The sequence below is a fragment of the Amycolatopsis sp. cmx-4-83 genome (genome assembly GCF_046548815.1).
GTDB lineage: Bacteria > Actinomycetota > Actinomycetes > Mycobacteriales > Pseudonocardiaceae > Amycolatopsis > Amycolatopsis pretoriensis_A.
Window position 1 is genome coordinate 445436 of sequence record NZ_JAEBEF010000008.1, and the last position, 57671, is coordinate 503106.

44 protein-coding genes and 1 pseudogene (2 of these 45 running past the window's edge) are annotated in these 57671 nt (G+C 72.3%); 24 read left to right on the top strand and 21 right to left on the bottom strand.

Annotated elements, in window-relative coordinates; all coding sequences use genetic code 11:
• The 3 genes from ACLJQM_RS26645 to ACLJQM_RS26655 form a co-directional block, all read right to left on the bottom strand.
• Nucleotides 1-1581 carry the 5' portion of a fatty acyl-AMP ligase gene (locus ACLJQM_RS26645; RefSeq protein ID WP_410633171.1) on the bottom strand. 144 nt of this gene lie to the left of the window's left edge, so only the first 1581 of its 1725 coding nucleotides appear in the window; the start codon lies at nt 1579-1581; the stop codon falls past the left edge of the window.
• A gap of 92 nt (nt 1582-1673) precedes the next feature.
• Nucleotides 1674-3050: an MFS transporter gene (locus ACLJQM_RS26650; RefSeq protein WP_410633172.1), complete on the bottom strand. Its 1377-nt coding sequence runs from the start codon at nt 3048-3050 to the stop codon at nt 1674-1676.
• On the bottom strand, nt 3047-5038 hold the full coding sequence (locus tag ACLJQM_RS26655; protein WP_410633173.1) for an MMPL family transporter: 1992 nt from the start codon (nt 5036-5038) through the stop codon (nt 3047-3049). Before ACLJQM_RS26655 ends, ACLJQM_RS26650 begins: the two co-directional genes overlap by 4 nt.
• A 250-nt stretch (nt 5039-5288) precedes the next feature.
• Here ACLJQM_RS26655 and ACLJQM_RS26660 point away from each other — a divergent pair, with 250 nt between their 5' ends.
• From ACLJQM_RS26660 to ACLJQM_RS26670, 3 genes are all read left to right on the top strand, one after another.
• Nucleotides 5289-6521 carry a helix-turn-helix domain-containing protein gene (locus ACLJQM_RS26660; protein ID WP_410633174.1) on the top strand — a complete coding sequence of 411 codons (1233 nt, stop codon included), beginning with the start codon at nt 5289-5291 and terminating at the stop codon, nt 6519-6521.
• Nucleotides 6522-6573: 52 nt separating this feature from the next.
• Nucleotides 6574-7626: an aldose epimerase family protein gene (locus ACLJQM_RS26665; RefSeq protein WP_410633175.1), complete on the top strand. Its 1053-nt coding sequence runs from the start codon at nt 6574-6576 to the stop codon at nt 7624-7626.
• A 742-nt stretch (nt 7627-8368) separates the two neighbouring features.
• Entirely contained in the window at nt 8369-9073 is a 705-nt protein-coding gene (locus ACLJQM_RS26670; protein WP_410633176.1) for a transporter substrate-binding domain-containing protein, read from the top strand.
• 3 nt (nt 9074-9076) lie between these two features.
• Here ACLJQM_RS26670 and ACLJQM_RS26675 read toward each other — a convergent pair whose 3' ends face one another.
• Nucleotides 9077-10030: a TIGR03557 family F420-dependent LLM class oxidoreductase gene (locus tag ACLJQM_RS26675; protein WP_410633177.1), complete on the bottom strand. Its 954-nt coding sequence runs from the start codon at nt 10028-10030 to the stop codon at nt 9077-9079.
• Nucleotides 10031-10311: 281 nt separating this feature from the next.
• Between ACLJQM_RS26675 and ACLJQM_RS26680 the strand changes: the two genes are divergently transcribed.
• From ACLJQM_RS26680 to ACLJQM_RS26695, 4 genes are all read left to right on the top strand, one after another.
• Nucleotides 10312-10443, top strand: a complete 132-nt coding sequence (locus ACLJQM_RS26680) for a hypothetical protein (protein ID WP_281506315.1) — start codon at nt 10312-10314, stop codon at nt 10441-10443.
• Between the two features lie 124 nt (nt 10444-10567).
• Entirely contained in the window at nt 10568-12160 is a 1593-nt protein-coding gene (locus ACLJQM_RS26685) for an AMP-binding protein (RefSeq protein WP_410633178.1), read from the top strand.
• Between the two features lie 425 nt (nt 12161-12585).
• Nucleotides 12586-13680, top strand: a complete 1095-nt coding sequence (locus ACLJQM_RS26690; RefSeq protein ID WP_247024289.1) for a J domain-containing protein — start codon at nt 12586-12588, stop codon at nt 13678-13680.
• A 186-nt stretch (nt 13681-13866) separates the two neighbouring features.
• Nucleotides 13867-14472: a LysE family translocator gene (locus tag ACLJQM_RS26695; protein WP_360776088.1), complete on the top strand. Its 606-nt coding sequence runs from the start codon at nt 13867-13869 to the stop codon at nt 14470-14472.
• 46 nt (nt 14473-14518) lie between these two features.
• Here ACLJQM_RS26695 and ACLJQM_RS26700 read toward each other — a convergent pair whose 3' ends face one another.
• On the bottom strand, nt 14519-16990 hold the full coding sequence (locus ACLJQM_RS26700; RefSeq protein WP_410633179.1) for a M14 family zinc carboxypeptidase: 2472 nt from the start codon (nt 16988-16990) through the stop codon (nt 14519-14521).
• 198 nt (nt 16991-17188) lie between these two features.
• Between ACLJQM_RS26700 and ACLJQM_RS26705 the strand changes: the two genes are divergently transcribed.
• Entirely contained in the window at nt 17189-17863 is a 675-nt protein-coding gene (locus ACLJQM_RS26705; protein WP_360776094.1) for a DUF998 domain-containing protein, read from the top strand.
• Nucleotides 17860-20055 (top strand): hypothetical protein, encoded by a 2196-nt coding sequence (locus ACLJQM_RS26710; RefSeq protein ID WP_410633180.1) that lies wholly within the window; start codon nt 17860-17862, stop codon nt 20053-20055. Before ACLJQM_RS26705 ends, ACLJQM_RS26710 begins: the two co-directional genes overlap by 4 nt.
• Here ACLJQM_RS26710 and ACLJQM_RS26715 read toward each other — a convergent pair whose 3' ends face one another.
• Nucleotides 20056-20607 (bottom strand): ester cyclase, encoded by a 552-nt coding sequence (locus ACLJQM_RS26715; RefSeq protein ID WP_410633181.1) that lies wholly within the window; start codon nt 20605-20607, stop codon nt 20056-20058.
• Nucleotides 20608-20682: 75 nt separating this feature from the next.
• Between ACLJQM_RS26715 and ACLJQM_RS26720 the strand changes: the two genes are divergently transcribed.
• Both ACLJQM_RS26720 and ACLJQM_RS26725 read left to right on the top strand, forming a co-directional pair.
• Complete coding sequence (locus ACLJQM_RS26720; protein WP_360776103.1) at nt 20683-21987, top strand: cytochrome P450; 1305 nt, start codon at nt 20683-20685, stop codon at nt 21985-21987.
• Nucleotides 21984-22634 (top strand): TetR/AcrR family transcriptional regulator C-terminal domain-containing protein, encoded by a 651-nt coding sequence (locus ACLJQM_RS26725; protein ID WP_360776106.1) that lies wholly within the window; start codon nt 21984-21986, stop codon nt 22632-22634. The genes ACLJQM_RS26720 and ACLJQM_RS26725 overlap by 4 nt, the downstream gene beginning before the upstream one ends.
• Here the strand turns inward: ACLJQM_RS26725 and ACLJQM_RS26730 are convergent.
• From ACLJQM_RS26730 to ACLJQM_RS26745, 4 genes are all read right to left on the bottom strand, one after another.
• A complete protein-coding gene (locus ACLJQM_RS26730) occupies nt 22631-23284 on the bottom strand; it encodes a GTP pyrophosphokinase family protein (protein ID WP_247024296.1) in 654 nt (217 codons plus the stop codon). The two genes, ACLJQM_RS26725 and ACLJQM_RS26730, sit on opposite strands and share 4 nt — an antisense overlap.
• 166 nt (nt 23285-23450) lie before the next feature.
• A complete protein-coding gene (locus ACLJQM_RS26735) occupies nt 23451-24668 on the bottom strand; it encodes a hypothetical protein (protein WP_410633182.1) in 1218 nt (405 codons plus the stop codon).
• A gap of 97 nt (nt 24669-24765) precedes the next feature.
• Nucleotides 24766-25641, bottom strand: coding sequence for an LLM class F420-dependent oxidoreductase (locus tag ACLJQM_RS26740; RefSeq protein ID WP_360776117.1), 876 nt, complete (start codon nt 25639-25641; stop codon nt 24766-24768).
• Between the two features lie 67 nt (nt 25642-25708).
• Entirely contained in the window at nt 25709-26842 is a 1134-nt protein-coding gene (locus tag ACLJQM_RS26745; RefSeq protein WP_281506316.1) for an adenosylhomocysteinase, read from the bottom strand.
• A 96-nt stretch (nt 26843-26938) separates the two neighbouring features.
• Here ACLJQM_RS26745 and ACLJQM_RS26750 point away from each other — a divergent pair.
• A pseudogene (locus ACLJQM_RS26750) lies at nt 26939-27595 on the top strand (GntR family transcriptional regulator); the annotation flags it as partial.
• Nucleotides 27596-27768: 173 nt separating this feature from the next.
• On the opposite strand, the gene ACLJQM_RS26755 reads toward ACLJQM_RS26750, so the two are convergent.
• The 6 genes from ACLJQM_RS26755 to ACLJQM_RS26780 form a co-directional block, all read right to left on the bottom strand.
• Nucleotides 27769-29010, bottom strand: coding sequence for an alpha/beta hydrolase fold domain-containing protein (locus ACLJQM_RS26755; protein ID WP_410633183.1), 1242 nt, complete (start codon nt 29008-29010; stop codon nt 27769-27771).
• On the bottom strand, nt 29007-29408 hold the full coding sequence (locus ACLJQM_RS26760) for a hypothetical protein (RefSeq protein ID WP_410633184.1): 402 nt from the start codon (nt 29406-29408) through the stop codon (nt 29007-29009). The genes ACLJQM_RS26755 and ACLJQM_RS26760 overlap by 4 nt, the downstream gene beginning before the upstream one ends.
• A 285-nt stretch (nt 29409-29693) precedes the next feature.
• Nucleotides 29694-32912 (bottom strand): protein kinase domain-containing protein, encoded by a 3219-nt coding sequence (locus ACLJQM_RS26765; RefSeq protein WP_410633185.1) that lies wholly within the window; start codon nt 32910-32912, stop codon nt 29694-29696.
• Entirely contained in the window at nt 32913-33575 is a 663-nt protein-coding gene (locus ACLJQM_RS26770) for a DUF7019 family protein (protein ID WP_410633186.1), read from the bottom strand. It lies immediately after the preceding gene.
• Nucleotides 33576-33608: 33 nt separating this feature from the next.
• Complete coding sequence (locus ACLJQM_RS26775; RefSeq protein ID WP_410633187.1) at nt 33609-34619, bottom strand: YdcF family protein; 1011 nt, start codon at nt 34617-34619, stop codon at nt 33609-33611.
• Nucleotides 34616-35467: a phosphatase PAP2 family protein gene (locus ACLJQM_RS26780; protein ID WP_410633188.1), complete on the bottom strand. Its 852-nt coding sequence runs from the start codon at nt 35465-35467 to the stop codon at nt 34616-34618. The genes ACLJQM_RS26775 and ACLJQM_RS26780 overlap by 4 nt, the downstream gene beginning before the upstream one ends.
• Nucleotides 35468-35766: 299 nt before the next feature.
• Here ACLJQM_RS26780 and ACLJQM_RS26785 point away from each other — a divergent pair, with 299 nt between their 5' ends.
• Complete coding sequence (locus tag ACLJQM_RS26785; protein ID WP_410633189.1) at nt 35767-38580, top strand: AbfB domain-containing protein; 2814 nt, start codon at nt 35767-35769, stop codon at nt 38578-38580.
• Nucleotides 38581-38623: 43 nt separating this feature from the next.
• Here ACLJQM_RS26785 and ACLJQM_RS26790 read toward each other — a convergent pair whose 3' ends face one another.
• Entirely contained in the window at nt 38624-39622 is a 999-nt protein-coding gene (locus ACLJQM_RS26790; protein WP_410633190.1) for a hypothetical protein, read from the bottom strand.
• A 68-nt stretch (nt 39623-39690) separates the two neighbouring features.
• On the opposite strand from ACLJQM_RS26790, the gene ACLJQM_RS26795 reads away from it, so the two are divergent.
• Nucleotides 39691-40275, top strand: a complete 585-nt coding sequence (locus ACLJQM_RS26795) for a TetR/AcrR family transcriptional regulator (RefSeq protein WP_410633191.1) — start codon at nt 39691-39693, stop codon at nt 40273-40275.
• The gene (locus ACLJQM_RS26800) at nt 40272-41279 is read left to right on the top strand and encodes a hypothetical protein (RefSeq protein ID WP_410633192.1); all 1008 of its coding nucleotides are present in this window, start codon (nt 40272-40274) and stop codon (nt 41277-41279) included. Before ACLJQM_RS26795 ends, ACLJQM_RS26800 begins: the two co-directional genes overlap by 4 nt.
• Here ACLJQM_RS26800 and ACLJQM_RS26805 read toward each other — a convergent pair.
• Together ACLJQM_RS26805 and ACLJQM_RS26810 are read right to left on the bottom strand one after the other, a co-directional pair.
• The gene (locus tag ACLJQM_RS26805; RefSeq protein ID WP_410633193.1) at nt 41231-42397 is read right to left on the bottom strand and encodes a lipase family protein; all 1167 of its coding nucleotides are present in this window, start codon (nt 42395-42397) and stop codon (nt 41231-41233) included. The genes ACLJQM_RS26800 and ACLJQM_RS26805 overlap by 49 nt on opposite strands.
• A gap of 37 nt (nt 42398-42434) precedes the next feature.
• On the bottom strand, nt 42435-43988 hold the full coding sequence (locus ACLJQM_RS26810; RefSeq protein WP_410633194.1) for a GMC oxidoreductase: 1554 nt from the start codon (nt 43986-43988) through the stop codon (nt 42435-42437).
• Nucleotides 43989-44092: 104 nt separating this feature from the next.
• Here ACLJQM_RS26810 and ACLJQM_RS26815 point away from each other — a divergent pair, with 104 nt between their 5' ends.
• The 8 genes from ACLJQM_RS26815 (at nt 44093) to ACLJQM_RS26850 (ending at nt 52169) form a co-directional block, all read left to right on the top strand.
• Complete coding sequence (locus ACLJQM_RS26815; protein WP_410633195.1) at nt 44093-44653, top strand: TetR family transcriptional regulator; 561 nt, start codon at nt 44093-44095, stop codon at nt 44651-44653.
• A 160-nt stretch (nt 44654-44813) separates the two neighbouring features.
• A complete protein-coding gene (locus ACLJQM_RS26820) occupies nt 44814-47939 on the top strand; it encodes a family 43 glycosylhydrolase (RefSeq protein WP_410633196.1) in 3126 nt (1041 codons plus the stop codon).
• A gap of 117 nt (nt 47940-48056) precedes the next feature.
• A complete protein-coding gene (locus ACLJQM_RS26825; RefSeq protein WP_360776168.1) occupies nt 48057-48401 on the top strand; it encodes a hypothetical protein in 345 nt (114 codons plus the stop codon).
• A gap of 151 nt (nt 48402-48552) precedes the next feature.
• Nucleotides 48553-49023, top strand: coding sequence for a MarR family winged helix-turn-helix transcriptional regulator (locus ACLJQM_RS26830; protein WP_410633197.1), 471 nt, complete (start codon nt 48553-48555; stop codon nt 49021-49023).
• A gap of 102 nt (nt 49024-49125) precedes the next feature.
• Complete coding sequence (locus tag ACLJQM_RS26835; protein ID WP_410633198.1) at nt 49126-49713, top strand: RNA polymerase sigma factor; 588 nt, start codon at nt 49126-49128, stop codon at nt 49711-49713.
• Nucleotides 49706-50590 (top strand): CU044_5270 family protein, encoded by an 885-nt coding sequence (locus tag ACLJQM_RS26840; RefSeq protein WP_410633199.1) that lies wholly within the window; start codon nt 49706-49708, stop codon nt 50588-50590. The genes ACLJQM_RS26835 and ACLJQM_RS26840 overlap by 8 nt, the downstream gene beginning before the upstream one ends.
• A gap of 15 nt (nt 50591-50605) precedes the next feature.
• Nucleotides 50606-51232 carry a TetR/AcrR family transcriptional regulator gene (locus ACLJQM_RS26845; RefSeq protein WP_410633200.1) on the top strand — a complete coding sequence of 209 codons (627 nt, stop codon included), beginning with the start codon at nt 50606-50608 and terminating at the stop codon, nt 51230-51232.
• A gap of 67 nt (nt 51233-51299) precedes the next feature.
• A complete protein-coding gene (locus ACLJQM_RS26850) occupies nt 51300-52169 on the top strand; it encodes a S1 family peptidase (protein WP_410633201.1) in 870 nt (289 codons plus the stop codon).
• A 397-nt stretch (nt 52170-52566) separates the two neighbouring features.
• On the opposite strand, the gene ACLJQM_RS26855 is transcribed toward ACLJQM_RS26850, so the two are convergent.
• Together ACLJQM_RS26855 and ACLJQM_RS26860 are read right to left on the bottom strand one after the other, a co-directional pair.
• On the bottom strand, nt 52567-56205 hold the full coding sequence (locus tag ACLJQM_RS26855) for a CARDB domain-containing protein (protein ID WP_410633260.1): 3639 nt from the start codon (nt 56203-56205) through the stop codon (nt 52567-52569).
• A gap of 174 nt (nt 56206-56379) precedes the next feature.
• On the bottom strand, nt 56380-57009 hold the full coding sequence (locus tag ACLJQM_RS26860; protein ID WP_410633202.1) for a TetR/AcrR family transcriptional regulator: 630 nt from the start codon (nt 57007-57009) through the stop codon (nt 56380-56382).
• Between the two features lie 93 nt (nt 57010-57102).
• Here ACLJQM_RS26860 and ACLJQM_RS26865 point away from each other — a divergent pair, with 93 nt between their 5' ends.
• Nucleotides 57103-57671, top strand: the 5' portion of a protein-coding gene (locus ACLJQM_RS26865) for an SRPBCC family protein (RefSeq protein WP_360784475.1). It continues 46 nt past the right edge of the window; 569 of the gene's 615 nt are visible here — the first part of the coding sequence; the start codon lies at nt 57103-57105; its stop codon lies beyond the right edge, outside the window.

Sequence of the window (57671 nt, forward strand, 5' to 3'; positions counted from 1 at the left end):
CACCGCGGCCCGCAGGTCCGCCGCGGCGTCGGCGACGCCGGCTTCGAAGTCCTTGGCGCGTTCCAGCACGACCACCGCGGCCTCCCCGTCGGGGACTTCGATCGCGAACGCCGCCGCCGAGTGCGGTCGCACGGCGGGATGCGCTTCCACGGTCTGCTCGATGTCCTGCGGGTAGTGGTTGCGGCCGTCGACGACGACCAGGTCCTTGAGCCGGCCGGTGACGAACAGCTCGCCGTCGAAGACCACGCCGAGGTCGCCGGTCGCCAGCCAGCCCTCGCCGGTGTCCGGGTCGAGCGGGGGCAGGCCGAAGGTCGCCGCCGACGCGTCGGGCCGTCCCCAGTAGCCGCGGCCGACGTTCGGGCCGCTGACCCGGATTTCGCCGACTTCCCCCGGCTCGACGTCGCTCCCGGTCACCGGGTCGGCGATCCGCACCCGCTGGCCCGCCGGGCGGCCGCACGAGACGAGCGTCGTGCCGGACGCGGCCGGCACGGCGAGCCCGGCGGCGAGGCGGTCCCGGTCGAACGTGACCTGCCGGGCCACTTTCCCGCTGTCCGTCACGGAAACGAGCACGGTGGCCTCCGCCAGGCCGTAGGAGGAGCGGTGGACCTCGGGTCGCAGCCCGCACCCGCCGAATGTGTCCTGGAACTTCGCGATGGTGGCCGGCAGCACCGGTTCGCTGCCGTTGATCAGCGACACGACCCGGCTCAGCTCCAGGAAGTCCTTTTCGGCCTCGGTCACGCGGGAAGCGCTGTAGGCGTAGGCGAAGTTGGGGGCCGCGCTGATCGCGCCCGGACTCGCGGAAAGCGCTTGCAGCCACCGCGCCGGACGTTCGAGGAACGCCAGCGGGTCCATCAGCACCGAAGCCATCCCGCCCATCATGGGCGCACCGATGCCGAGGATCAGGCCCATGTCGTGGAACAGCGGCAGCCAGCTGACCGTCGACGTCGTCCGGCTCTCGACCCCGTAGGCGGCGCAGGCTTGACGCGCGTTGGCGAGCACGTTCCGGTGGGTCAGCACGACCCCGGCGGGCGACCGCGTCGACCCCGACGTGTACTGCAGGTAGGCGGGCGCGTCGGGATCCGGCCGGGGCCACTCGCGCGCTTCGGCTTCCGGCAGCGCGTCGACGGCGACAACCTCCGGCCCGGCGGTGAATTCGCAAACAGCGTCGAAGTCGGCCGAGGTCGTCAGCACGACCCGCGGGGTGCAGTCGGCGAGCGCGCCGGCGAGGCGGCCCTCGTGGCCGGGCAGGCCGGGCGCGAACAGCGGCACCGCGACCAGCCCCGCCCGCAGCGCGCCGAGGAACGCCACGACGTAGCCGACCGACTGCCCGGCCAGCACCGCCGCCCGCTCCCCCGGTGCCGCGAGGTCCGCGAGCCGCGCGGCGACCGCGTCGACGCGCTCGTCGAGGGCACGCCAGGAGAGCGTGACCGCGCGACCGTCCGCGGTGGCGCGGTAGTCGAGGTGCGTCACGGCGGTTTCGTCGCCGAGCACCCGCGCCCACCGGCCCAGCAGGGTCGCGAACGATTCGCCGTCGCCGAGCGTTTCCGGTGTACCGGGAATCGGCTGGGAAATGGTTTCCATGGTCCCTCGCAGAGAGCGTTTACCGGCGCAGTGAATAGCCGCGCCCGTGCGGTTGTCAATCGGCGGATCCCGGATGCTCACCGGGAAACGGGTCAGGGCACCGCGCGTTTGTCACGCGGCGACGAAGTGTCGGCGGAACGGGCCTTCGACACGCGCACGGCCAGCAGCGCACCGGCGAACGTCAACCCGGCCGCGGCGAGCAGCCCGGTGGTGTAGCCTCCGGCCAGCGCGGCCGGGGGTGCGGTACCCGCTTCGAGCCGCGCCGCGCGCACCGCCGTCAGCACCGCGCCGATCAGCGCGACACCGAGCGCGCTCGACAGCTCGCGCGCCGCGGTGAGCAAGCCCGACGCCGTGCCGGAATGCCGCTCCGCCACGACGTCCAGCGCGTGCGACGTCATCGGGACGGTGAACGCCGAGCCCGCCCCGATCAGGACCAGGCCGGGCACGCGGGGCCAGATCTGCGGGATCGCGTTCACCGCGGCGAGCGCGAGCAGCCCGGCCCCGACCACGGCGAGCCCCGCCGCGACCGTCCGAAGTGGACCGTGGTGGGCGACGGCTCCCGGCACCAGCGGCGTCGCGGCGACGACCGCCACCGCGACCAGCACCAGGGGCAGCCCGGCGCCGACCGGGCCGAGGCCGAGGAACTCCTGGTGCAGCAACGGCGTGAAGAAGAAGATCCCGGAAATCCCGAGTCCCCACAGCAGCTGCAGGCCGAGCGAGCCGGCGAACACGCGGTTCCCGGTCAGCTCCGCGGGGACCAGCCGGTCCCGCGCCCGCCGCTCCCGGACGGCGAACCCCACGCCGAGCGCGGCACCCGCGGCGAACAGCGGGAGCGCGAACCGGGGTTCGGCCAGTGCGGCGGTGAGCAGCACCAGGCTCGCCGTCACCAGGACCATCGCCGCGAGCGGCGGCGCGCGGGTGTCCCCACCGGCCCGGCCGGGGACCGTCGGCAGCAGCACCAGCATCGCCACCACGAACGGGAGGTTCACGAAGAAGATCCAGGCCCAGCCGAGGTATTCGCTCAGCACCCCGCCGAGCGCGGGGCCGAGCGCCAATGCCGCGGCGAGACACGCGGTCCAGACCGCCGCACCGAGCGTGCGACCGCGCGCGTCGAGGTTCGTGCGCAGGAGGCTGAGCAGGCCCGGCACCAGGAACGCGGCCGCCATCCCCTGCAGCACCCGGGCGGCGACCAGCAGCCACAGCGACCCGGCCAGCCCACCTGCCGCCGCGCCGAGCCCGAACGCGAGCAGCGCGGCGGTCAGCGTCCGACGAGGACCCCAGCGGTCGGCCAGCGCGCCCCCGGCCGGTAGCAAGCCGGCGAAGGGGAGCATGTAGCCGAGCGCGATCCACTGCAGCGCATCGAGGTCGAGAGCGAGGTCGCGGCCGATCGACGGCGCACCGGCGGCAACGATGGTGTTGTCGAGCGTCGTGACGAACGCACCGAGCGCGAGGAGTACGAGGGTCTTCATCGCGTGCTCCCCACCGGCTCTGGGGTGAGGACGGGCCGCCGTCGCGGGAACCACCAGTTCGCGGCGCCGAAACGGGCCATCACGGCGGGCACGAGCACGCAGCGGACGACGACCGCGTCCAGCAGCACGGCGACGGTCAGCCCGACCCCCGCTTCCCGCACGACGCGGGCGTCGACGAAGGCGAACGACACGAACACCAGCGCCATGATCAGCGCGGCCGCGGTGATGGTCCGGCCGGTCGCCGCGACGCCGTCGACGACCGCGGCCCGGGTGTCGCCGTGGCGGCGCCAGGCTTCCTGGATGCGGGCGATGAGGAAGACCTCGTAGTCCATCGAGAGCCCGAACAGACCGGCGAACAGGAACACCGGCAGGTACGGCTCGATCGGGGCGCCGAAGGTGCAGACCACCGCGCCGGTCGTCGCGGCCGCGGTCAGCAGGTTCATCACCGCCGCCGTCAGCGGGATCAGCACGCTGCGGAACACCCAGGCGAGCAGCAGGACCGCGATGCCGACGACGCTGACCAGGAACACCGGCAGCCGCGCGGTGATCGCCGCCGAGAAGTCGGCTTGGGTCGCGGCGATCCCGCCGACGTGCGCGTCCGGGCCGCCGATGGTCGCCGCCATGGTCCGCGTCCAGGCCAGCAGCCCGGCGGTGGCCGGGTCGCCGGGCGCGGTCCGCGGGACGACGGTGAGCAGCCAGCCTCCGCCGGGCAGCGCGGTCGGCGGGCCGGCGTCGGCGCGGGCGAGCACCGCTTCCCGCAGCGTGCCCAGCGAGGCGTCGCCGGTGCCCACCACCAGCAGCGGGGCGCCGGCGCCGGGCCCGAACCCGTCGGTCAGCAGCTCGGCGCCGGTCCGGGTGATGCTGCCGGGCGGATCCTGCGCGGCGTCCGGCACGCCGAGCCGCAGCCCGGTCATCGGCAGCGCGAGCACGGCCACGACCAGCACCGCCGCCAGCGTGTACGGCCCGGGCCGCGCGGTCACCGAACGCGCCAGCCGGGCCCAGCGGCCGCCGTTCCCGCCGGGCTTGACGCGCATCCGGGCGACGGGCCGCAGCAACGCGGGCAGCAGGGTCAGCGCGGCGAGCGCGGTCAGCAGCACCGAAACCGCGGCGGCCACGGCGATCCCGTCCAGGAACGGCATGCCGACGGTCAGCAGGCCGCCCAGCGAAACGCACACGGTCACGCCGGCGAAGACCACGCTGCGCCCGGACGTCGCGGCGGCGGTGGCCAGCGCGACCGGCGGCGGGGCGCCTTCCCCGAGGCCCTGCCGGTAGCGGGTCAGCACGAACAGCGCGTAGTCGACGCCGACGCCGAGCCCCAGCAGCGCGGCGATCTCGGTGCTGATCTTCGGGACGGTCATGACGTGCGAAAGCAGCGTGACCGTGGCCAGTGCGCAACCCACCGAAACCGCCGCCGTGAGCACCGGGAGCAGCACGCACGTCATCGAACCGAAGGTCACCAGCAGCACCAGGGCCGCGGCGAGCAGGCCGATCCCGGCGTTGCCGAGGTCTGGCGCGGCCGCCGTCATCGCGGCGAGTTCGCCGGCGGCCCCGGCGGTCAGGCCCCGGGCGTCGCGCACGACCGCGGCCAGCGCGTCGGCCACCGGCTGCCCGAGGTCCGCGGCCGGCGCGTCGAACCGCACGCCGAGCACGGCGGTCCGCCGGTCGGCGGAGAGCCCGCCAGGGGTGACCGCGACGACGTGCGGCAGCGCGGCCAGCCGGGCGGCGAAGTCGTCGAGCCGGGCCCGGCCGGTGCCGGTGTCGAGCGGGCTGTCCGGCGTGCGGGCGACGACGCGTTCCTCGGCCCCGCCGGCACCGTTGCCGCGCAGCAGGTTCGCCGCCGCCGTGCTGTCCGCGGCGGGCAGGTCGATCGTGTCGCGGAAGGCCGCGCCGGTGTGCAGCGCGGCGGAACCGAGGCCGCCCAACGCCACCAGCCACAGCACGACGACCGCGGCGGCGCGCCGGGAGCACCACGATACGAGCGTCGTCATCCGGCCTCCTCGGTTGATCACGCTAACAACGAGGAAGGGCGCGAAGATACCGTCCCGCACCACAAATCGAGCCGCGGAAACCCTTGTGCGCGTGAGTGTTCCGCCGTTTGGCGGACAGGTGACAATAGTGGCCGCCGCCATTGGTCCCCACGTGACAGAACCCGGTCGCGCGGCAGGATCGGCGGTTGCCAACTCCGATCCCGTGTGAGTACATGACCTTCGCGCACCGGTGCCGGAAAGGGGTTGTGGCATGACGACGACCACCCAGGTGATCCCGAGACCCCGGGGCACCGGCCGCGCCCGCCAGCTGTGGTGCTCGCTGCCGGCGGAGGTCGCGCGGCGGTTCCGGCCGCACGCCGACCCGCTCGCCCGGCGGATCCTCGAGGAGGTCCAGCGGGCCGTACCGGAGTACGCCAAGCCCCTCGAAGGCGAGTTCGGCAAGGTGATCGTGCTCGCGATCGAGCAGGCGGTGCTCAGCTGCATCGACAGCATCGAAGACCTGCCGTCCACACCGGACGATTGGGCGAACTTGTTCGTGGAGGTCGGCAAACGCGTCCACCACGACGGCGGCAGCGTCAACTCGCTGCAGGCGGCCTACCGCGCGGGCGGCCGCGCGGCGTGGCGGTACATCGCGGAACTCGGGCAGGCGCACCGGTTCCCGGCCGCAGTGCTGTGCATCGGCGCGGAGGCGATTTTCGCTTACGTGGACGAGATTTCGGCGTATTCGGTCGAGGGGTACACGCTGGCGCAGGCGATGGCGACGGGCACGCTCGAACGCCGTCGCCGCCGGCTGCTCGAACTGCTGCTCGCCACCCCGCCGTCGTCCCCGGCGACGCTCGCGACGATGGCCGAAGCCGCGCGGTGGCCGATGCCGGAGCAGGTCGCGGTCATCGCGCTGGAGCCGTGGACCGGACCGCACCCGCCTTCACTGCACTTCGCCGACGACGTACTCGTGGACCTCGACGGTCCCGAACCCTGCGTGCTGACCCCGCACCCGGACCGTGACCTGCTCGGCCTCGAAGGCCGCCTGCCCGGCCGGCGCGCGGCGGTCGGCCCCCGCGTCCGCCCGGCCGACGCGGCGACGTCGGCGAGCTGGGCCCGCCGCACGCTCGCCCTGGCCCGCCGCGGCCTGGCCGGCGACCAGCCGGTGGCGCACACGGCCGACCACCTCGCGACGCACTGGCTGCTGGCCGACCGCTTCCTGCTGGACGAGCTGTCGGCGAAGGTCCTCGCGCCCTTCGCCGATCTGACGGCGAAGCAGCAGACCCGGCTGGCGGAGACGTTGCTGTGCTGGCTGGAGCACAACGGGAGCACGCCGGAGATCGCACAGACACTGGGGATCCACCCCCAGACGGTCCGCTACCGGGTGGGCCAGCTGACCGAGCTGTTCGGCGACCGGCTGGCGGATCCCGCGCGGCGCTTGGAGATCCAGATGGCGTTGCGCGCCCACCAGCTGCTGGGAACACCCGCGTCGGGCTCTTGACCGCGCCCCGCGCGCGATCCTAGAGTTCCGGCACGGTGTTAGCGTTAACAGCGTGCTGGAGGGCGTCCCGATGACCGCACCCGTTCCCGAGTTCTTCGGCCGCGCCGGCGACGAGGACGTCCACCGCCACACGCTGACCCACCCCGGCGGCCTCACGGTGCGGATCCTCGACTACGGCGCGGTGATCCAGTCGATCGAGGCCCCGGACCGCGACGGCCGGTGTGAAGACGTCGTCCTCGGCTACCCGGACCTGGCCGGGTACGTCGCGAACAACCACCCGGACGCGGCCCGGGTCTTTCTGGGCGCGGCGATCGGCCGTTTCGCCAACCGCATCGCGGGCGGCACCTTCACCCTCGACGGCGTCCGCCACCGCGTCCCGCAGAACGACGGCAAGAACAGCCTCCACGGCGGCCCGGCAGGATTCGACACGCGAGTGTGGTCCGCGACGGTGCTGCCCGACGGGGTACGTCTGACCCTGATCAGCCCGGACGGCGACCAGGGGTACCCCGGCTGCCTGACGACCGAGGTGACGTACCGCCTCGAGGCACCGGGACGGCTGCACATCGGTTATCGCGCGACGACGGACGCGCCGACGGTCGTCAACCTGACCAACCACACGTATTGGAACCTGGCCGGCGCGGGCGATGTGCACGACCACCACGTGGAGATCGCCGCGAACCACTTCTGCCCGACGGATGCGGGCCTGATCCCCCTAGGCGCGCCGGTCCCGGTGGCGGGCACGCCGTTCGACTTCCGCCACCCGTCCCGGATCGGCGCACGCATCGGTTCCGGCGACCCCCAGCTGAGGCTTGCGGACGGCTACGACCACAACTGGGTGTTGGCGGAGGGGGCTCCGTTCGCCGCGCGCGCGTGGGACCCGGCGTCGGGGCGCCTGCTCACGATGCGCACGACGGAGCCGGGCCTGCAGTTCTATTCGGGCAACCACCTGCCCGAGCGCGGCGCGGGGTTCGCGTTGGAGGCACAGCACTTCCCCGACTCACCGAACCACCCGGACTACCCGACGACGGTGCTCCGCCCGGGCGAGACGTACCACCAGGAGACGGTGTACGAGCTCAGCACAGCGGACGGCCTGCCTGCGGAGTGATGGCGGCCCGCCACCGCCGGCCACCCGACCGCGGCGGTGGCGTCGGCGGCTATGGAGCGGCACGGGCCGCGCCGGCGATGCGGCCCGCAGTAGTTGGCCCCTCGAGTGCGGCGGACCGCCTGCCGGCCGGCACCGCAGCCGCCTGGCCGCGGCGGGTGGCCAGCGGCGGGGTGAGCAAGCGGGCCGCAGCGGCGCGACCGGATGGCCGCCGGTGGGGGGTGCGAGCGCCCGGCACCCGCAAGGACCAGACCGCCGCCGTGCGACCGGATGCGCCGGCGGAGTGAGCAAGCGCCCGGCACCCGCAACAACCGAGCCGCAGCGGCGCGGCCGGATGGCCGTCGGCGGGATGAGCAAGTGCCCCGCACCTGCAGCCGCCTGGCCGCAGCGGGTGGCTGCCGGTGGCGTGAGCAAGTGCCCCAGCGCCCGCAACGACCGGGCCGCCGCGGTGTAACCGGGTGACCGCCGGTGGAGTGAGCAGGTACCCGGCACCCGCAACGACCGGGCCGCCGCGGTGCGGCCGGGTGACCGCCGACGGGACGAGCAAGCGCCCCGCACCCGCAGCCGCCTGGCCGCAGCGGGTGGCCGCCGGTGGAGTGAGCAGGTATCGGGCACCCGCAACAACCGAGCCACCGCGGCGTGGCCGGGTGGCGTGAGCAGCGGTCCGGCCGTGGCGGCGCCCTGGCGGTGGCGTGGGTGACACTTCGGTCACTCGCGCCGCGGTGCGCGGTTACCCTCGCCGGTCATGGGAGATCTTTCCGCCGACCTTGCGCCCACCGGTGTGCTGCGGGCCGCCATCAACCTCGGCAATCCCGTGCTCGCGCACGGGACCGCGACCGAACCCGGCGGGGTCACCGTTGATCTTGCGCGGGAGGTGGGCGCGCGCCTGGGGGTCGAGGTCGAACTCCGGTGCTTCCATGCCGCCCGGAAGTCGTTCGAGGCGCTGACCTCGGGTGCCGCCGACCTGTGCTTCCTGGCGATCGAGCCGGCGCGGGCGGCCGAGGTCGCCTTCACCGCTCCCTACGTCGTCATCGAGGGGGTGTACGTCGTGCCCGACGGGTCGCCGGTCCGGTCGCCGGGGGACGTTGACCGGCCCGGGGTGCGGATCGGTGTCAAGCAGGGGTCGGCGTACGACCTCTACCTCACCCGGACGCTCTCGCACGCCACGATCGTCCGCGGCGAGGACGGGGTCGCCGTCTTCGAGGAGCAGGGCCTCGACGTGGCCGCCGGGATCCGGCAGCCGATGACCGCCTACGTCGCCGCGCATCCCGGGAAGCGGGTCGTCGATGAGCGGTTCATGCAGATCCAGCAGGCCGTCGGGACCACCCCGGACCGCCGGCCCGAGACCATCACCTTCCTTCGTGACCTGGTCGAAGAGCTCAAGGCGAGCGGGTTCGTCGCCGACGCCCTGCGCCGCGCGAACCAGGCCGACGCGACCGTCGCGGACTGACTCTCAGGCCAGCCGGGGCAGCACCTGGGTGCGCCAGGCTTCGAAGAACTTCTCCTGGTCGGGCCCGATCTGCTGGACGTACACCTCGTCGAACCCAGCGTCGGCGAACTCGCGGACGGCCTCGACGTGCCGGTCGGCGTCCGGGCCGCACGGGAACTGCTCCCGGACCATGTCCTCGGTGACCAGGCTGGCCGCGGCTTCGTAGTCGGCCGGGGTGGGCAGCACCGACGGCAGCCGGCCGGGGAGCAGCTCGTTGCGCCACAGCCGGTGCGCGGTGCGCACGCCGTCGTCTTCGGAGTCGGCCCAGCACACCTTGAGGCCGCCCTGCACCGGCCGGTCGCCGCCGCCCGCCTCGCGGTACTGGCGGACCAGGTCCGCGTCCGGCATGACGGTGCAGAAGCCGTCGCCGGCGCGCGCGGCCAGCTCGGCGGCCGCGGGGCCGAACGCCGAGACGTAGATCGGGACGGGCTCGTCGGGCACGGTGTAGAGCCGCGCGTGGTCGACCGTGTAGTGCCGGCCGCGGTGGTTGACCTCCTTACCGGTGTGCAGCTCGCGGATGACGTCGATCGCCTCTTCGAGCATCTCCAGCCGCACCGGCGGCGAGGGCCACCGCTCCCCCGTGACGTGCTCGTTGAGCGCCTCCCCGGTCCCCACCCCGAGCACGAACCGGCCCTCGAACTGGACCGCCGCGGTGGCGGCCGCCTGCGCGACGACCACGGGGTGCGTGCGGATGATCGGGCAGGTCACCGCCGTCGAGATCGGCAGCGACGTCACCTCGCTGAGCGCGCCGAGCACCGACCAGACGAACGGGCTGCTGCCCTGCTCGTCCAGCCAGGGGTGGAAGTGGTCGGAGATCCACAACCGCTCGAAGCCGGCGGCCTCGGCGAGCCGGGCCTGGCGGACCAGCTCACGCGGCGAGAACTCTTCGGAAGACAGGAAATAGCCGACACTCACCATTCCCGGGGGCTACCACCGGCGCGCCCGCCGAAACCCCCGCACCGGGTTGTCCGGACGTTGATGTCCGGTCCTCGCGCCCCGGCGCCGGACAACGGCCGTGCGTTAGACCTGAAGATCATCTGATCTGGAGGGGACGACCACCATGACTCGCCTGCCGGCCCTCGCGCTGACCTTGCTCGTCTGCGCCGCCACCGTCCACGGCCCGGGCGGCGCCGCCTTTCGCTGCCGCGTTCGAGCACGCTGACCGGGGCGTCGGCGCGCACTCGATCGCGGTGCACCGGGTGCTCACCCGGCTCTCGGTGGAGCCCGCCGGCCCGGGGAAGCCGGTGCGGATCCACGTCGTGCTGGCGGAGGTGACCGTGACGACGGCCTTCGTGACGCCGGGACAGTCGGCCGAGGTCCGGCGCCCCTGACCTCGGGAGGCCCACCGGCATCGATCATCCGTTGCCGCCGTCATCGATGCGCTATTGCGTCTTCTCGACGGTCGCAACGAGTGCTACGTTCCTCGGGGTGCAGGTCGAGACCCGAGGGGCTGCGATGAGGCTTACTCCCAGCGCTCACACCGACTCGTTCTGCCGCGACCGCCTGCCACCCGGCGAGCAGTGGCCGCGGCTGGTGTTCGACCTGCCGGAGCTGAGCTACCCGGACCGCCTCAACGCCGCGACGGCACTGCTCGACGCCACGGCCGCCCGCCTCGGCCCGGACCGCCCGTGCCTGCGTTCACCGCACGAGACGTGGAGCTACGGCGACGTACTGGCGCGCGCCAACCGGATCGCACACGTGCTCACCGCCGAGTTCGGTGTCGTGCCCGGCAACCGCGTGCTGCTGCGCGGCACCAACACGCCGTGGCTCGCCGCGTGCTGGCTCGGTGTCCTCAAGGCAGGGGCCGTCGCCGTCACGACCATGCCGATGCTGCGCCGCCACGAGCTCGACAAGATCGCTGACCGCGCCCGCCCGAGCGTCGCCCTCTGCGACGAGCGCCTGCTCGACGAGCTGCCGCCCGGCCTGCCCGCGGTGCCCTTCGGCACCGAGACGGCCGAGCTGGCCGGCCGCTGCGCCCGCCACCCGGCGACCTTCGCCGACGTGCCCACGGCCGCCGACGACGTCGCGCTGCTCGCCTTCACCTCCGGCACCACCGGGACACCGAAGGCGACCATGCACTTCCACCGCGACCTGCTCGCGATCGCCGACACGTTCTCCCGGCACGTCGTGCGCCCCACCGCGGACGACGTGTTCTGCGGAACGCCGCCGCTGGCGTTCACCTTCGGCCTGGGCGGCCTGCTGGTGTTCCCGCTGCGCGCCGGCGCGTCCACGCTCCTGGTGGAACGCGCGACGCCCAAGGAACTGGCCTCGGTCGTCGCCGAGCACGGCGTGACCGTGCTCTTCACCGCGCCGACCGCCTACCGCGCGATCCTCGGCGCCGGCGACGGGCCGCTCCTGGCCGGCGTGCGCCGCGCCGTCTCCGCCGGGGAAGCGCTGCCCGGCGCCGTGGCCGAGCGGTACCGCGAGGTCACCGGCCGCCCGCTGATCGACGGCATCGGCAGCACGGAGCTGCTGCACGTGTTCATCTCCGCGGCCGACGACGACGTCCGCCCCGGCCGGACCGGCAAGGTCGTGCCCGGGTTCCGCGCCGCCGTCCTCGACCTCGACGGCGCGCCCGTGCCCGACGGGACCCCCGGCCGGCTCGCGGTCCAGGGCCCCACCGGCTGCCGCTACCTCGAAGACCCGCGGCAGGCCGACTACGTCCGCGACGGCTGGAACATCACCGGCGACACCTACGTCCGCGAGTCCGACGGCTACTTCAGGTTCGTGGCGCGCAGCGACGACATGATCGTCTCCTCCGGTTACAACATCGCGGCCCCGGAGGTCGAAGAAGTGCTGCTGACACACCCCGACGTCGAGGAGTGCGCGGTCGTCGGCACGCCCGACCCGGACCGGGGCTCGGTCGTGACCGCCTTCGTCGTGCCGCGACCCGGCGCCGCTCCCGGCCCGGACCTCGTGCACGCCCTGCAGGAGCACGCCAAAACCGTTGCGGCGCCGTACAAGTACCCGCGCCGGGTGCGCTTCATCGACGCGCTGCCGCGCAACGCCAGCGGGAAGCTCCAGCGGTTCCTGCTGCGCGAGCGCTGACCGGGGTGACGGACCCGCTGCCGAGGTGGGGTGGCGGTGGGCCCGTCACGTCTGAGGGAGGTCGAGGACATGACCCCAGCTTAGCCGAACATTCGAACACGTGTTCGCGTCTGTTCAGGTGAATTCCGACCACGAAAAGTCACCATGACCCCGGCTTTCCCGCCCGTTACAACACTTCCGGGCGACATTAAGTCCTCAATGGACAGTCACAGAGCACCACAAACGCGCTCCGGGGACCGGACGGCGGCCCGTCACGCGCCCGGCCACCCGCCGCGGACGGGGTCCCGCGAAGCGCGGTAAAACTCCGGACACGGCCCTGACCTGGTCCGCAGGACCATCACCCTGGCGCGCCGCGGAGGCGGTCGCCGGGGCCGGAACCCGACCCCATAAGGTTTTCGCGCAGCCATCCGGAGGTGAACGCCAGCGTGCCCGAGGTCGACTACTACGAGGTGCTCGGCGTCCGCCGGGACGCCACGGCGTCCGACGTCAAAACGGCCTACCGCAGGCTGGCCAAGAGCATGCACCCGGACGGCGGCGGCACCGTCGGCACGTTCCGGCTGCTGCGCGAGGCCTACGACGTCCTGAGCGACCCCGTCAGCCGCGCCCGCTACGACTCCGGCGGCGCCACCGTGGTGCCCGTGCCGGTCCGCCCGCGGCCCCGGCGGCGTTTCGGCGACGAGCCCGGGTTCGTCCCCGACCTGCCCGACCTGGACGCCGAAGACCTGAGCTGGTGGCACTTCGCCGGCGAGGACACCCGGATGCGGCACGGCCGCCGCCGCGGGCCGGGGCACACGCCGGTCGTCGCCGCGGTGGCCGGGATGGTGCTCGTGCTGCTGCCGCTGGTCACCGGGGTCGGGTTCTCGCCGCCGGTGCTCGTCGTGTGGCTGCTGCTGACCGCGGGCACGGCAGTGCTCGTCCAGCGGCTGGCGCGCGGCTACCTGCGCGCCGCACGGGCCCGCGACGCCTACGCCGAGGAGTTCGGCGGCCGCACCACCTTCGGCGCGCCGGGCACCGAACGCGACGAGCTGGCCGAGCGCCTGACGGCCGAGCTGCTCGAGGCCTACCTGACCCGCCTCCCCGGCGCCCGCATCTTCCACGGCCTCGCCTGGCCCGGCTCGGTGTTCGCCGACGTCGACCACGCGGTCCTGTGCGGCAAGCGCCTGGTGCTCATCGAGTCCAAGCTCTGGCTGCCGGGCCACTACGAGACCGCCGAGGACGGACGCCTGCTGCGCAACGGGAGGCCGTTCCGCGGCGGCGGGAGCCGGCTCGCCGAGAGCCTCGCGGCCTACCGCGACCTGCTGCCGGGCGTGGCGCTGCGCGGCGCGATGATCGTGTACCCGAGCCGCAGCGGCGACCTGACCACGGCCGACCCCGGCGACCTGACGGCGGCCCCGATGACGCCGGAGGAGTTCCTCCACGAGATCGGCGAGTGGCTGGCGGCCGATCCGTCCACTGTGGACCACCAAGCGCTGCGGACGGTCCGCGACCAGGTCGTCGGCGGAGGCGGCCGCGCGGCGTGACCCGGCCCGCCTCGCTCTCGGCGCGCGGCGGCGAGCCAGGGCTGTGCCGGACCGGCGTGGCTGGTCCGGCGGTCACACCGTCATGAACGAGTCGTTCACCTCGCCGGACGCGGTGAAAGGGTCGTTCATGGCTTCCGGACCCGCCGGCCCGCCACGCGGGGTCGCCGGACCAGCGGCGCCGGCCCGATGAGCCCCGCCGCCACGCTGGGCACCGTCCTGCTCGCCTACCTCCCGGCCGCGGTCTCCCCCGGCCCGAACTTCATCCTCATCGCCCACACCGCGGCCGCCGGCACCCGCCGGGCCGCGCTGGCCGTCGCGCTCGGGGTCGTCGCCGCCGGGGGGCTCCTGGCCGCCGTCGCCGTCTTCGGGCTCGGCGCCGTCCTGGCGCACCACCCCTGGCTCGCCACGACCCTCCGCATCGTCTGCGGCGCCTACCTGGCCTGGCTCGGCCTCCGCCTGTGGCTGACCGCCAAGGCCCCGGAATCCGCCCCGCCGGAAGCCCGCGGCAACGCGTTCCGCCGGGGCGTCGTCAGCAACCTCACCAACCCGAAGGCCGCGGCCTTCTTCGGCAGCGTCCTGACCGCGACCCTGCCGCCCACCGAGCCCACCGCCGTCAAGGCCGCCGCCGTCGCGCTGATCGTCGCCGCGTCGGCGGCCTGGCACCTGAGCGTGGCCCTGCTGTTCTCCTCCCCCGCCACCCAGCGCTGGTACGCCCACGCGAAACCGGCCCTCAACCGGGTCGTGGGCACGATCCTCGTCGTACTCGGGGTCGTCCTGGCCACAACGCCGTGAAGGCCCCCTCGCGGCGGGCGAGGAGGCCTTCACGAACCCACGAGAACTACCGGACGCCGCCCGAAGCGCGCTGCTTCTGCGCGTGCGCGGAGCGGGTGCAGACCTCGCCGACGTCGACCGTCTGGCCGCGGTCGACGAAGACGTCCGCCACGCCGACGAGCTTGCCCTTCGGCGACGAGCACGTCAGCTGGTAGGCCTCCTTCGTCCCGTACGTCGGCGGGATCGGCGACGAGAACGACACGTCCCCGGCCCAGTCGTCGACGGCGTTCGGGTCGGCCTGGTCGTAGTTGACCACCACGGCCTTGTAGTCGCCGGCCGGCGGGTCGAACAGCACGGCGTGCTCGGACGTCGTACCGCCGTTGGCCGACGAGCTGACCAGGTTGCCCGCCGAGTCGTAGACGTAGAGGTCCCAGTCGGTCGCGGTGTTCGCCCAGTTGATGTTGACGCTGAACTTCCCGTTGTCGACCTTGGGCAGGCCGTCGACGTGGAAGGTGAACGAGTCACCCGCTGCGTCGGCCGGGTAGTTCTGGTTGATCGGCGGCACGCCGGCCGGGTTGGCGACCGCGTAACCCTGCTGCGCCGGGCCCTGCGGGTCGCGCCCGTACCGGCCGGCCACGTACGGCCGCGTCGACGGGTTGACCGACCAGGCGAAGCGCCCGCCGGAGGTGGTGAACTTCGAGTTCAGGTCGTCGGTGTAGTAGATCGGCGGCTTGGTGGAGCCGTCGGGCTGGATCACCGGCGACGTCGGCGTCTGGAACGTCTTGTGCAGCTTGAGCTGGTAGCCCTTCGGCGCCGAACCGATCAGCGTCGAGTGCTGCTGCGGGTCGGCCGCGTTGCCCAGCATGTCCAGGAACGCCTGCCGGTTGCCGCCCTTGCCGGCCCCGGCCGCGGGGGCCAGGCCTTCGTACTCCGCCACGACGCTGTCGGCGTAGGGGCCGTGGAAGCCGTTGCCGCCGACCTCGATGGTGAAGCCCCAGCCACCGGTGGCCCAGTACGACCAGTCTTCGGTGGTGCCGGTGGTGTCGTAGAGCGCCCAGCTCGGCTCGCTGGTGTAGCCGTTGCGCGAGGCCAGCTTGTCGCCGAGGGCCTTGTACTGCGGTTCCTCCAGCGGCGCGCGGACGTCCGCCACGCCCGGCGGGCGCAGCACCAGCGCGGCGACGGTGTGCATCGTGATCAGGTTCGTGACCTGGCGCGACGACACGATCGAGCGAACGTTGCGCACCTCGGGCTCGCTGAACGGCGCGGACCCGCGGAAGGTGTCGCCGCTCCAGGACAGCTCGGCGCCGTTGCCGCCCCAGAAGCCGCCGTAGTTGCGGTTCGGGTCGGTGCCGCGGACGCGCCCGCCCGGGTTCGCCTTGCACACGCCGGTCGCGAACTGCGGCGGCGAGTCGTTGACGTTGCAGTTCTTGCGCTTCATTTCGTAGTCGAACCGGGTGAAGTCACCCTTCGGCTCGGCCTCGCGGGAGATCTCGAAGCCGTCCGGGTTGACGATCGGCACGATGATGTTGCGCGTCTTGCTCACCATGCTGCGGATGGCGGCGTCGTGCGAGTAGCCGTTGATCAGCTCGTACGCCCACTCGATGACGTGCTCGGCCGCCGGCCACTCCCGGGCGTGGTGCACACCCATGGTGAAGTTGACGGGCTTGCCGTCGGTCATGTTCTTGACGTCGGTGGCGATCTCGACGCCGACGACGTCGCGGCCTTCCCAGGTCGATTCCGGCATGGTGAACGCCGAGACCAGGTTCGGGTTCTTGCGGGCGAGCTCCTTGAGCTCGTAGTTGTACTCGTAGAGGTGCCGGTAGCTGGTGCGCCCGGACGGCAGCGCGGAGGCCGCGGTCTTCGCGGCGTACTCGCGGTCGGTCTTGGCGTCCTGGACCGACTTGGCCGACAGGTCCGCCTCGACCACCTTCGACTTGAAGCCGCTGTCCTTGAGCGTCTTGCGGTCGGCGTCGTTCGCCAGCACCACTTCGACGCCGGTCGCGTCGCCCTTCTCGGTGACGTCGAGGCCGAGGCCGTTGAGCTTGTTCTTGTCGGCGCGCGTCGGCGTCTCGACGCGGACGAGCTCCGCGCGCTGCGACGCGGCCGCGGTGCCGGTCGGCGTGCCCTGCGGGGTCAGCGCGAGGAAGTCGACGCCGAGCTGGGCCTGCCCGGCCGAGCCGCCGTAGCGGCAGCCCTGGACGACGAGCTGCTGGCCCTTCTTCACGAAGCTCTCGGCCAGTTCGTGGGTGCGCAACGCGGTCGACGCGGCGACGACGGCGCCGGTCGCCTTGTCGAAAACGGCGACGTCCCAGTCGCCTTCGGTGCCCGGGGTCGCCTTGAGGCGGGCCTGGACGAGACCGTCCACGGTGGACGTCAGCTCGCGGCGATCGGTGCCCGAGGTGCCCTTGGGCAGCACTTTCGCGAAGCACGAGCGGGGTACGGACTTGTCGGCGCGCAGGATGTTCTGCGCCGCACCGGCGGTACCGGCCGGTAGCGCGACGAACGTTCCGGCCAGCGCGACGGCCGAAGCCAGCAACACTAGCCGTCTTGGTGAATTCCCCACAGGAAAAGACCTCCTTGCCGAGGCCGGCAGCACGGACGTACCGGTAGCGAGTGACCATAATGGAGGAAATCCGGCTGCGGTAACCGCCGTAAGTCGTACAGCCTCAAGCCCGTACGGCTGCCCGGATGGACCTTTTCACCGGGAGTTCAACCGGTGGTCGGCTACTGTCGGTCCATGGTCACGGTCCCTGCGCGACGGGTTTCGGTCGCGGTCTCGCTCAGCGGTCTGGCCGCCTTGGCGATCGGCGCCGGCCTGGTGCTGCTGCTGCAGGTCATCCCGCCGACCGACGCGATCAGCCCGACCCGCCGCACGATCAGCGAGTACGGCCTGTCCGACCACAAGTGGGTGTTCGACCTCGCGGTCGTCTTGGTGGCCCTGGGCTCGGCCGCGGGCCTGGCGGTGCTGGCCGGGCAACGGCGGCTGCCGGTCCCCGCGGCCATCCTGGGTACATTGTGGACGGTCGGGCTGCTGGTCATCGTGGCTTTCCCGAAGCCGGACTGGGCCACGGTCTCCCGCGCGGACTTCGGCGGGACGCTGCACCGGATCGCGAGCGTGGTGGCGTTCGTGGCATTGCCGCTGGCGGTGCTGGTGGCGGCGCGGACGGCGTTCCCGGCGTCACCGGGACGGCGCCGGCTCGCACGCGTGCTGGCGCTCCTGTCACTGGGCTGGTTCGCGGTGATCCTGGGCGCGGTGGTGGTGGCCGCGGCCGAGGACGGCCGCTGGTGGACCCTGATCCCGCTCGGCCTGGTTGAACGCGGGATGGCGCTGACGGAGCTGATCGCGCTGGGTGTCCTGCTGGCGCCGGTCGGCGTAACTGACGATGATCGGCTCGCGACTAGCCGGGAGTGAGTGACGATCCCCTGCCGGTGCTGACCGACCTGACCCCGCCGGAGCTCGAGCTGCTCGACAGCACCCGGAGAGGTGTGGTGGCGCAGGTCAGCGAGTTGCCCGTGCATCTGCTCGCCGTGAGTGACGTGAGTGGGCACCTGGTGCGGGGGCGGTTTCTGCGGGAGCTGCTGCTGGGGCGGCATGGGGAGCTGGACCCGCGTGGTGTCCGGCTGACCGGGGCGCGCATCACGGGTGATCTGGACCTGGCCCACGTGCGGGCGAAGTGCGGGCTGTACCTGACCCGGTGCACGATCGAGGGCTCGTTTTCCGCAGCTGATGCGCGCATCGAGAACCTGACCTGCGAAGACAGTCGGTTCGACCATCTCGACGCGGGCCGCCTTCGAGTCGAGGGCGTACTGGGTTTGGCAGGGACACGGATCACCGAAGCGGACTCGGATGAACCACCGATCAACCTCGGCGACGCCCATGTGGGCGAACTCGATTGCAGCGGTCTCGAGATCCGCACTGGTTCCATTGCCGCCCTCTTCGGTGATGGTTTGCACGTCGACGGCGACGTGACCCTTTGGCGTGCACGGATCCACTGCTTCGCGGAGTACGGCGCACTCCGTCTGACAAGTGCCCGGATCGGCGGCCAGCTCGACGGTGCCGAACTGCAAGTCGTCAATGACGCAGGACCTGCTGTCCAGGCCGACGGTCTGCAAGTGGGAAACAACCTGTACATGATGAACGCCCACATCACCGGAGCCGGCCAGCTCGGCGCGTTGCGGTTGTTGAGAACGGAGATCGGCGGTCAAGCCCAGTTCGCGGAGCTCCAGGTCAGTAACCCGTCCGGCCCGGCCATCACCGCTGACAACCTGCGCGTGGCCAGCACCCTCTACCTCGGGAAAGCGCGCATCGCCGGCAACGGGCCAGACGGTGCGCTCCGTCTCCCGGGAGCGCAGATCGGTGGCCAGCTCAGCGGGGACGAACTCGACGTCCACAACTTCGCGGGGCCGGCCATCATCGCCGACGGGATCGGGGCGACCAGCCAGTTATCCCTGCGGGACGCCCGTCTCACGGGCAGCGGCGAACTTGGGGCCCTCCGTCTGCCCGGCGGGAACATCAGGGGCCAATTCAGCGCCGCAGATGCCCGGATCATCAACGAGACCGGCCCCGGAATCGTCGCCGACGGCCTCAAGGTCGAGGGAGATCTGTACCTGAACAGGGTCCACGTCACCGGTGCGGGCCCGTCCGGCGCGGTCCGCATGGTCAGCACCAGAATCGGTAGCCAGCTCACCTGCACTGACATGCGGGTGGTCAACAGGTCGGGGCCCGGGGTCACTGCCGACCGTCTGGACGTCACGGGCAACTTGTCGTTCAAGAACGTGCGAATCACCGGTAACAGCGGGCGCGGAGCCCTCCGGCTCCCCTCGGCAAAGATACGAGGACAGCTCAACCTCACCGCCCATTCGATTCGAAATCCCCACGGCAGCGCCATCAACCTCATCGGTACCCGGACCGACGGCGTGATCTTTCTGCCCTGCCGGCTCGTGTGCGTTCAGGCGTGGGGCCGCTCCTGCCGCTGGTCGACCAAAGTAGATCTCGACGATTTCACGTTCGGCTCGTTGGCATCGCTGTCTTGGCGAGAGTGGCTGCACCTGATCCGCTTCCACACCCCGCGCTACACCCCGTCCCCATACCAGAAGCTGGCCGCATCAGAGCGGGCCGCCGGGCACGACGGCAACGCACGGCACGTTCTCATCACCCAGCAGCAAGACCTCCAGCGCCGCGACTCCAGGGCACTCGGTGGTCGGCTCACCCACCTGTTCCACCGCTCCTGGGGCCTCCTCGCCGGCTACGGCTACCGAGCCCGCCGAACCGCCGCCGCACTCCTGATCGCGCTGATCGCCGCCGCCACCGTCGGTCTCGTGGCGGGGCACATCACCGATGGCACCCACCACGCCGCGGAGCGCGTCACCAGCTTTGCCCAGCCGGCCGGGCAACCATGCAGCACCGTCGAACTCATCGGCGTCGGTCTCGATCGCGGCCTCCCGCTCTCGCCGACCGGCGTCCGCACGCGCTGCGACCTCAACACCGAAACCACCGCCGGGGAGTGGTTCACCCTGCTGATCTGGCTCATCCAAGCCGCCGTGTGGGGCCTGGCCACCCTGGCCCTCGCCGGGTACACCGGGCTCATCCGCAAGCCCGCGTGATCAGGTCAGCTCCGGCTCCACAGTGTTGACGAGCCGCGGATCGGGTTCGCCGCTCGACATCTTCAGGAACCCCCGCGCGACCCGCGCCAGCAGCAGCCAGTTCTTCGGCTTCTTCTTGTCCACCCCGCCGACCAGCTGCTTGAGCATCGAAAGCGTGTCGAAGTAGATCCGCTCGCACACGAGCCTCTCCTCCGCGTCGAACACGAAATAAGCCGTCATGCGCACGCGGAAGCGCGAACCCGTCGCCGGGACCGGGCCCAGCGGGCCCGAATGCGTGCCCAGCAGCCAGAACTCCACGATGACCGCGTCGGCGCTGTGCCGCAGCGCGATCAGCTCGTGGTGCTGGTCGGGGAACGCCGTGCGCGTGTCGTGGTAGTAGCCGCGGACCGCGCTGTCGCCGTCGTGGACCGTCATCGTCGCGATGACCTCGTAGTGCGGGTGGGGGAACGTCGACAGCGTCGCGTCCCAGTCCTGGGCGACCTCGTCGCGGAAGTGGTCGAGCACCAGCTTCTGCCGCGCCGCGAGGACTTCGGGAGCGGGGATCTGCGGCATGACGACTCCTATATCTACGGTGTAGGTATCCGACGATAACCTACACTGTAGGCACGCCGAAAGAAGGGGGAAGCCGTGCTCGAAGGAGCTCTGGCCCGCGCGAAACCCGTCGTCCGGTGGAGCCTCGGGCACGCGCTGCCCCGGACCGTGCTGCGCCGCGAGGCCAAGCGCGGCGACCTGCAAGGACGGATGGTCGTGGACGCGGCCGCCGGGCGGGATCTGACCGGGCTGTTCGAGGAGATCCGCGCCGCCGGGCCGCTGGCGCGCACCCGGTTCGGCTGGATGACCACCACGCACGCCGCGGTCCGGGAAGTGCTCTCCAGCGACGACTTCCGCGTCGGCGTCATCGGTGCCGACGGCTCGCCGCTCGGCCGGCTCGTCGAGTGGTCGGCCGGCGAGCACCTGCACCCGGTGCGGCCGCCGTCGCTGCTCGCCGTCAACCCGCCCGAGCACACGCGCTACCGCAAGCTCGTGACCGGCGTGTTCACCGCGCGCGCCGTCGAGCAGCTGCGCGGCCGCGTGCAGGAGATCGCCGACGGCCTGCTCGACGGCCTCGACCCCGGCCGCCCGCTCGACCTCGTCGAGTCCTACTGCGGGCTGCTGCCGGTGACCGTCATCAGCGAGATCCTCGGCGTGCCGCCGTCCGACCTCGGCAAGGTGCTGGCCCTGGGCTCGGCGGCCGCGCCCAGCCTCGACCTCGGCCTGGGCTGGCGCACCTTCCGCCACGTCGAGACCGCGCTCGGCGAGTTCGACACCTGGCTCGGCGAGCACCTCGACCACCTGCGCCGCCACCCCGGCAAGGACCTGTTCAGCAAGCTCGTCGCCGCCCGCGACGACGGCGTCGGCCTCACCGGGACGGAGCTGAAGTCGACCGCCGGCCTGGTGCTGGCGGCCGGGTTCGAGACGACGGTCAACCTGCTCGGCAGCGGCATCGCGCTGCTGGCCGGCGACCCCGGGCAGCTCACCGTGCTGCGCGAGCGGCCCGAGCTGTGGGGCAACGCCGTCGAGGAGGTGCTCCGGTACGACCCGCCGGTGCTGCTGACCGGACGGCTCGCGACCCGTGCGACCGAGGTCGCCGGGGTGCCGCTGCCGCGCGGCGCACTGGTCACCACCGTGCTGGCCGGCGCGAACCGCGACCCCGGGGTCTTCGCCGATCCGGCGGTCTTCGACGTCACCCGGGAGCGGGCGCGCGACCACCTGGCGTTCGGTTCCGGCCGGCACCACTGCCTGGGCGCGTCGCTGGCGCGGATGGAGGGCGAGATCGGGTTGCGCACGATCTTCGAGCGGTTCCCCGGCCTGCGCGTGCTGCCCGGCGGCCGTCGCCGGTCGACCCGGATCCTGCGCGGCTACGAAAACCTGCCCGCGGTGCTCGCGACGTGACGACCCGGCGTGGCCGTCCGCCCAAGGACCTCGGTGGCCTGTCCCGGGACCGGATCCTGCGGGAGGCGCTCGCGTTGGTCGACGAAGAGGGCCTGGACGCCGTCAGCATGCGCAAGCTCGCGCGGCGGCTCGGCGTCGACCCGATGAGCTTGTACAACCACGTGGACGGCAAGGACGCGCTGCTCGACGGCGTCGCCGAGGTGCTGCTGGCGGCGATCCCGGCGCCCCCGCCCGGCGACCTGCGGGAGACGATGTCCGCGCTGGCGCACGGCTTCCGGGCCGCGATGCTCGATCACCCCCGCGCGGCGCCGCTCGTGCTCACCCGCCAGCTCGCGTCGATGACGGCGCTGGCGCCGGTCGAGGCCGTGCTCGGGCCGCTGCTCGCGGCGGGTTTCCCGCCGGACCGCGCGGTGCACGGGCTGCGGGCGGTGCTGGCGTTCCTGATCGGCACGCTGATGCGGGAGGTCGAGGCCGCGCCGACGTTCAGCGGCACCGACCCCGACGGCGCCCGCCGTCGCTTGGCGGACCTCGAGGGCTCCGGCCTGCCCGCCGTCACCGCGGCGGCGCCGTACCTCGCCGTGTGCGACCACGAGGCGGAGTTCGAGTTCGGGCTGCGGATCCTGCTCGACGCGCTCAGCGAGCTCTAGCGGATCCGCTCGTGCAGCGCGGCCATCCGCGCGTCGAGGTCGGCCGCCGTCCGGGCCGCGGCCGACAGCTCGCCCGCGAAGTCCGGCGGGACGCTGTCGCGGTATTTGTACGACAGCTTGTGCTCGACGGCCGCCCAGAAGTCCATCGCGATGGTGCGCAGCTGGACCTCGACCTTGACCTTTTCGACGCGGTCCGACAGGAACACCGGGATGCGGACGATGAGGTGCAGGCTGCGGTAGCCGTTCGCCTTGGGTTGCGCGATGTAGTCCTTGGTCCGCAGCAGCTCGACGTCGTCCTGCGCGGTGAGCATCCGCGCGACTTCGTAGACGTCGGACACGAACGGGCACACGACGCGGATCCCGGCGATGTCGTCGAGCGCGCCGGCGGCGGACACCCAGTCGGTGCCGAGGCCGCGGCGGTGCACTTTTTCCTTGATCGCCTCGGGCCGCTTCACCCGGCTGGTGATGTGCTCGATCGGGTCGTGCTGGTGGACGAAGTCGAACTCCTCGCTGAGGATCCGCAGCTTCGTCATCAGCTCTTCGATGGCGAACTTGTACATCAGGAGGAACCGCGGGAGCTGCCCGGCGACGGCGAGCTCGTCGGCCGCCTCACGCAGGGAAGCGTCCTCGGCCGCCGGGTCGGTGGTCACTGAAGCCTCGTGCTGTCGTCGGTCGCTTGCGAACGCCAGGGTACTGCGCTCTGAACCGACAACGGCCGGCGCCGGGCCGGAGTTCCCCCGGGTCACCGGATCGGGGGTCACCGGGAGGGCGGAGGGTGAGCACCGGCCCGCCGCCGGTGCTCACCCTCCGGGTCTTCTACTTGCCGGCGGTGGCCGTCGCTGTGGCGGTGGCCTTGGCCGCTTGTGCGGCGACGCACTTCTCGGCGGCCGCGGCGGTCTGGTCGGCGGCCTGGGCCTGAGCCTTCTGGTGGCCCTTGCCCTTCTGGTCGTCGGCCATGCCTTGCTGCTCGGCGGCCATGCTCTGCTGGTCGGCTGCCGCGCTCTGGTCGGCGGTGGCCTGGGTCACGCAGTCGAGGATCGCGGCGCAGTCCTGGCCGGAGACGGCGTTCTGGGCGGCGTCCCGCTGGGCGGCCATGCCGTTCTCGGCGGCCTTACCGTTCTGCTCGGCCACGCCGTTCTCGTTGGCCATGCCCTGCTGACCGGCCATGCCGTTCTGCTCGGCCTCGCCGTTCTGCGCGGCCATGCCTTGCTGGTCGGCCACCCCGTCGGCACCTGCGACTTGGGCTACGCACTTCTCGACCACGGCGCATGCCTGAGCGGCCGCCGCGTTCTGGTCGGCGGCGTTCTGCTGGTCGGCCGCCTTGCCCTTCTCCGTGGCCTTGCCCTTCTGCTTGGCCTTGCCGTTCTGGCCGGCCATGCCCTGCTGCTCGGCCATGCCGTTCTCATCGGCGGCCTTGCCGTTCTGGCCGGCCATGCCCTGCTGCTCGGCCATGCCGTTCTCATCGGCGGCCTTGCCGTTCTGCCCGGCCATGCCCTGCTGCTCGGCCATGCCGCCCTGCTCGGCGGCGCCGTTCTCACCGGCGGCCATGCCGTTCTGGTCGGCAGCGCCGTTCTCGTCGGCCGCCATACCGCTCTTCCCGGCGGCACCGTTCCCGTCGGCGGCCATGCCGTTCTCCTTGGCCGCCGCCTTCTTGCCGGCCATGCCCTTCTGCTCGGCCGCAGCACCCGGCTCCGCCGCTCCGGCCACCGCCGCGCACTCGGCCGCGGCCGCGTTCGCCGCTACCTTGCCTTCACACCCGGCGGCCTCGCGCCTCTGTTCGATCTGCTGGACTACCGCCTGGCGGTTGGCGATGCGGGCCGCCGATTGGGCGTCCGGGGCGGTTTGCTGGCCTGCGATGAACGTGAGGTTGTTCTGCAGCGCCGTGTCCAGACCACTGCAGTTCTCGGTCGCCGCGTTGCTCGCCGGGCTGCTCAGGGCGATCGCCGTCGCGGTCGCCCCCGCGACTCCCAGCAGCGCTACCAGCCCGATCGTCGCCGGTTTGCGGTGTCGTCCGGTCCTGCGCGTTTGGGGCATCAGCCCCTCCTCTCGGGTCGCCACCTCACCCACTCACACGGGGCGATCGCCCGAGTGGTTCAAAGTGCGGGAAAACGACCCGAGAGTCCTTTGTGGACTAGCCGAGCGAGGCCAGCTGCGGCACCGCCGGGGCCATGCCCTCGATCCACGTCGACGGCGAGCCCGTCGTCGGGGTGACGATCGCCGTCTCGATGCCCAGCTTCGCGTAGGCCGCCATCGAACGGACGAAGTCGTCTCGCGTTTCCGGGGTGGGGCGGGGGTTGTTGGCCAGGATCGTCTTGCGGATCGTCGTGTAGTCGCGGCCGACGTCGTCGCAGTGGCGGCGCAGGACGTCCAGCTTGTGCGCCACGTCCTCCGGCGACGTGCCGAACAGGTTGCACGCGTCGCCGTACTGGGCGACCAGGCGCAGCGTCTTGCGCTCGCCCGAGCCGCCGATCAGGATGTTCGGGCGGTGGATCGGCTGCGGCGAACAGAGCGTCTCCGCCAGCTGGTAGTGCTTGCCCTCGAACGGACCGTTGGCGGTCGGGTCCCACATCCGGCCGCAGATACGCAGCGTCTCTTCCAGGCGCTCGAAACGCTCGGCGACCGGCGGGAACGGGACGCCCATGCCCCGGTGCTCGCGCTCGAACCACGCCGCGCCGATGCCGAGGGCCGCACGGCCGCCGGACACGACGTCGAGGGTCGTGACGATCTTCGCGAGCAGGCCGGGGTGGCGGTACGTCACGCCCGTGACCAGCAGGCCGAGCTCGATGCGGGACGTGTGCGCGGCGAGGTAGCCGAGCGTCGTGTAGCCCTCCAGCATGTTCGACTCGGCGGGGAGGCCGGTGGGTTCGATCTGGAAGTAGTGGTCCATGAAGGACAACCAGGTCGCACCGGCCTCCTCCGCCGCGGCGCCCACCCGGGCGAGCTCGCCGGCGATGGCGGGGGTGCCGCCGTCGATGTCGAAGATGGGCAGGTGGAAACCGAGTTCCATGGGGTGTTCTCCTGACGTGCGGTCGACGTGACCCCACGTTAGGTCCTGGAGCGCGCTCCAGGTCAAGCTAGCTCAGCCGCGCCACCAGGTCCGTCGCGATCCGGTGCTCCACCGGCGCCGGGACCGGCTGGACGCCCGGGGCCAGGCCGCCCGCCACCGCCGCCAGGCTGCGGACCTGCAGGGTCAGGCCCAGGTCCATCGCCTGGATCGAGTTGCCGTTGGCCGCGGTCAGGTTGAGCATCCGGCCGCGGTCGAGGACGACGATCTCGCGGCCGCCGGCCAGCACGTGCCCGGTGCGGCGGCCCGGCTCGCCGTACTCCACCGTGCGGACCGTCGCCGCCCGCAACGCCGCCGCGTCGATCTCCCACGCGAAGTGCCCGACGCCCGCGATCAGCGCACCGTCCGGCAGAGCCGCCAGTTCCGCGGCACCGACGACGCCGGGAGCGCCCGTCGCGGTGAAAACCGCTTGCGCGTCCGCCAGCACCTCCGTCGACGAAGCGACGCGATGACCGTCCAAAATGGCCTGCAGCGCCCGCATCGGGTCCGGTTCGCACACCGCGACGCGCGCGCCGAGGCGGGACAGCGTGTCCGCGACGCCCTTGCCGCACGGCCCGTAGCCGAGCACCGCCGCGCGCATCCCCGGCACCATCAGGTTGGTGGCGTTGAGGAAACCCTGCACGACGCTCTGCCCGACGCCGAATTCGTTCTCCACCAGCAGTTTCAGCCGCGAGTCGTTGATCACGACGATCGGGTGGGCGACGCGCTCCTCGCGCAGCCGGACGCCGCCGGTCGTCGTTTCCTCGGTACCGCCGAGCCAGCCGGACGGCGGACCCGAGCGCAGCAGCGAAAGCGTCAGGTCGGCGCCGTTGTCGAGCGTGAGGTCGGGTTCGCACTCGAGCACGAGGGCGACGTTGCGGGTGTGGCCGGTCTCGTCGTCGGCACGGCGGGTGTGCACGCGCACCCCGAGTTCCCGCAGCGCGGCGGCGACGTCGTCGTGGGTGGTGCCGGGCGAGCCGGTCAGGCTGACCTCGACCCCGGCGCGGGCGAGCAGCGTGACCAGCGCCGCCGTCTTGGGTTCGACGTGCAGGCACATCGCCAGGCGCCGCCCGGCGAGCAGGGGCGCGGCTTCCGCGACCGCGGCGGCGGTCAGCGGCATGTGCTTGAGCGCCCACTCGGTCCCGGCATGAACGGATGAAGGCATGACTGTCCTTACGGTTGAAGGGAAAGGGGCCGGGAACCCCGTCAACCGTAGAAGTCGCAGCGGTACGAGTGATCGCCGAAGATCGCCCGTCCGCTCATGCCGTCCAAGCTACCGCACGACGGCGAGGTCCGACGCGGCCAGCTCGGCGCGGGTCGGGATGCCCTCCCGGTCGCCCGGCACCGTGCAGACCGCCGATCCGAGGGCGGTCGCGGTGGCCAGGCACTCGCGCACGGACCGGCCCGCCCCACGGGGATCGGCTCGCCCCTGGCCCGCGCCACCGCGCCGAGCTCGACGACGGCGGTCGGGGCCCCCACTCGCCAGCCGTGCGGCCAGTGCGGCGCCCTCGGCCACCGGTACGTCGTCGGACTCGAGCACCGGCGCCGCTTCCACCGGCACGAGCCGGCCGCGAGCCTCGGCGTCAGCCGGGCGCCGGTGCGCGAAGGCCTGATCCTGCTGTCGGACGAGGGCCTGGTCCAGGTGTTCCCGCAGATCGGCTCGTTCGTCTCGCGGGTCGACCCGCAGCGCGTCGCGGACGCGCGGTTCCTGCGTGAGGCCGTCGAGCTCGCGGCGCTGGACGACACCGTGGTCGGGGACCTGCTGGCCAACCTCGAGCGGCAGCGGCGCCCGGACCTCGGCCTCGAGGAGTTCTTCGCGCTCGACGAGGCCTTCCACCAGGGCCTGCTGACGTTGAGCGGGCACGCGAACGCGTGGACGACGGTGGCGTCGGCGAAGGGGCACCTGGGTCGCGCCCGCCGGCTCGGGCTCTACGACGCGCAGTCCCCGGCGGAGTTCGCGACGCAGCACGTGGAGATCTGCGGGCGGTGTTCGAGGACGTGGAGCGGATCCGCGCGCGGTCACCGGAGCTGTTCAGCGCGGACCCGACGTCGGTGCCGACGCGGCGCAACGTCGTCGTGTGGGAGTGACGCTCAGCGCAACGCCGTCGCGAAGAACGCCGAGACGTCCGATGACGTCGTGACCGCGACACCCGCCTGGCGCAGGTGGTCGGCGAACTCCGCCGACTTCCGGCCGCCCGCGACGAGGAACGGGGGCGCGCCCGCCGCCGGGTGGGTCAGCGGGCTCGCCGAGCGGAGGGTCTCCGGGGCGCGGCCCAGCGCCACGAGCACCGACGCCCGCGTCACCGGGTCCGTGCCGCGAAGGTCCGTGAAGTCGGCCGGGGCCGAGAGCGCCGCCGCCGCGCGGACGTGGGTGCCCGGGGTGAGGGCGAGCAGCGACGCCAGTGTGCCGCCCGCGCCGGTGCCCCACACCGCGATGCGGGCCGGGTCGATCGCCAGCGCGGCCGCGTTCGCCTCCAGGAACCGGACCGCGCAGCGGGCGTCGTCGAGCGGGGCGGGCCAGCGGGCGGCGGGCGCGAGGCGGTAGTCGATCGAGGCGACCGCGAAGCCGTGCGAGGTCAGGTCGTCCGGCCGCGTCCCGGCGAGCAGCGCGCCCGGCCCGGACGGCTTGCGGTTGCCCAGCAGCAGGCCGCCGCCGTGCAGGGACAGCACGACCGGCGCCGGGCCGTTGCCAGGCGGACGGCGGAGGTCCATCGCCAGCGGGACGCCGTCCGGGTGGCAGTACTCGACCGTGCCGCCGTCGAGCAGGGTCGAAGCACCGGTGCCGCGGATGCCGTCGCCGGCCGCGACCGTACCCGCCACGCCGGTCGCGATGACGAGCAGGAGCACCGGGAACAGCACGATCCACGCCGACACCCGCCGCAGCGCGGACGGCCGCGGGTGCGCCCGGCGGCGGGCCACCACCAGGAAGCCGCCCAGCGCGACGACCTGCAGGCCGGCGGCCACGTAGTCGGTGAAGCCGACGACGGTGTCCGCCGGCTGCCAGGGATCGAGCCGGACCAGCAGCCCCAGCGGCCGGCTGAGCACCCAGAGGGTCAGGGCCGCGAACGCGGTGAGCGCGCCGAAGTGCGCGGTCTTGCGCGTCGGCCACCCGAGCACGGCCACGACGGCGAGCACCTCGACCGCGGCGACGGCGCCGAACACCATCGCGTACAGCTGCCAGATCCGCCAGAGAGCGGCCAGCGCGGCGGCCGGGATCAGCGCCCCGCCGAGCCCCGCGAAAGCGGCCGTAACCAGCACGGGACCACGCCTGAGGGCCGCCGGGGAGGTCGACGGCGGGCGGTACGCACTCCGCTGCCCGTCGACGACCTTCATCCCGCCAGTGTCACCCCGGACGCCCGCGCCCCGCCACGCCTACCCGCGCGCGGGTAGGCGTAGTTCCGGAACAGCAGGTAGGTGTCGAGGATGTCGGCGGGCGCGCTCTCGACCGAGCGGTTGATCCCCCACTTCGGGCGGACGTAATCGCCCTGATCGGGGATGGTCACGCCGCTCCTGCTGCCCCGCGCGGCGACCGGGGCGCCCGCTCCGGTGCCGTTGCGGATGCCGCACGACGCCTTGCCCTTCGAGCCCGGCGTGCACGTCCACTCGATGATGATCCACTTGTTCCGCAGCGGCGAGAGGTCGGTCGCGGCGATGCTCGGCGAGCCCGGGTCGGCGTAGGCGCGGGCGTTGAGCAGCTCCTTGCCGCCGCTGCGGGTCAGGTCCAGCGTCACCCACGGGCCGCCGTTGGTCGACGGCGTCTTCGTCTGGAAGATGCCCTTCGATTCGGTGCGCTGGCGGTCGCCGCCACCGGTGGTGTCGCGGTCGTCCTTCCAGATGGCGAAGCGGCAGTGGTCGCCTTCGACGACGACGTACTCGCGGTCGGGGTGGTGGTGGCCGCGGTCGGCCTCGATGCCCTCGAAGGCGTTCAGGCCGTCGGTGGCGGGGTCCGGATGCCAGAGCGGAGCGACCCGGGCGGGGGGCCAAGGCGAGTCAGCCGATGTCCTGCGCCACGAGACTCAGGGCGACCGGTAGTCCCAGTCCAGTTCCCAGCACTGCAGGTGGTGGTACCCCAGGATGGCCACCGCCGCGCAGCCGTCGGGCGACAGCTCCGCCGCGATCACGTCCTCGGCGCACTCGATTTCGGTGACCAGGCCGCCGCTGGGCAGGTGCCACAGGCGCAGCAGCCGGGACGACGCCGTGAGCAGGAGGTCGCCGTCCGCGCTGAGGGCCAGCGACGTCACCCGGTCGTCCGCCACCTGGGCCACGGCTTCGGCCGAGCCCGCGACGGACAGCACGATCTCCCCCGTGTTGTCGAAGCCCAGGCGGGTGCCGACGAGGACGCGGCCGTCCGCGCTCGCGACGAGCGACGACTCGCCGGGGTACACGCGCGCCTGGCGCACCGACGTGAAGTCGCCGGCGTCCAGCACCCAGGCCCGGCCGTCGTCCTTGACCAGTACGGCGACCGACCCGGACAGGACCAGGCGCTCGTCCTCGCGGACCGCCCAGCCGTGCAGCGGGCGGCCCGTCAGGCGGTTGCGCAGGATGCTGAGGCCGTCCCCTCGCACGAACTCGAACGCCGGGTTTTCGTCCTTCAGCACGGGGTTCCCGGCGTCGTCGCGCACGACGACGCCGGCGCGGCGGGCCGTCCGGAGGTCCCACAGGACGTCGGCGCCGTCCGAGTCCGTCGTGAGCACGTGGCGGTCGTCCGCGCAGGCCGTCGCGCGCTCGAGGTCCAGCTCGTGCCGGTCCGGGGCGGCCACCACCTCGCCGGTGCGCAGGTCGATGACCCGGACACCGCGGCCGAAGAAGTCCGCGAAGGCGTAGTGGACGTCGCGGGTGAGCGCCGTCCGGCCGTGCAGGACGGCGTCGAAGCGGCGGGTCGGCCACACGCCCGCGAGCGCGGTCCGCTCGCTGAGGCCGCCCACCCGCCGCCACAGCGTCCGGAGCTCCGGGTGGCGCCGGTAGGCGGGCATCGCGCGCACGACGTCCAGCTGCCGCCGGGCGTCGGCGAGCCGGCCGGTGTCGAGGAATTCCGCGGCCAGGCCGAGGTTCTCCGCGGCGGCCAGCGCGTCACCGGCCATCCGGTCGGTCGGCTGCGGGCGCGCGTAGCTCCACGGCGCGGCGGGCCCCGGCTCGGGCACGTGGACGACCACCGTGGTGTGCACGGTCTGCGGGGTGCGGGTGCCGAGCAGGACCAGTGCCGTGCGCCCCCCGGCGTCCGCGACGACGCTCATCGTGTTGCGGGAGTGGACGGTCGTCGAAAACGTGCACCGGCCCTCGTCCAGCCGCCAGCCCTGGAGCACGACGTCGAAGGTGTTCACCGCGGTGCGGCCGTCGTCGCTGACGGCGAGCCAGCTGAAGCCCTTGTTCCACAGCAGGGCGCTCCCGACGACCTGGACGTCACCGGTCGCGAGGTCCAGCAGAACCACCTTGTCGTCGTGGGTGGCCGAAAGCGCGTACCGGGCGGAGGGGCTGATCGCGCAGTTCTGCCGCAGCCCGCCGACCCGCCACAGCTCGTCGCCGGTGCGGGCCGCCAGTACCCGCAAGGTCCAATCGAAGCCGTCGAAGACGACCAGGCGCTCGTTGTCCGCGGTGACCGCGATCCCCCAGCCCCGGCCGTACTCGGACTCCGGGCGCCCGGCGCGGACCAGCTCCACGGCGTCGCCCAGCACGCGCACCGATCCGTCGCCGCCGACAACGGCCACCACGGTCCCGTCCGGGCTGACCGCGACGGCTTCGACCGCGACCGCCGGCAGGTCGACGACCCGGGTGCACTCCCCCGTCGTCGTGTCCCAGACCCGCACCTGCCCGGCCTCGTCGGCGGAGGCCAGCACCCGGCCGTCGGCGCTCAGCGACTGGGACCGCAGGCGGTTTTCGTGGCCTGTCAGGTGGTGGCGCACCCGGCCCTCCGGCAGCGCCCAGACTTCGGCCTGGCGCTGCTGGAACGTCACCGCGGCCACCCGGCCGTCGGCGCTCAGCGCGAGCGGGTGCGCCAGGTTGCTGTGGATGATGCCGGGCCGCTCGGTGACCTCGCGGTCCGGAAGCGCGCGGGCGAGCGCAGTGTCCGGGCCGTCCGGCAGGTCGTCCAGCAGGCGGAGCGCCGCTTCCTTGTCCCCGCGTTCGATGTGGACGGCGGCGATCAGGTGGTCGGCGGTCCGGTCGCCTTCGTGGCTCAGCCGCACCGCGTCCAGCTCGGCGAGCAGCTGCCGGTCGGTCTGCGCGCCGGACCGCCACCGGCGCAGGCCGCGGTTGTAGGTCGCGTGCGGGTGGTGCGGGTCGGCCCGCAGCGCCTCCGCCCAGAGCTCGTCCGCCTGCTCGGCGCGCCCGAGGTCCAGCAGGGACAGCGCCCGGTTGGACAGCGCGTCGGCGAGCAGCGGGGCCTCGTCCGGCCGCTGCCGCGGGTAGGGCTCGAAGACCGTGGCGCGGTAGAGCTCGGCGAGTTCGTCGGCGAGTTCGCCGAAGCCCGCGGGCCGGGCCGCCGGGTTCTCGGCGAAGCACCGCCGCAGCAGGTCGGCGACCCCCGGCGGCACCGGCGGGAGGACGGGGTCGGCGGGACCGGCCTCGAGGAACTGCGCGAAGACGCCGGCCGCCGCGTGCCCGAACATCGCGGGCGGCCCGCCGGCGAACATTTCGAACACGCTGACCGCCCACGACCAGACGTCGGTCGCCGGGCCGAGGGTTTCGCCACGGGCCTGCTCGGGCGAGCAGTACTCCAGGGTCATGCCCCCGCCGCCGGTGGCGTTCGCGAGGCCGAAGTCGGTGACCTTCGCCGCGCCGCCGGTGTCGAGCATGACGTTGGCGGGCTTGACGTCCTGGTGGACCACCCCGCGCGCGTGCGCGTGCCCGAGGCCCCACGCGGTCTGGATCGCCAGGTCGAGGATCCGGCGCACCGCCGGGCGGTGGCCGTCGCCGTAGAGCGCGCGGTCGCGGACGGCCTCGGCGAGGCTGCCGCCGCCCGCCCATTCGGCGAACACCCGGGGCGTGCCGTCGACGCGGCGGACGTAGGCGCAGCTCACCAGGTGCGGATGCGCGCCGAGGCCGACCCAGGTCTCCGCCTCGGCCTCGAACCGTTCGGCGTCGGCCGGGGACGCGACCAGCTCCTGGCGCGGGGTCTTGACCGCCAGCTCCATGCCCCACTGCCGGTGCCACACGCGGTAGACCAGGCCCATGCCGCCGGTCGTGACGACGTCACGGACCTCGTACACCCCGAGCACCACGTCCCCCGGGGCCCACATCTAGTCCACCTGCGCCACGTACAGCGGGGTGCCGAGCAGGACGTCGACGCCGCCGCCGGTGGGGCTGGGCCCGTGCAGCAGCCGCTTGGCGACGAACTCGAGGTTCTGGTCCGGCCCCGGCATGGCCTCGTTGGCCCGCTGCACGGCGGCCAGCGCGCCCTTGTGCGCCCCGTCGTCCTCGTGCTTGATCGCTTCGGTCAGCGCGCCGATCCCGGGATCGCTGCGCAGCCCGGCGAGCAGCGACGGCATCACCGACCGCGGCACCCCGGACGCGGCCGGGGCGCCACCGCCGAGGATGTGGTGCCCGGACCCGCCGAGCCCGACGACGGTCCGCCCGGTGGTGCCGCCGAAGTAGGCGAGCGTCGGCTCGGCGGGGAACGGTCCCCAGTTCATCGGCAGCAGTCCCCAGAAGAACTGGCCGGGTTCCTCGACCGTGCCGAGGTCGCCGTGCTCTTCGAGGTAGCGGACGACCCGCTGCAGCTTCGCGGTGCGCTCGCCGCCCGCGGGTGCTTCCCTGGCCTGCTTGCCCCCGAAGAGCTTCAGGTTCACGCTGACCTCGGTCGTGCGCTTCTGCGCGAAGCCCGGCGCCATCTGCGCGAGCAGCATGTCGACTTTGCTGTCACTGACGTACAGGTAGTACTGGAACGACAACGTGCTTCCCATCCCCCGACGACGCTGGCCGGATCATACCGGCCGTCAGACCGCCTTCAGCACGCTCGCCAGCATGATCGTCGCGCACACGATCCCGTTGAGGATCCGGTGGTCCACGATGATCGCGGCGAATTCGCGCAGCGTGGCGCTCGGCCAGAAGTACCACGCCGTCGGGGCGCCGATGACCTGGCCGTTCACCCGGGTCTTGCGGGCCAGCAGCGCCGCGCGCAGGACGTGGAAGTTGTTGGTGACCACGACGCACCGGTAGTCCGCCCGCCGCTCGCGCATGAGGCCGGCGCTGAACGTCAGGTTCTCCCGCGTGGTGCGCGATCGGTCTTCCAGCACGATCCGCTCGCGCGGCACGCCGCGGCCGGTGAGGTAGTCCGCCATCGCGTGCGACTCCGGCAGGTCTTCGCCCGGCCCCTGCCCGCCCGAGGTGACCAGCAGCGGCTCGCGGCCCTTGCGGCATTCGGCGTCGAGCACCCGCCGCCCGCGGTCGAGGCGGGCGGCCAGCAACGGCGGGACGTTCTTGCCGCCGAGCAGGCCGGAGCCGAGCACCACCACGAAGTCCAGCGGGCGGCGGGTGCGGATCCGGCCGTAGACCAGTGAGTACAGCAGGAAGCAGACGAAGAGGAACGACAGGTACGCGACGATGCCGTCGACGCTGTCGCGGACCGCTTCCAGCGGCGCCCAGCCCAGCTGCCCGACCACGAAGTCGAACACGATCAGCGCCACGATGCCCACGCCGGCGGCCAGGGACAGCAGGTTCGCCGGGCGGCGGCCTTCGCGGCGCAGCATCGTCACGCCGTTGCCGATCAGGAACACCGCGAGCACGACGATGGTCAGCGGAACCAGCGCGACCAGCCCGAGCGCGACGAAAGCCGCGGCCTCCGGCGAAATCGACGCCAGCAGCGCGAGCAGCGTCAGCCCGAAGAAGGCCAACGCGAAGAACAGGTAGAAGCCGTTGCGCAGCTTGCGGCGGTCGAGCAGGAAGCTGACCAGGAAGACGGCGAAGCAGAAGACGGCCGCGGCGAGCGGGAGCAGGGCCGGGTTCACGCGACCTCCAGCCGTCGCCAGGTCGCCAGGAACACCAGTGCCGCGGCGACGGAACCGAAGGAGGCGAACGAGTTCGCGGCCAGGTAGACGACCCAGGCGTTGTCCCGCACCGTTTCCGCGTACCCGCCGCCGGCCAGCGACGCTCCGATGAGGACGGTGCCGAGGCCGAAGAACACCACGGCACCGAGGACGGCGACGGTCACCACGAGCACCCGCGGGATCCGGCGCGGCCCGTCGTGACGGCTGATCGCCCCGCGCCGCGCGAGCCACCACGACGCCAGGCAGGCCAGCGCGAGGGCGATCGCGTCCGCGGCGAGCGTGTCGGACAGCCGGTGCCACTTCGCCGTCACCGTGTACGCGCCGATGCCGACCGCCCAGGACAGCAGGAAGAACAGCGTGACCCCGCGCCAGCGGTAGGGCACCACGATCAGGGCGGCGAACAGCACGGTCATCGCGATCGTCGTGTGCCCGCTCGGCAGGCTGTTGGCGGCGTAGTGCCCGGTCACCTCGACGAGCCGCGGCCGCGGCAGCACGTACCGCTTGAGGACCTGCGTCACGAGCTGGCCCGCGACGATCACGCCGGCCGCCGCGAACGCGAGGTCCAGGCGGCGGCGCAGCAAGCCGACCAGCGCGACCACGACGACGGCGGCCACCAGCGAGACCAGCGTGATCCGGCTCAAGCTCGCGTCGGCGACGGCCTGGTCGCGCGCGGCGGCCTCGTCGGCACCGCGCAGCGCGGCGTTCTCCAGCTCCTGACCGGGCACCGTCCAGACGGCCAGGGAGTAGACCGCGGCCAGGACGACGGCGCACGCGGCGGCGACGACCGGCCAGCGACGGACGGGAACCACCCCGGGGACCTCCTGCCGTGCCGTTGGTCCGGACAGCCTAGTTGCCTGCTGCGACCGGCCGCACACCGAGGGTGAGACGCAACCTTCGGCGGGCTTCGCGCGTGGACCTGGTGTTCGAGTGGTCTTGTGTTGATTGTCTGGTGTTTTCTGAGTTATTCCGTTTGCCCGTGTTCCGTGTTACGTTCGGTTTGACGAGCCCGCGGTAGTGCTCCGGGCTCGGCGTGCCCGCCCCGCCCGGAGTGCTCCGCCGTCCCCGCCAGGCCGGTGCGCGGTTCCGTGCGCGTCCTCGGAGGAGTTCGATGCGCCGTCTCGTCGTCCTGGTCCTCGCGCTGCTGTCGCCGCTCGTCGTGGTGACCGCACCCGCGAACGCCGCCGTCACCCCCAAACCACCGCCGCTGTCGACGCCGTGGACGTCGCAGGTCAGCACGACCGATCCGCTGCCGGAATACCCGCGGCCGCAGATGACGCGGCCCGACTGGCAGTCCCTCAACGGCGAGTGGGAGTTCCTCAACCCCGCCACCGGCTCCGGCGGCAGCGTCGACCGCAACGCCGCACCCCCGCTGGGACAGACGCTGCCCGAGCGCATCCTGGTGCCCTACCCCGTCGAGTCGGCACTGTCGGGCATCATGCGCAACGACAACCGCGACCTGATGTTCTACCGCCGCACCTTCACCGTGCCGCCGGCCTGGGCCGGCCGGAACGTGCAGCTGCACTTCGGCGCCGTCGACTACGAAGCGACCGTGTGGGTCAACGGCGTCCAGGTCGCGGCGCACAAGGGCGGCTACGACCGGTTCGAAGCCGACATCACGGCGCGGCTCAACGGCGGCGCGAACGAACTCGTCGTGCGCGTGTACGACCCGACCGACGGCCGCGGCGAGAAGCAGCCGGTGGGCAAGCAGGCCACCACGCCGTCGAACATCTTCTACACGCCCACTTCGGGGATCTGGCAGACCGTCTGGCTGGAACCGACCGCGCCGTCGTCGATCTTCTCGGTCGACATCTACCCGAACCTGGCGAACAACACCGCGCGCGTGCGGGTGTTCGGGCGGGGGAACGTCAGCGGGTACTCCGTGCTCGCCGAATCGATGACCGGCGGTGCCGTCGTCGGCAGCGCGACCGGTGGCTTCACGGAGTTCTCGGTGCCGGTGCCGAACGCGCGGCGGTGGTCGCCCGACGACCCCTTCCTCTACGACCTGCGGGTGTCGCTGCGCACCGCCTCGGGCGCGACGGCCGACCAGGTGGTCAGCTACTTCGGCATGCGCGAAATCGGCACGAAGAACGTGAACGGCGTCCTGCGGCCGACGCTCAACGGCGAGTTCGTGTTCCAGATCGGCACCCTCGACCAGGGTTTCTGGCCCGACGGCCTGTACACCGCGCCGACCGACACGGCGCTGGCCTCGGACCTGCAGAAGCACAAGGATCTGGGCTTCACCATGGTCCGCAAGCACATCAAGGTCGAGCCGGCGCGCTGGTACTACTGGGCCGACCGGCTGGGATTGCTGGTGTGGCAGGACATCCCGTCGACACCGACAGCCGACAGCAACCGGACGCCGGCGCAGATCGCCGAGTTCGAAACCGAAGCGCGCGAGATCGTCGACGAGCACCGCTTTTCCCCCGCCGTCGTCACGTACGTGCCGTTCAACGAAGGCTGGGGCGAGTGGAACCTCGACGAGACCAAGCGCGTCACGACCAGCCTGAAGAACTACGACCCGACCCGGCTGGTGAACGCGCACAGCGGGTTCAACTGCTGCGCCTCGAAGGGTGACCCGGGCACCGGCGACATCATCGACTGGCACGTCTACACCGGACCGGACGCGCCCCGCCCGTCCGGTAACCGTGTGTCGGTGCTCGGCGAGTTCGGCGGGCTCGGCCTGCGCAACCCCGGTCACGAGTACAGCCCGACCGGCAACTTCTTCGCCTACGAACAGATGGCGAGCGCGGTGCAGCTGAACGACCGCTACACCGGCATGGTCCGGGACGCGAAGCAGCTGATGCTCACCAAGGGCCTGTCGGCGTCGGTCTACACCGAGATCACCGACGTCGAAGGCGAGTACAACGGGCTGCTGACCTACGACCGGCGGGTGCAGAAGGTCGACACCGCCCGCGTCCGCGCGGCGCACACCGACCTGATCACCGCCTCGAAGAACCTCAACGCGGCCGTGCCGCTGACGCTCGGGCACCTCCGGTCGTTCCGGGTGACCACGCCCGGGTACACCGACCGGTACCTGCGGCACGCGGATTCCCTCGCCCGCACCGATGTCCTGACCACGGGCAGCGCGGACGGGGCCCGCCAGGACGGCTCGTTCCGCACGGTCGCGGGGCTCGCGAACCCGCGCTGCTTCTCCTTCGAGTCGGCGAACTTCCCCGGGAAGTTCCTGCGCCACGCCGACAACCACGTCCGCATCGACGGCGACACGGGCGGCTCGTTCGCCGCGGACGCCACCTGGTGCTCCCGGCCGGGCCTCGCCGCCGGCGGGACGTCGTTCGAGTCGTTCAACTTCCCGGGCCGGTTCATCCGGCACTACAACGAGAGCGTCTACCTGGCCGTCAGCGGCGGGCCGAACCCGTGGGACACCGCGACGAGCTTCGCCGCGGACGCGACGTGGGACGTCTCGGCGCCGGCGCTCTGGCGCAGTTCGGTACCCCTGGCGGTCAACGCACGGCAGTCGCTGCAGGTGACGACGTGGGGCTACACCGACCGCTACCTGCGCCACGCCAACGGCCTCGCCTACACCGAGGTGGTGAACAGCGGCAGCAGCGCGCTGCTCAAGCAGGACGCGACGTACACCGTCCGGCGCGGGCTGGGCGAGTCGTCGTGCTACTCGTTCGAGTCGGTGAACTACCCGGGCCAGTTCCTGCGCCACCAGGACGGCCGCGTCCGCAATTCGCCGGACGACGGGTCGGCGCTGATGCGCGCGGACGCGACGTTCTGCAGCCGCCCGGGCCTGGGCGGCACCGGCGTGACGTTCGAGTCGCTCAACATCCCCGGCGCGTACCTGCGCCACTTCGACTCGGCGGTGTACATCGCGTCCGGCGCGGGCACCGGCTCCGACCGCCCGCAGACGGTGTCGGCGGACAGCAGCTGGACCGTGGCGGCGCCCTGGGCCCCGTGACCGGCGGTGGTCCGGTGTGGACTGTCCACACCGGACCACCGGCTCACCCGGCGTAGCACTCCGCCAGCGCGCCGAACGCCGCCTTCGGTTCCCACGGCACGTCCGGGTACGTCTCGCCCGTGCCGTTCTCCAGCACCTTCACCACGCCCCAGCTCGCCATGTCCAGGTCCTCGGCGGGATCTTCCCGGTGCCAGAGCCCGTAGCAGACGAAAGTGCACGCGAAGGCCGCGTCGACGCCTTCGGTGGTGAACACCTCCAGCAGTTCGCGGAAGTACCGCGCCTGCTCCTCTTCGTCGCGGACGTACGCGCCCTTCAGCCGGACCGGGACGTCCCCCTCGTACTCGAGGATCTCGCCGCAGCGGGCTCCCAGGTCGGCCGCGCCGCGGTACGGGGTCACGCCGAACTCCGTGATCGCCACCGGCTTCCCCGCGGCGACCAGCGCGCGGATGCCGTCGCGGTAGCCGTGCGCCACCTCCTTCGAGCGGTGCGCGTCCACGGACACGATGTCGAACGGCGCCCAGTCCACGCGCTCCAACGGCACCGACGCGTAGGTGATCCGGCCGCCGAAGCGGGCCCGGACCGTCCCGGCCGCGCGGGCGAGGAACTCGTTGACGCGGGCCGGGAGGCCGGCCACCAGTTCGCGGGACGCCAGCAGGTTCGCCACGCGGTCCTCGAGGCCGTCGCCGGGGACGAAGCCGTGGCTGAACAGGCTCAGCTCGGCGCCGGTCACGAACACGACCTCGGCACCCGCGGCGCGCAGCCGTTCCGCGCGGGCCGCGCCGTCGGCGAACTGCGCGAGGATCTCCTCCGGCCGGCGGTCCCAGGGGAACGGCGAAAACCACACCTCCAGCCCGAGCGCGGCCGCCTGGCGCGCGGCGGATTCGATCCGGTCGAGGTCGGTGCCGATCAGCCGGACGGCCGTGCAGTGCAGGTCGTCGCGGATGATCGTCAGCTCGCGGCGGACCAGGTCCGCGTCGAAGGGGCGGTTGAACCGCCCGTCGCGCGCGAGGCCGGTGTCGTAGCCGATGCCCTTGGCTCGCATGGGCGAAGCTCCTCCCAGTTTAGGTACGGTACGTACCGTACCCTAAAACTACGGTACGGTCGGTATCCATGGCCGAAGTGAAGACCCGGCGCCGGGGGACGGAGCTGGAAGACGCGATCCTGCGCGCCGCGGCGGACGAGCTCGCCGAGGCGGGCTACGCCGGGCTGACCATGGAACGCGTGGCCCTGCGGGCGGGCACCAACAAGAACGCGCTCTACCGCCGCTGGCCGAACCGCGCCGCACTCGGCGTCGCCGCCTACCGGCACCTGGCCGGCGACCGGCTGAGCCCGCCCGGCACGGGTGACCTGCGCGAAGACGCCCTGACCCTGCTGCGCGCGATCAACTGCGGCCAGTCCTCCCCCGCCGCCCGGATCCTCCGCGGCCTCCTGGCCGGGGTCGGCGACGAACCGGAGCTCCTGGCCCAGCTGAACGAACAGGCCGCCGAAGGTGTCACGAACACCTGGCAGACGGTCGTCGACCACGCGATCACCCGAGGCGATGCGCCGCCCGGAGCACGGCACCCGCGGGTCGCCACCGTCGCGCTCGTGCTGCTGCGCAACGAATACCTCACCCGCGGACTGACCACAGTGGACGACTCCGTGCTCGTCGAGATCGTCGACGAGGTCTTCCTGCCCCTGGTCCGGCGCCGGTGACGCGGCTCGAGCGCCACACGAAGATCGCCGACGCCCTCGCGGACGCACCGGACGACGTCCTGGCCGCCGCGCGCCCGCTGGGCACCGGGATCGGCGGCTCGACCTGGCTCCTGACGGTCGAAGGCGAGCCCGTGTTCGTGAAGCGGGTCGCGCTCACCGACGTCGAGCGGCGGCACGAGGGTTCGACGGCGGACCTGTACGGCCTGCCGCCGTGGTCGCACTACGGCGTCGGTTCCGCGGGCGGCGGCGCGTGGCGGGAGCTGGCCGCGCACCGGGCGGCCAGCGATTGGGTCCGCACCGGGCAGTGCGGGAACTTCCCGCTGCTGCACCACTGGCGGGTCCTGCCCGGCCTGCCGCGCCCCCGCACCGACCTCGAGCACGACGTCGCGTTCTGGCACGGCGACCCGGGCGTGCGGCGGCGGCTCGAAGCCCTCGACGGCGCCACCGCGGACCTCGTGCTGTGCCTCGAACACGTCCCGGAGAACCTGACGCGGTGGCTCGAGCGGAACCCCGGAGGGATCGAACTCGCCCACCGGGACCTGCGGGCCGTCACCGAATTCCTGGCCGGGCAAGGTGTCCAGCACTTCGATGCGCACTTCGCGAACGTCCTCACCGACGGCGAACGCCTGTACCTCACCGACTTCGGCCTGGCGGCGCTGCCGGACTTCACGCTGTCGGGCGCCGAGGCGGAGTTCCTCGCCCGGCACGCCGACCACGACCGCGCCTACGTCTTGACCCACCTGGTCAACTCGATCGTCCGGCCGCTCGTCCCCGAGCCGGACTACCGCGTCCGCCACGCTTTCGTCCGCGACTGCGCGGCGGGACGCGCGCTGCCGGAGCTGCCCTCGGCCGGGCTCCTGCGGCGCTACGCCCCGCTCGCGGTCGTCGTGAACGAGTTCTACGTTTCCCTGCACGGGGAAAGCCGCAAGACCCCGTACCCCGCCGGGGAAATCGCTCAGCAGCTGGAGCGCGCCGGCTTGCCCGCGAACCGGCCGGCCAGGTAGCCCACGACGTCGCCGGCCGAGAACGCGAGCGTCGTCACGTGCTCGCCGAGGTAGCCGCCCCAGGTGACCGGGACCCCCGCCGCGCAATAGTCGCGGCGCAGGGTCTGCGCCTGGGCGAGCGGGATGATCTCGTCGGCCGTGCCGTGGAACAGGAACACCGGGGCCTTCGGCGGCCGGGCGCCGAGCTTGTTCTCGGCCAGCCGGGCCTGCCACTTCGCCGTGGTGAGCGGGTTCGCCGTCGTGTAGTCGGCGATGTGCCCGAAGGCGTAGCCGAACACCGCGTCGACGCAGGCGTCCCGCTGGGTCGCGTACAGCGTGCGGCCGCGGTCGTTGAGGTAGGCGGGCAGGTCCAGCTCGGGGTAGGCCGCGTCCAGGCCGAGCGCGGACAGCAGCAGGAAACCGAACCCGACGCTGCCTTCGAGGTTCTTCGCCACCGCGTCCAGGTCCGCGGGCGTGCCGCCGGCCGTGATGCCCGCGACGGCCAGCTCGGGTGCGTACGACGGCGCCAGCTCCCCCGCCCAGGCCGCTCCCCCGCCGCCTTGGGAGTAGCCGGAGAACGCGACCGGACCGCCCGCCGCGAGGCCCGCGGCCGGCAGCCGGGTGGCCGCGCGGGCCGCGTCGATCACCGTGTGGCCCTCCGACCGGCCGACGACGTAGGTGTGCGTGCCGGGTGTGCCGAGGCCTTCGTAGTCGGTGATCGCCACCGCCCAGCCGCGGCTCAGCATCGCGTCGACGAAGAGCGGTTTCTCGTAGTCCGGCTGGAACTTCGACGGCGCGCAGCGGTCGCCGATGCCCCGCGTGCCGCTGGCCACCGACACGATCGGCCGCGGCCCGGCGCCGGTCCACGGCTGGGCCGGCACCAGGACCCGGCCGGACACCGCGATCGGGGTGTCCGTCGCGGACCGCGACCGGTACAGCACCAGGTAGCCCTTGGCCCCGGGCTGGTCCGGCAGCGGCCGCCACCACACGACGTCGCCGTCGGCACCGGCCGGCAACGGGCTCGGCGGGGTGTAGAAGGCGTCTCCGGCGGGGCCCTGCGGCGGCTCCGCGGCGTTCGCCGGGCTCGCCGTGGTGGACACCAGGAGAACGGCCAGTAGGACCGTCCACAAGCGACGCATGGGAACTCCTCGTCGAGTCCGTTGTCGGGGAACTGCTTCAGAAGACGCGGTCGACGTCTTCGGTGATCAGGTGGTCCAGCGCGCGCTCGGCGACGGCGGCGATGGTCATCGAGGGGTTGCAGGCGGCGGTCGTCCCCGGCATCAGGGCGCCGTCGAGGACGTACAGGCCGCGGTGGCCGAGCACGCGGCCTTCGAGGTCGCAGACCGTGCCCATCGCGGCGCCGCCGAGCGGGTGCCAGGTGCTGGGCACGACGGCGGTCGTGTCGAGCAGCACGCCGAGCGGCCCGGCGATGCGGGAGATGCGTTCGTGGATGCGCGCGCTCAGCTTCGCGTCGGCGTCCGACGGCCAGTGCAGGACGGCGTCGTCCTTCGCGGCGTCGTAGACGAACCGGCCGCGCCCGGCGCTGATGCCGTAGCCGACGAGCATCGTGGTGCGCAGGTCCGGCAGCGGCGGCAGGGACGCCTGGATGACGGTGTTGGCCGTCGCCGGGTCGTCCCACTCCTTGCTGCCGTAGACGACCGGACCGCCTTGCGGGGCACCGAAGTCGTCAGCGAGGTTCGTCCAGGTGTAGATGCGGTCGCCGTTGGTGCCCCAGCCCGCGCCCAGTTCGTCGGGCAGGTCGGGGATGTCGCCCTTCGCGCCCGCGCGCATCAGCAGCCGGGTCGTGTTCGCCGTGCCGGCCGCCATCACGAGTGCTTTCGCGGTCAGGATCTTCTTTTCGAGCACGTTGCCGGCGGTGTCGATGCGGTCGACGCGGACTTCCCAGCGGCCGTCCGGCGCGAGCGCGACATCGGTGACGTTGTGGAGGACCGCCACGGTGCAGCGGCCGGTCGCTTCGGCGGCGGCGAGGTAGGTGACGTCGACCGAGTGCTTGCCGCCGTTGTTCACCCCGAGCGCGCAGTCCCCGTTGGTGTAGGACGGTTTCACTTCGCCGTCGAGCTCGCGCAGCGCGAAGTCCCAGTCGATCGGCATCGGGATCTTCTCGACGTCGTAACCGGCGTTGCGCGCGTTGCGGGCGAAAACCCGGGCGGCTCGGTAGGTCCTGCTCTCGACGAGGGCGTCCGGCGCGGTCTCGATGCCCAGCATCGCGGCGACGCGGGGGTAGTGGTCGGCGGCCATCCGGGGGTAGTCGAGCTGTTCGGGGAAGCAGGCGTGGAACAGCTCCGCGGTCGGCTGCAGCGTCATGCCCTGGTAGACGAGCGAGCCGCCACCGACACCCGCCGCGCACATCATGCTCATGCCTCGACCGCTCACCTGTTCCAGCAGCCCGGTGTAGCGCTCGAACGGCGGCAGCGACGGCAGTCCCGGCAGCGAGGGCGCGGAGCCGAGCCAGAAGATCCGCTTGTCCGGCGACGTCGGGTGCGGGAACGTCTCGGCGTCCGGCCCGGTCGGCCAGCGCCGGCCGCGTTCGAGCACCAGCACGGGCACGCCGGCCCGGGCGAGCCGCAGCGCCGTCACCCCGCCGCCGAACCCGGACCCGATGACGACCACCCGGTGTTCCTCGCGGGTGACCCGGGCGGCCCCGAGGGCGGCGGCCCCGGCGACGGCGGCGGCGCCCTTCAGGACGGTGCGGCGGTTCAGGACGGGCATCAGGCTCCTCCGGCGGTGGTCGTGACCTGGGGTAACGGTAGGAACCCGAACCGAGAGATGGAACGGATTGCCGGTCTCACTACTCACGAGTAACGTGCTGGCCCATGCGCGCAGGGCGACCGTCACCGGCCGTACCCCGCCGCGTCGACGCGCGCCGCAACCGCGAAGCGATCCTGCGCGCGGCCGACGAGGTGTTCAGCGAAGAGGCCGACGTCGTCCTGGACGAAGTGGCCCGCCGGGCCGGTCTCGGCCGCGCGACGGTGTACCGCCACTTCCCCGACCGCACGGCACTGGCGTTCGCCGTCGCGGCCCACCACCTGACGGCGCTCAAGGGCCTGATCCGCGACGAACCGTTCCGAGAGCTGCTGTGGCGGGTCCTGGCGATGCAAGCCCGGCGGCGGCCCCTCGTCCGGGTGTTCCGCGAGCTGCCGGAACGCAGCCAGCGGCAGTACACGCAGGCCCTGATCGCGTTGCTGCGCCCGGCTTTCGAGCGAGCCCAGCGTGAGGGCGGAGTGCGCGCGGACCTGGAACCGGCGGACCTGGCGTTGCTGTTCGAAATGCACGAAGCGGCGTTGGTCGCCGGGCCGGCGCCACGAGAGCGGACGGAACCGGCGGAGCGGCTGGTGCGGGTGTTCCTGGACGGCCTCGCCGGCGCGGGCGGCTGATCGCGCGGTCACTCACCCGCTCGGCCGGATCTCGTCGAATCGGGGCGACGCGACCGGGGACAGCGGAGACCGATCGGCTCTTGACCACCACCCGGAGCGGACATAAAGTCAGCGTGCCCGCCCGATGTTAACGTTAACATCTTGCCCGAAGGGTACAACGATGAAGTTGTCCTCCCCGCGCCGTTTCGGCGTCGTGCTCGCCCTCGTGGCCGCACTCGTCCCCGTCCCCGGTGCGAGCGCCGCGCCACCGGCCGCCGTCAAAGCCGCCGCCGAAAGCCTTTCCGTGCCCGGGATCGACGACGTCCGCGGCAACCTCACCCTCCCCGCCGGCGGCCCGGACGGCACGACCGTCACCTGGACGTCGAGCGCGCCCGCCGTCATCACCCCGACCGGGGAAGTGACCCGGCCGCCGTCGGGGAGCGAGCCCGTGCACGTCGGTCTCACCGCGAAGGTGAGCGCGGGCCGTGACAGCGTCACGCGGCGGTTCACCGCCACCGTCGTGCCCAAGCCCGTCCAGGAACCCCTTGCCGGGTACAGCTTCTTCTACTTCACCGGCGAAGGCACCTCCGACGGGGAGCAGATCTACTCCGCGCTCAGCCGCGGCAACGACCCGCTGAACTTCACCGAGCTCAACAACGGCCGGCCGGTCCTCAAGTCGAGCCTCGGCGAACTCGGCGTGCGCGACCCGTTCATCCTGCGCTCCCCCGACGGCGACAAGTTCTACCTCCTCGCCACCGACCTGCGGATCTACGCCGGCCGCGGCTGGGACGCCGCGCAGCGGACCGGGAGCCGGTCGATCATGGTGTGGGAGTCCACCGATCTCGCGCACTGGTCGCGCCAGCGCAGCGTGCAGGTCTCGCCGCCGACCGCCGGGAACACCTGGGCGCCGGAAGCCTTCTGGGACGCCAAGCGCGGCACCTACGTCGTCTACTGGGCTTCCAAGCTCTACGCCGAGAACGACCCGAACCACACCGGCGACAGCTACAACCGGATGATGTACGCGACCACCCGCGACTTCGTCACCTTCAGCGCGCCGCAGGTGTGGATCGACCCGGGCTACTCGGTGATCGACTCGACCGTCATCAAGGACCAGGACACCTACTACCGCTTCACCAAGGACGAGCGCAACACCACGTCCTCCACGCCGTGCAGCAAGTTCATCACCGAAGAGAAGTCCACCGACCTGCTCGACCCGCACTACGGCTTCGTGGCCGACTGCATCGGCAAGGCGACGGCGACCGGTCCCGGCCTCTCCGCGGGCGAAGGGCCCACCGGCTTCAAGTCCAACACCGAGAACAAGTGGTACCTGTTCATCGACGAGTTCGGCGGCCGCGGGTACGTCCCGTTCGAGTCCACCGACCTGAACTCCGGGAAGTGGACGATGTCGACCGGCGCGCACCTGCCGGCGTCACCGCGGCACGGCACCGTCCTGCCCGTCACGCAAGCGGAGATGAACCGGCTCAGCGCTCCCCCGGCACCCGTGCGGGCCGACGCGAACGGCCTGGTCGCGCACTGGCCGCTCAACGCGAAGTCCGGCACGGTCGCGGCCGACACCACCGGGCACGGCTACGACGGCGCCCTCGCCGGCGACGTGAGCTGGACCGACGGCGCGCTCGCGTTCGGCGGCAGGAACGGGCACGTGCAGCTGCCGAACAACCTGCTCACCGGCGCCGCCGCGGCCACCGTTTCCGCCGACGTCCTGGTCGATCCAGGCCAGCAGACGCCGTACTTCCTGTGGGGCCTGGGCAACACGGCCGAGGACGGGACCGGCAACGGCTACCTGTTCACCACGGGCGGCACCGCGAGCGGCGGGCTGCGCGGCGCCATCGCGACCGGGAACTGGACCACCGAACAGCAGGTGGCCTCCGCCGGCGGGCTCCCGCGCGGGGTCTGGAAGAACGTGACCCTGACCGTCGGCGACGGCGTGGCGGTGCTCTACCTCGACGGCGTCGAAGTGGCCCGCAACGCGAACGCCACGATCAAGCCGTCGGACCTCGGCGGCGGCGTCACGGCGGCGAACTACCTCGGCCGGTCGGTGTACGCGGGCGACAAGACCCTGATCGGCAAGATGAAGGACGTGCGGCTCTACGACCGGGCGTTGTCCGGGGTGGAGGTCTCCGCGCTGCCGTCGAACAGCACCGCCATCCGCTCGGTGGAGCTGGCCTCGCTCAAGACGCCGGCCGTCGTCGACTCCGGCGCCGGGACGGTGGTGCTGCCGGTCAAGCCGGGCACCGACCTGCGCAAGCTGGCGCCGACGTTCGGCCTCGCGCCGGGTTCGACCATCAAGCCGGGCAACGGGAAGCCGGTCGACCTCAGCACGCCGAAGCGGTTCACGGTCACCGGGGCGGGCGGCGACCGTCGCGTGTGGACGGTCGAGGCGCACGAGGTGCGCAGCCCCGTCCTGCCGGGCTTCACCGCCGATCCGAACATCGTCGCGTTCGGCGACACGTACTACCTCTACCCGACCACGGACGGCTTCGACGGCTGGAGCGGCACGAAGTTCTCGGCGTGGTCGTCGAAGGACCTGGTGCACTGGACGGACGACGGCGTCATCCTGGACCTCGGCCCCGACGTGAGCTGGGCCGACAAGAACGCTTGGGCGCCGACGATCGCCGAGCACGACGGCAAGTACTACTTCTACTTCTGCGCCGAAGCCAAGATCGGCGTGGCGGTGAGCGACTCGCCGACCGGCCCGTTCGTCGACTCCGGCAAGCCCTTGATCGCGAGCAACCCCGACGGCGGCCAGGCGATCGACCCCGCGGTCTTCGTCGACCACACCGGGCAGCCGTACCTGTACTGGGGCAACGGCAACGCCTACGTCGTCCCGCTCAACGACGACATGGTGTCCTTCGACCCGGCGAAGATCACCCGCCTGACCGGCCTCGACGGCTTCCGCGAGGGCCTGTTCATGGCGGAGCGCAAGGGCACGTACTACCTGAGCTGGTCGATCGACGACACGCGCAGCGAGGACTACCGCGTCGGCTACGCGACGGCGCCCTCGCCGGCGGGACCGTTCACCAACCGCGGCCTGATCCTGAGCAAGGACGCCCACCTCGGCGTCCTCGGCACCGGGCACAGCTCGATGCTGCAGGTCCCGGGCACCGACGACTGGTACCTCGCCTACCACCGCTTCGGCATCCCGGGCGGCGACGGCACCCACCGCGAGACGACGATCGACAAGCTCACCTTCCGCCGCGACGGCACGATCGCCCCGGTCGCGCCAACGCTGGAAAGCGTGCGGCCGCAGCGGATCCCGTGGCACTGCGGAGCGGTCCGGGTGATCTAGCCAGGATCACTCGAAGCGGTGAGACGGAGATCACGAGCGTGGACGTTTACCCCGGCCAGCGCGGGGTAAACGTCCACCGTTCAGGTTGCTTCGCCGCTTCCGCCCAGGAGTCGTTTGATGACCAGCGTCCTGACCGACGGCCTCGAAAACGCCCGACCGGTCCCCCGGCCGCGCCCGCGTCCCGTCGCGTCCGAAACGCTCACCGAGCTCGCCCGCCTCGCGGCGCTGGCCGAGCTCGCCCGGCGCTCGTCGCCGTCCCTCATGCACCACGCGATCCTCGCCGGCACCTCGCCCGCCACGGTGGCGGCCGCCGCGCAGATCGACGTCGCCGAAGCGCACATCCGCTGGCACGAATGGGCCGACACCGCGGTCGGCCGCGACGAGTACCTCCGGGTGCACACCGCGTTCGCCGACGCCGTCGTCGCCCGCCACCGGCCCTTCGCGGAGGAGCCGTGCCCGTGACGACCGGAGAGACGACCCTGGCCGACCTCGCCGCGCTGGACAAAGCCGCGGCCGAGCTGCTCGACCAGATCACCGAACAGCTGGCGACGGTGGCCGAACGGCGCTGAGCCGGAGCCTGGGTTCGAATTTGAACACCGGGTACCGTGGTGGCATGGGTCATGCGCGGGGGCTGAGCTCCGAGGAGAAGCGGGCCTGGAACGCGTTCCGCACCAGCTTCACCCTGCTCCACCAGCGGATGGACCAGCAGCTCAAGCGCGACTCCGGCCTGTCCCACCTCCAGTACGAGATCCTCGCCCGGCTCGGCGCCGCCCCGGGCCGCGAGCTGCGGATGGCCGAGCTGGCCTGCGCGGTCTCCAACTCCAAGAGCGGGCTGACCTACCAGATCGGCCAGCTCGAGCAGGCCGGGCTCGTGCGGCGGCGCGCGTGCGAAAGCGACGTCCGCGCGGTCTACGCCGTGCTGACCGACGAAGGCGCGGCCCTGCTGGACCAGGCCGTGCCCGGGCACGTCGCGCTCGTGCGGGAGCTGCTGCTCGACGTTCTCACCCCGGCTCAGCTGAGCGCGCTGGCCGACGGTCTCGGGGAGGCGAACCGCCGCATGCTGGCGGCCGAAGACTGCTCTTGACGTGACCTGGGTCACTTTTCGCCGGGAACGGCCTCGATCCTGGAACCCGTTCCGCCCCTTCCGTGAACAGCTGAGGACACCGGCAGCAGCGGAAGGCGGGCGATGACCCGGGAAGATACGAAAGACGACGACGCGAGCGTGATCACGCGGTCGCGGCGGGAGCCGAGCCTGTTCGCGGTGATCTTCGACCGCCACGCGCGGCACATCCACCGCTACCTGGTCCGGCGGCTCGGCCCGGCGGCCGCGGACGACGTCCTCGCCGACACCTTCCTCATCGCGTTCGACAAGCGGGCGAAGTTCGACCCGGCGCGCCCGGACGCCCGGCCGTGGCTCTACGGCATCGCCACGAACCTCGTCTCGCGGCAGCGGCGGGCGGAGGTGAACGAGCTGAAGCTCCGGCTGGCCCTCGGGCCGCCACCGGCCGAAGCCGGGCACGCCGAGCAGGTCGCCGACCGCGTCAGCGCCCGGGCCCTCGGCGACCGGCTCGACCGGGCGCTGGCCGCCCTCCGGCCGCGCGAGCGGGACGTCCTGCTGCTCGTCGCCGCCGAAGGGCTCGGCTACCAGGAAGTCGCCGAAGCGCTGGCCATTCCCGTCGGCACCGTGAAGTCGCGGCTCAACCGCGCCCGCCACCGCGTCCGCGCCGAACTCGGCGCCCTCGACCTCGTGAAGGAGACCTCGGACCATGGATGAGCTGGACCTGATCCGCGATCGCGCGGACGCCGTCGGCTTCGCGACGGCGGAAGAGCTCGTCCCGGCCCGGGACCGGCTGCTGGCGGCGGCGCGAACCGGGCGGCCGCGCCGGGCGAGGCGCTGGTGGTGGACCGCGGGCGCCGCGGCCGGGCTGGCCGCGGGCATCACCGCCGTGGTGGCGCTCGCCCCGGCCGGCGAAACCGGCGCCGGGGTCGGCGTCGGGGTCGCGCAGGCCGACCCGGTGCGGGTGCTCACCGAAGCGGCCGGCGCGGCCCTCGGGGAGCAGGCCACGCCCCCGCGCGCGGACCAGTACCTGTACGTGAAGACGGAGTACCCCGGCCACCAGACCCGCGAAGTGTGGTTCTCCGTCGACGGGACCCACGACGGCCGGATCGGCGACATGAAGATCCCCGGCTGCCGCGACGGCAAGGCGCCCATCTACGGCGCGAACGACCCGAGCAAGGAGGGGACCTTGGAAGACTGCACTCCCTCCCCCGCCTACCGGACGGACCTGCCGACCACGGCGGACGCGATGCTCGCCTACCTCCACGAGCACCACAGCGGTGAGCGGGGCGACGTCAACGCGCTGGGCAAGGACGTCGTCACCCTCGCCCACGAACAGGCCCTCCTGCCCGCCTCGTACTCGGCGTTGTTCGCGGCGGCGGCGAAGATACCCGGCCTGACCGCGCTGGACCACGTCACCGACGGCGCCGGCCGCCCGGGCGTCGGGATCACCTGGCCGGTCCCGCCCGGTTCGTCACCGAAGGCCAAACCGGAAGTGCTCGTCTTCGACGCCACCACCCACCGGTTCCTGGGCACCCCGGGCAGCGCGGTGACCGTGAAGACCTTCGTCGACCGGGTGGGTCAGCGCCCCTGACGTTAGGCTGCGGAGGTGGCTTCCCGGGACGCGACCGACGAAGAAGCCGCGTCGCGGCCCGGCGGACGTCCCCGCGACGCGGCGCTCGACGAAGCGATCATCCTGGCCACCCGGGCGCGGCTGGTGCGCGACGGCTACTCGCTGATGACCATCGGCGACATCGCGTCGGACGCGAAGGTCAGCCGCCCGACGCTGTACCGCCGGTGGCGCACCAAGTTCGACCTGGTCGTGGACGCGCTGGACTACGGCTTCCGCAAACAGCGCGATTCGTACACAGTGGACTTGAGCCGGATGGCGCCGCGGGAGGCCTTCACCGAAGCCGTCCGCCGGCTGGATCCCGCGTACTTCAACCCGGACGCGATGGTGCTGATGGGCAACTTCGCCGGCGAGGCGATCCGCACCCCGGAGCTGCTCGAGATCGTCCGCGAGCACGCCGTCGAACCGCGGGTCGCGCTGGTCGAGAACGTGCTGACCCAGCTCCAGGCGAGCGGCGCGGTCCGGGACGGCATCGACAAGCACACCATCGCGACCCTGTGCTTCGGCAGCTACTTCGCAGCGTTCCACCGCGGCGACGACAAAGACGGGATCCCCGCCGCCGTCGTCGCGGTGCTGTGGCCGGCGATCGCGACGCCACCCGCCTGACCGGCGGCGACGCGGTTCACGCCGGAAACTCGCAACCATTCCGGCCTCCCGCCCGTGTATCAGGGGTGTGAGGACTTCTTCGCAACGACGGCGGCTCTTCCGGCCGCGGGCGACGGCCGTCGCGGTGCTGGCCGGGGCCGGGCTCGCCTTCGCGCACACGACCACCGGAGCGACGCTCGCCGGGCCGATCCTGGCCGCCGCGGCCGGCGGGCACGGCCTGCCCGACCCGGCGGCCCCGGTGCCTTCACCGGTGACCACGACGCCCCGGCCGGCGCCGAACTCGACGTTGCCCTTCAACGCGAAGCTGACGTCGGACGACATCCCCGTCCCGGGCGGCGGCGTGCGCAACGGCGCCTGCAGCGGGTCGCTGATCGCGCCGCAGTGGGTGATCACCGCGGGCCACTGCTTCCACGACCTGGCCGACGCCCGCATCGGCGGCCGCCCGCCGTACACGATGACGGTGACCATCGGGAAGGTCAAGGACACCGACCCCGGCGGCCACACTGCCCGGGTCGTGGACGTCAAGCAGTCCCCGGTGAACGACCTGGCACTGGCCGAGCTGGACCTCGCGATCAACGACATCCCCCCGGTCACGCTGAACACCCAGCGGCCGGTGGTGGGCCAGCAACTGCAGTTCGCCGGCTGGGGTTCCCACTCGGCGACCGTGCTCGGGCCGTCCGACCACCTGAAACGCGGCCGCTTCACGGTGTCGGGCATCGGCCAGTCGACGCTGGAGGCCCAGCCGGTGGGCAAGCGAACCGTCGAAAACGGCCCGTGCCCGGAGGATTCGGGCGGCCCGTTCTTCACCTCGGACGACGACCACACGGGCACGCTGGTGGCGATCGTCAACACCGGTCCCCCATGCCCGCAACCGGGCGCGGAGACGATCGCCCGGGTGGACGTGGTGGCGAACTGGATCCGCGAGCAGACCGGCTGACCGGCGGCGCCCGGGACGCGGGCGCCGCTGTGATCGGTGGTCCCGGCGCGTCCCGAGCCGGCTGACCCAAACCCCGTCTCGCACCGCCACCTGGCCGGCGATCTCCCAGCCTCCACGGCGGACCGATCCGACCTTCGGACCCCACCTCAGCGCCAGCCCGCGCGCGACCAAACGGCTGACCGGCGGCGCCCGGGACGCGGGCGCCGCTGTGATCGGTGGCCCCGGCGCGTTCCGGACCGGCTGACCCGCCCCCGTTCTCGCACCGGCATCTGGCCGGCGATCCCCGGCCCCTCCGGCGAAACGATCCGACCTCCGGACCACACCACGGCAACCGCCCGAGCGCGCGAGCAGACCGGCTGGGCGGCGGCGCCCGGGACGCGGGCGCCGCCGCCCAGGATCACGGGGCGCCGGTGATGACGAACTGCGAACCCGGCTCGACCACGACGTTGCCCGCCGACGAGTTCGTGATCGTCACGTTCGACAACGTCGCGCTGCCGCGGGCGCCGCTCATCGCCAGGATGCCCGCGCCGTTGTCCGACTTGTCGATCTTGACGTTCGTGACCGCCACGTTCATCGTGCCGCCGCCGGTCTTGAACTGGATGCCGTCGTAGGTGGAGTCGTGGATCTCCGTGTCCCGCAGCGTCACCCCGGTGATGTCCTTGCCCTGCGCGAAGAACGTGATCGCGCCGAACTTCTGCTGCTCGCCCCAGAACACGCCGCCGCAGCGGTACAGGGCGTTGTTCGCGATCAGCGTCTGCCCGGAGAACGGCAGCGGGTCGTGGTCGGTCGCCAGCATGATCCCCGGGTAGTTCATCGTGTCGGACACCAGGTTGTTCTCGATCTTGTTGCCGTAGCCGCCGTAGATCGCGATGCCGTTGGCGCGCCACGGGAGCTGGATGGTGTTGTTGGTGAACGCGTTGTCGTGCGCGATGTCCACCGACGGGTCCTTCACGTACTGGTTGGCCCACACGGCGAGCGAGTCGTCGCCGGTGGTGCGGAACGACGAGTCGAACACCCGCGAGTTCCGCGTGCCGTTGGTGAAGTTGATGCCGTCGGCGTAGGTGTCACGGATCCGCATGCCGCTGAACTGGAGCCCGTCGGCCGGCCCCCACAGCTCCGGTTTGTTGCTGTAGTCGCGGCCGACCCACACGCCGACGTTCGCGTGCTCGATCCAGACGTCTCTGATCTTCGTGCCGGTGCCGAAGCGGCCGTTGAGCCCGACCCCGCCCTCGGCGTTGCCGTCACCGCCGCGGATCCGGCCGGAACCGAAGATGGCGATGTCGGAGATCTGCGTGTTCTTGTCGATGTCGAACCCGAAGTTGCCTTCGTGCGGGTGGTTGATGGTGCCCGCGTCCTGCGGCTGGATCAGCGAGTACAGCTGCGAACGCCACATGCCGGCGCCGCGGACGGTGACGTTGGAGATGCCGACCTGGTTGTACTGCCCGCCGCCGTTGGGCACGGTCGGGTCGTCGGTCAGGATCTTCGCCTCCTGCCGCCACTGGCCTTCCGGGATCCAGACGCAGGCGATGACGCCGTTCTGGTCGTCGGTGACCGCGCGCTGGATCGCCGGGGCGTCGTCGACCCCGTCGTTCGGCACGGCGCCGTAGTCGGTGATGGACGTGCATTCGGCGGGCTTCGGCAGCGCCGGCGCGACCTGCTCGAGGTCGACCAGGTCGATGACGTAGTAGGGCGCGCTGTCGCCGTTGTCGCGCTGCAGCTTGAACTTCGTGCCCGCCGGGTAGGACTGGGCCAGCAGCGCGTGCGACTCGTCGAACAGCCGCCGCGCGTTGGCCTGCGGCGTGTTCGTCAGGCCTTCGGGGTCGTCGGTGGTGCCGTAGAGCCAGCTGTGCGTGGACGACAGCGTCAGCTTCTGCGCGAAGGTGCCGTTGACGTACAGGCTGAGCGTGAAGTCCTGGCCACCGCCGCCGGGGGCGTCGGGCACGGAGTTGCGGACGACGATCGAGTTCGCCTGGTTCACCGACGTGACCTCGACGTACTGGCCCTGAGCGGCCAGCCGCACCGACTGACGGCCCGAGGACTCGGTCGCGAAGTTCGTGTGCCCGAACGTCCGCAGCGGATCGGTTTCGAGCAGCTGCCCCTGGTACTGCGCGGCTTCCGCCTCGTATTCGGTGTACGGCAGCGCCGCGCCACGGCCGACGACGATCGTGCGCGAGAGGGCGTTGTCGGACTCGTTGGTCTCCGCGACCGTGTTCGTCGCGTCGGCGGTCGCGGTGAGGGTCGCGCCGCCGCTGACCGCGGTCCAGGTGCCCGCGATGGCGACGTCCACTGTGGACCCCGCCGCGACGGCGGGCGTGCTGCCGGTCAGCGTGGTCGCCCCCGCGGTCAGGCGGGTCACGGACGCGCCGGCGGTGCTGGTGCCGCGGTTGTGCACGGCCACGGTGAACGACACCGCCGCGCCGGCCGACGGGTTCGCCGGGTTCGACGTGATGCCGGTGACCTCGAGGTCCGGCCCCGGCGCCTGAGCGACGACGAGCGGCGCCGCCGCGGTGAACGTGTTGTTGGTGTCGTTCTGCTCCACCACCGTGTTCGCCGGGTCGGCGGTCGCGGTCACGCGGTAGCTGCCCTGCGGCCGGGTGCCCGCGTTCACGGTCACCGTGGCCGACGCCCCCGCGGCGAGCGCGCCGACCGCGGCGTTGCCCACGACCGTGCCGCCGAGAGCGACGTTGACGGTCGTGGCCGGCGCGGCCGCGGTACCCGCGTTCTTGACCGTCGCCGAGACCGCGACCTGACTGGTCTCGTCCGGGTTCGCCGGGGTCCAGGTGGTGCCGGTGACGACCAGGTCGGGGTTCGGCGCCGGTGTGCCGAGCACCTGGAACTCCGCGACCTGCGCGCCCGGGGCGCCGGAGTTGGCGAAGAACTGCAGCCGCACGTCCGCGACCCGTCCGGTGATCGGGAAGGTCACCGTGTTCTGGCCGGCGGCCGGGTCGAAGCGGTAGTCGGCGCGGGGCTTGAGCGAGGTGAACGCCGTGGCGCCCTGGCCGCGGCCGAGGACCTCGAAGTTCTGCGTCCGCGCGCCCCAGACCGCGTCCGGGTTGAGCTTCACGACGACGGCGTCGAGGTCGGCGTCCGCGCCGAGCTTCACGGTCAGCGAGTCCGGGTAGCCCGCCGCGGATTCCCAGTACGTGGCGGTGTCGTTGTCGTTCGCGTTGGCCGCGACGAACGAGAAGGCGCTCGAAGACGCCTCGATCGGCTTGCCCGCGGCGAGGTTCTGCCCGGCCTGGGTGCCCTGGCGCACGACGTGGTCGCTGTCGGCGGACTCGTGGCCCGCGGCGTCCTTGGCCCGCACGAAGTATTCGACGCGCGTGCCCGCGGGCCGCGTCTCGGTGAACGTGGTGCCGGTGACGGTGGTGACCGGCGTGCCGTCGCGGTAGACGGTGTAGCCGGTGACGCCGACGTCGTCGGTCGAGGCCGACCACGCCAGCCGGATCTGGCCGGCGCCGGGCTCGGTCAGGGCGAGGTTCGCGGGCGCGGTGGGCGCCTGCGTGTCCCCGGAGTCCGGGCCGTACAGCTCGAATTCCGAGAGCTGCGCGGCGGGCCACTGCGTGTTCGCGGTGATCTGCAGGCGCACGTACCGGGTGGTCGCGGTGACCGGGACGGTGACGGTGTTCGCGCCGGGCGCGAAGGAGTACCCGGCCGAGGCGACGAGGTCGGTGAACGCGGTGCCGTCGGTGCTGCCGCGCACGGCGAGGGTCTGGGTACGGGCTTCCCAGGCGGCGGGCAGTTTCAGCACGATCCGCGAGAGCGGCTTCGCCGAGCCGAGGTCGGCCTGGAGCCACTGCGGGAAAGCGTTGGCGGCGGATTCCCAGTAGCTGGCCTGGTTCCCGTCGACGACGTTGCCGACCGGGTAGCCGGGCAGCGCGCTGCTCGCCGAGACCGTGCGGGTCAGCTGCACGTCGGCGACGGCCGCCGCGGCTGCGGCGCTCGGTGGCGGGCTGTCGGCGGCGGAGGCGAGGGAGAGCCCGGTGACGGACAGCCCCACGGCGAGGAATCCGGCCAGGAGCCGGGGCAAGCGCATGCGTGTCATGGCGTCATCTCTTCGTCGAGAGCGGCAGGGGAGGGAGCGCGAGCGTCCAGAGCATGCAACAACGAGGAGACAACATGCAAGAACTTGACATGATTCAGAAATTTGACGACTAGTCATCCGGGCGTGCGGCATCGCCGCCGGATCCGGGGTTCGGGACGGCGTGGGTCAGTAGAAGGAGAGCGCGTTCAGCTCTTCGTCGATCAGCAGGTCGGGATCGAACTTCATGCCGGCGAAGTGCCCGGCCAGCTCGAGGGAGAGCACACCGTGCAGCCGGGTCCAGAACGCCAGCGCGCGGTGCAGCACCCAGTTCGGGACACCGCTGTCGCCCGCCCACTCGCGATGGGTTTCGAGGTGGTCGTCGAACGGCGCCGGGACCTCCGGCCCCTGCAACTCGGAGCAAGTTTCGATCAGCACCGCCATCACCTCGTGCGAGAGCGCCGTCGTGTCCGCGGGGGCGTGGTAGCCGGGGACGGGCGTGCCGTAGATGAGGAAGTACCGCTGCGGGTCGGCGCGCGCCCAGTCCCGGATCACCTTGGCCAGCATGGCGAAACCCTGACCACGGGCCCCTTGGACGGCGTCGGCGATGCTGCGGTAGGCGTCCCGGATGAGCGCGGTGATCAGCTCGTCCCGGCTCCCGAAGTACCGGTACAGCGCCGGGCCGCTCATACCGACCTGCTTGGCGATCGCGTTGAGCGACAGCGCGGGCACGCCGGCGGCGGCGATCTGCTCCCAGGCATGCCGCTTGATCTCTTCACGCACTTGGGCGCGGTAGCGCTCCCGCGGGCTCTCCGTCATGGTTAGAGGCTATCACTTTTCCTATTGACACTCACTCGACGTTGGTTATAGCTTCTAACCATCACGACAGGCACTAACAACGAGGAGAACCCGATGACCCGCATGCGTACCGCTTTGCTCGCCCTCCCCTTGGCCGCCGGACTGCTGGGCGTCGCCGCTCCCGCCGCCTCGGCCTCTTCGACGCCGGTGCCCACGGCCGTCACCTGCCGCGGCGAGGGGATCGACCCAGCCGCCGGTCTGCACTACCGGACCGAGACGCTGGTCAAGGCGTCGCCCGGGGCCGTCTGGAACTTGCACACCGACGTCGCGGGCTGGCCTTCGTGGCAGAGCGCCGTCAGCACCGCGAAACGGCTCGACCCCGGTCCGCTGCGCCCGGGTTCGCGGTTCCGGTGGACGACCCCGGTCCCGGCCACCCCCGCGACGCCGGCGACCACACTGGTCATCACCTCGACGGTCCACCAGGTCCAGCCGGGCCACTGCATCCGCTGGAGCGGCCCGGCGATCGGCGACGGCCTGCGCATCGACCGCGGCGTCCACGTCTGGACGTTCACCCCCGTCCGCGGCGGCGTCCTCGTCCGCACGGAGGAGAGCTGGACGGGCAAGCAGATCGAAGCCGACCCGGCCACCGCGATGAAATACCTGGCCCCCGGGCTGGACGCCTG

Coding starts and splice junctions, on each gene's coding strand:
- ACLJQM_RS26650 (WP_410633172.1), bottom strand. CDS start 3,050: ATGAAGACCCTCGTACTCCTCGCGCTCGGTGCGTTCGTCACGACGCTC.
- ACLJQM_RS26655 (WP_410633173.1), bottom strand. CDS start 5,038: ATGACGACGCTCGTATCGTGGTGCTCCCGGCGCGCCGCCGCGGTCGTC.
- ACLJQM_RS26660 (WP_410633174.1), top strand. CDS start 5,289: ATGACGACGACCACCCAGGTGATCCCGAGACCCCGGGGCACCGGCCGC.
- ACLJQM_RS26670 (WP_410633176.1), top strand. CDS start 8,369: ATGGGAGATCTTTCCGCCGACCTTGCGCCCACCGGTGTGCTGCGGGCC.
- ACLJQM_RS26675 (WP_410633177.1), bottom strand. CDS start 10,030: ATGGTGAGTGTCGGCTATTTCCTGTCTTCCGAAGAGTTCTCGCCGCGT.
- ACLJQM_RS26685 (WP_410633178.1), top strand. CDS start 10,568: ATGAGGCTTACTCCCAGCGCTCACACCGACTCGTTCTGCCGCGACCGC.
- ACLJQM_RS26695 (WP_360776088.1), top strand. CDS start 13,867: ATGAGCCCCGCCGCCACGCTGGGCACCGTCCTGCTCGCCTACCTCCCG.
- ACLJQM_RS26705 (WP_360776094.1), top strand. CDS start 17,189: ATGGTCACGGTCCCTGCGCGACGGGTTTCGGTCGCGGTCTCGCTCAGC.
- ACLJQM_RS26715 (WP_410633181.1), bottom strand. CDS start 20,607: ATGCCGCAGATCCCCGCTCCCGAAGTCCTCGCGGCGCGGCAGAAGCTG.
- ACLJQM_RS26735 (WP_410633182.1), bottom strand. CDS start 24,668: ATGCCCCAAACGCGCAGGACCGGACGACACCGCAAACCGGCGACGATC.
- ACLJQM_RS26740 (WP_360776117.1), bottom strand. CDS start 25,641: ATGGAACTCGGTTTCCACCTGCCCATCTTCGACATCGACGGCGGCACC.
- ACLJQM_RS26745 (WP_281506316.1), bottom strand. CDS start 26,842: ATGCCTTCATCCGTTCATGCCGGGACCGAGTGGGCGCTCAAGCACATG.
- ACLJQM_RS26755 (WP_410633183.1), bottom strand. CDS start 29,010: ATGAAGGTCGTCGACGGGCAGCGGAGTGCGTACCGCCCGCCGTCGACC.
- ACLJQM_RS26765 (WP_410633185.1), bottom strand. CDS start 32,912: ATGTGGGCCCCGGGGGACGTGGTGCTCGGGGTGTACGAGGTCCGTGAC.
- ACLJQM_RS26770 (WP_410633186.1), bottom strand. CDS start 33,575: ATGGGAAGCACGTTGTCGTTCCAGTACTACCTGTACGTCAGTGACAGC.
- ACLJQM_RS26785 (WP_410633189.1), top strand. CDS start 35,767: ATGCGCCGTCTCGTCGTCCTGGTCCTCGCGCTGCTGTCGCCGCTCGTC.
- ACLJQM_RS26790 (WP_410633190.1), bottom strand. CDS start 39,622: ATGCGAGCCAAGGGCATCGGCTACGACACCGGCCTCGCGCGCGACGGG.
- ACLJQM_RS26795 (WP_410633191.1), top strand. CDS start 39,691: ATGGCCGAAGTGAAGACCCGGCGCCGGGGGACGGAGCTGGAAGACGCG.
- ACLJQM_RS26805 (WP_410633193.1), bottom strand. CDS start 42,397: ATGCGTCGCTTGTGGACGGTCCTACTGGCCGTTCTCCTGGTGTCCACC.
- ACLJQM_RS26810 (WP_410633194.1), bottom strand. CDS start 43,988: ATGCCCGTCCTGAACCGCCGCACCGTCCTGAAGGGCGCCGCCGCCGTC.
- ACLJQM_RS26815 (WP_410633195.1), top strand. CDS start 44,093: ATGCGCGCAGGGCGACCGTCACCGGCCGTACCCCGCCGCGTCGACGCG.
- ACLJQM_RS26820 (WP_410633196.1), top strand. CDS start 44,814: ATGAAGTTGTCCTCCCCGCGCCGTTTCGGCGTCGTGCTCGCCCTCGTG.
- ACLJQM_RS26825 (WP_360776168.1), top strand. CDS start 48,057: ATGACCAGCGTCCTGACCGACGGCCTCGAAAACGCCCGACCGGTCCCC.
- ACLJQM_RS26830 (WP_410633197.1), top strand. CDS start 48,553: ATGGGTCATGCGCGGGGGCTGAGCTCCGAGGAGAAGCGGGCCTGGAAC.
- ACLJQM_RS26835 (WP_410633198.1), top strand. CDS start 49,126: ATGACCCGGGAAGATACGAAAGACGACGACGCGAGCGTGATCACGCGG.
- ACLJQM_RS26840 (WP_410633199.1), top strand. CDS start 49,706: ATGGATGAGCTGGACCTGATCCGCGATCGCGCGGACGCCGTCGGCTTC.
- ACLJQM_RS26855 (WP_410633260.1), bottom strand. CDS start 56,205: ATGCGCTTGCCCCGGCTCCTGGCCGGATTCCTCGCCGTGGGGCTGTCC.
- ACLJQM_RS26860 (WP_410633202.1), bottom strand. CDS start 57,009: ATGACGGAGAGCCCGCGGGAGCGCTACCGCGCCCAAGTGCGTGAAGAG.